Annotated in this window: 46 protein-coding genes and 2 tRNA genes; 23 read left to right on the top strand and 25 right to left on the bottom strand. The window is 67.7% G+C overall.

Annotated features, from left to right (window positions below; genetic code table 11):
* Window positions 1-951: 951 nt before the first annotated feature.
* Both C8N44_RS19630 and C8N44_RS19625 read right to left on the bottom strand, forming a co-directional pair.
* Window positions 952-3,240 (bottom strand): adenosylcobalamin-dependent ribonucleoside-diphosphate reductase, encoded by a 2,289-nt coding sequence (locus C8N44_RS19630; RefSeq protein WP_107978463.1) that lies wholly within the window; start codon window positions 3,238-3,240, stop codon window positions 952-954.
* A gap of 411 nt (window positions 3,241-3,651) precedes the next feature.
* On the bottom strand, window positions 3,652-4,290 hold the full coding sequence (locus C8N44_RS19625; protein ID WP_107978462.1) for a LysE family translocator: 639 nt from the start codon (window positions 4,288-4,290) through the stop codon (window positions 3,652-3,654).
* Window positions 4,291-4,741: 451 nt separating this feature from the next.
* Here C8N44_RS19625 and C8N44_RS19620 point away from each other — a divergent pair, with 451 nt between their 5' ends.
* Window positions 4,742-5,173, top strand: a complete 432-nt coding sequence (locus tag C8N44_RS19620; protein ID WP_107978461.1) for a DUF1489 family protein — start codon at window positions 4,742-4,744, stop codon at window positions 5,171-5,173.
* Window positions 5,174-5,225: 52 nt separating this feature from the next.
* Here C8N44_RS19620 and C8N44_RS19615 read toward each other — a convergent pair whose 3' ends face one another.
* Complete coding sequence (locus tag C8N44_RS19615; protein WP_107978460.1) at window positions 5,226-5,720, bottom strand: YdcF family protein; 495 nt, start codon at window positions 5,718-5,720, stop codon at window positions 5,226-5,228.
* A 102-nt stretch (window positions 5,721-5,822) separates the two neighbouring features.
* On the opposite strand from C8N44_RS19615, the gene yghU reads away from it, so the two are divergent.
* Window positions 5,823-6,689, top strand: coding sequence for a glutathione-dependent disulfide-bond oxidoreductase (yghU, locus tag C8N44_RS19610; RefSeq protein WP_107978459.1), 867 nt, complete (start codon window positions 5,823-5,825; stop codon window positions 6,687-6,689).
* Between the two features lie 183 nt (window positions 6,690-6,872).
* Complete coding sequence (locus C8N44_RS19605; RefSeq protein WP_244641134.1) at window positions 6,873-8,054, top strand: ABC1 kinase family protein; 1,182 nt, start codon at window positions 6,873-6,875, stop codon at window positions 8,052-8,054.
* Here the strand turns inward: C8N44_RS19605 and hisG are convergent, their stop codons facing one another.
* From hisG to C8N44_RS19545, 12 genes are all read right to left on the bottom strand, one after another.
* Entirely contained in the window at window positions 8,055-8,750 is a 696-nt protein-coding gene (gene hisG, locus C8N44_RS19600; protein WP_107978457.1) for an ATP phosphoribosyltransferase, read from the bottom strand.
* Window positions 8,747-9,829 (bottom strand): ATP phosphoribosyltransferase regulatory subunit, encoded by a 1,083-nt coding sequence (locus C8N44_RS19595; protein ID WP_107978456.1) that lies wholly within the window; start codon window positions 9,827-9,829, stop codon window positions 8,747-8,749. The genes hisG and C8N44_RS19595 overlap by 4 nt, the downstream gene beginning before the upstream one ends.
* A complete protein-coding gene (hisS, locus tag C8N44_RS19590; RefSeq protein ID WP_107978455.1) occupies window positions 9,826-11,343 on the bottom strand; it encodes a histidine--tRNA ligase in 1,518 nt (505 codons plus the stop codon). The genes C8N44_RS19595 and hisS overlap by 4 nt, the downstream gene beginning before the upstream one ends.
* Window positions 11,344-11,580: 237 nt before the next feature.
* Complete coding sequence (locus C8N44_RS19585; protein WP_107978454.1) at window positions 11,581-13,482, bottom strand: methyl-accepting chemotaxis protein; 1,902 nt, start codon at window positions 13,480-13,482, stop codon at window positions 11,581-11,583.
* A gap of 146 nt (window positions 13,483-13,628) precedes the next feature.
* Window positions 13,629-13,703, bottom strand: a tRNA-Glu gene (locus C8N44_RS19580).
* A 136-nt stretch (window positions 13,704-13,839) separates the two neighbouring features.
* Complete coding sequence (gene recJ / locus C8N44_RS19575) at window positions 13,840-15,591, bottom strand: single-stranded-DNA-specific exonuclease RecJ (protein WP_107978453.1); 1,752 nt, start codon at window positions 15,589-15,591, stop codon at window positions 13,840-13,842.
* A 55-nt stretch (window positions 15,592-15,646) separates the two neighbouring features.
* The gene (glpX, locus tag C8N44_RS19570; RefSeq protein ID WP_107978452.1) at window positions 15,647-16,621 is read right to left on the bottom strand and encodes a class II fructose-bisphosphatase; all 975 of its coding nucleotides are present in this window, start codon (window positions 16,619-16,621) and stop codon (window positions 15,647-15,649) included.
* A gap of 82 nt (window positions 16,622-16,703) precedes the next feature.
* Entirely contained in the window at window positions 16,704-17,990 is a 1,287-nt protein-coding gene (locus tag C8N44_RS19565) for a homoserine dehydrogenase (RefSeq protein ID WP_107978451.1), read from the bottom strand.
* Between the two features lie 74 nt (window positions 17,991-18,064).
* Window positions 18,065-18,349 carry a hypothetical protein gene (locus C8N44_RS19560; RefSeq protein WP_107978450.1) on the bottom strand — a complete coding sequence of 95 codons (285 nt, stop codon included), beginning with the start codon at window positions 18,347-18,349 and terminating at the stop codon, window positions 18,065-18,067.
* 52 nt (window positions 18,350-18,401) lie between these two features.
* Window positions 18,402-18,815, bottom strand: a complete 414-nt coding sequence (locus tag C8N44_RS19555) for a c-type cytochrome (RefSeq protein WP_107978449.1) — start codon at window positions 18,813-18,815, stop codon at window positions 18,402-18,404.
* A gap of 132 nt (window positions 18,816-18,947) precedes the next feature.
* A complete protein-coding gene (locus C8N44_RS19550) occupies window positions 18,948-19,631 on the bottom strand; it encodes an ABC transporter ATP-binding protein (RefSeq protein ID WP_107978448.1) in 684 nt (227 codons plus the stop codon).
* The gene (locus C8N44_RS19545; RefSeq protein WP_107978447.1) at window positions 19,624-20,910 is read right to left on the bottom strand and encodes a lipoprotein-releasing ABC transporter permease subunit; all 1,287 of its coding nucleotides are present in this window, start codon (window positions 20,908-20,910) and stop codon (window positions 19,624-19,626) included. The genes C8N44_RS19550 and C8N44_RS19545 overlap by 8 nt, the downstream gene beginning before the upstream one ends.
* A gap of 96 nt (window positions 20,911-21,006) precedes the next feature.
* Here C8N44_RS19545 and C8N44_RS19540 point away from each other — a divergent pair, with 96 nt between their 5' ends.
* The 3 genes from C8N44_RS19540 to C8N44_RS19530 all read left to right on the top strand — a co-directional run bounded on the left by C8N44_RS19540 (window position 21,007) and on the right by C8N44_RS19530 (window position 23,254).
* Window positions 21,007-21,642, top strand: coding sequence for an NAD(P)-dependent oxidoreductase (locus C8N44_RS19540; protein WP_107978446.1), 636 nt, complete (start codon window positions 21,007-21,009; stop codon window positions 21,640-21,642).
* A gap of 121 nt (window positions 21,643-21,763) precedes the next feature.
* Window positions 21,764-22,879, top strand: a complete 1,116-nt coding sequence (locus C8N44_RS19535) for a pyridoxal phosphate-dependent aminotransferase (RefSeq protein WP_107978445.1) — start codon at window positions 21,764-21,766, stop codon at window positions 22,877-22,879.
* 129 nt (window positions 22,880-23,008) lie between these two features.
* Entirely contained in the window at window positions 23,009-23,254 is a 246-nt protein-coding gene (locus tag C8N44_RS19530; RefSeq protein ID WP_107978444.1) for a histidinol phosphate aminotransferase, read from the top strand.
* 4 nt (window positions 23,255-23,258) lie between these two features.
* Here the strand turns inward: C8N44_RS19530 and C8N44_RS19525 are convergent, their stop codons facing one another.
* The gene (locus C8N44_RS19525; protein ID WP_107978443.1) at window positions 23,259-24,500 is read right to left on the bottom strand and encodes a pyridoxal-phosphate-dependent aminotransferase family protein; all 1,242 of its coding nucleotides are present in this window, start codon (window positions 24,498-24,500) and stop codon (window positions 23,259-23,261) included.
* A gap of 133 nt (window positions 24,501-24,633) precedes the next feature.
* Between C8N44_RS19525 and C8N44_RS19520 the strand changes: the two genes are divergently transcribed.
* The gene (locus tag C8N44_RS19520) at window positions 24,634-25,347 is read left to right on the top strand and encodes a phosphatase domain-containing protein (RefSeq protein ID WP_107978442.1); all 714 of its coding nucleotides are present in this window, start codon (window positions 24,634-24,636) and stop codon (window positions 25,345-25,347) included.
* Entirely contained in the window at window positions 25,340-27,100 is a 1,761-nt protein-coding gene (locus C8N44_RS19515; RefSeq protein ID WP_244641135.1) for an ABC transporter ATP-binding protein, read from the top strand. Before C8N44_RS19520 ends, C8N44_RS19515 begins: the two co-directional genes overlap by 8 nt.
* On the opposite strand, the gene C8N44_RS19510 is transcribed toward C8N44_RS19515, so the two are convergent.
* Complete coding sequence (locus C8N44_RS19510; protein ID WP_107978441.1) at window positions 27,097-27,786, bottom strand: glycosyltransferase; 690 nt, start codon at window positions 27,784-27,786, stop codon at window positions 27,097-27,099. The genes C8N44_RS19515 and C8N44_RS19510 overlap by 4 nt on opposite strands.
* Before the next feature lie 65 nt (window positions 27,787-27,851).
* Here C8N44_RS19510 and ygfZ point away from each other — a divergent pair, with 65 nt between their 5' ends.
* Together ygfZ and C8N44_RS19500 are read left to right on the top strand one after the other, a co-directional pair.
* Window positions 27,852-28,589: a CAF17-like 4Fe-4S cluster assembly/insertion protein YgfZ gene (gene ygfZ / locus C8N44_RS19505; RefSeq protein WP_107978440.1), complete on the top strand. Its 738-nt coding sequence runs from the start codon at window positions 27,852-27,854 to the stop codon at window positions 28,587-28,589.
* Complete coding sequence (locus C8N44_RS19500) at window positions 28,586-29,404, top strand: fructosamine kinase family protein (protein WP_107978439.1); 819 nt, start codon at window positions 28,586-28,588, stop codon at window positions 29,402-29,404. The genes ygfZ and C8N44_RS19500 overlap by 4 nt, the downstream gene beginning before the upstream one ends.
* Window positions 29,405-29,524: 120 nt before the next feature.
* On the opposite strand, the gene efp is transcribed toward C8N44_RS19500, so the two are convergent.
* On the bottom strand, window positions 29,525-30,088 hold the full coding sequence (gene efp, locus C8N44_RS19495; RefSeq protein WP_107978438.1) for an elongation factor P: 564 nt from the start codon (window positions 30,086-30,088) through the stop codon (window positions 29,525-29,527).
* Window positions 30,089-30,304: 216 nt separating this feature from the next.
* Here efp and C8N44_RS19490 point away from each other — a divergent pair, with 216 nt between their 5' ends.
* On the top strand, window positions 30,305-30,625 hold the full coding sequence (locus C8N44_RS19490) for a DUF6280 family protein (RefSeq protein WP_107978437.1): 321 nt from the start codon (window positions 30,305-30,307) through the stop codon (window positions 30,623-30,625).
* A 79-nt stretch (window positions 30,626-30,704) separates the two neighbouring features.
* Here C8N44_RS19490 and C8N44_RS19485 read toward each other — a convergent pair whose 3' ends face one another.
* From C8N44_RS19485 to C8N44_RS19465, 5 genes are all read right to left on the bottom strand, one after another.
* Window positions 30,705-31,505, bottom strand: coding sequence for a hypothetical protein (locus tag C8N44_RS19485; RefSeq protein ID WP_107978436.1), 801 nt, complete (start codon window positions 31,503-31,505; stop codon window positions 30,705-30,707).
* Window positions 31,506-31,579: 74 nt separating this feature from the next.
* The gene (locus tag C8N44_RS19480; RefSeq protein ID WP_244641136.1) at window positions 31,580-33,028 is read right to left on the bottom strand and encodes a TolC family outer membrane protein; all 1,449 of its coding nucleotides are present in this window, start codon (window positions 33,026-33,028) and stop codon (window positions 31,580-31,582) included.
* Between the two features lie 40 nt (window positions 33,029-33,068).
* Entirely contained in the window at window positions 33,069-33,722 is a 654-nt protein-coding gene (locus C8N44_RS19475) for a protein-L-isoaspartate O-methyltransferase family protein (protein ID WP_107978434.1), read from the bottom strand.
* Between the two features lie 117 nt (window positions 33,723-33,839).
* On the bottom strand, window positions 33,840-34,202 hold the full coding sequence (locus tag C8N44_RS19470) for a phage holin family protein (RefSeq protein ID WP_107978433.1): 363 nt from the start codon (window positions 34,200-34,202) through the stop codon (window positions 33,840-33,842).
* 6 nt (window positions 34,203-34,208) lie between these two features.
* Window positions 34,209-34,529 carry an ElaB/YgaM/YqjD family protein gene (locus tag C8N44_RS19465; RefSeq protein WP_107978432.1) on the bottom strand — a complete coding sequence of 107 codons (321 nt, stop codon included), beginning with the start codon at window positions 34,527-34,529 and terminating at the stop codon, window positions 34,209-34,211.
* 114 nt (window positions 34,530-34,643) lie between these two features.
* On the opposite strand from C8N44_RS19465, the gene C8N44_RS19460 reads away from it, so the two are divergent.
* The 7 genes from C8N44_RS19460 to C8N44_RS19430 all read left to right on the top strand — a co-directional run bounded on the left by C8N44_RS19460 (window position 34,644) and on the right by C8N44_RS19430 (window position 41,420).
* Window positions 34,644-34,717: transfer RNA gene (locus C8N44_RS19460), tRNA-Cys, on the top strand.
* A gap of 477 nt (window positions 34,718-35,194) precedes the next feature.
* Window positions 35,195-35,917, top strand: coding sequence for a CDP-alcohol phosphatidyltransferase family protein (locus tag C8N44_RS19455; RefSeq protein WP_107978431.1), 723 nt, complete (start codon window positions 35,195-35,197; stop codon window positions 35,915-35,917).
* Window positions 35,914-36,828 (top strand): lysylphosphatidylglycerol synthase transmembrane domain-containing protein, encoded by a 915-nt coding sequence (locus C8N44_RS19450; protein WP_158274098.1) that lies wholly within the window; start codon window positions 35,914-35,916, stop codon window positions 36,826-36,828. The genes C8N44_RS19455 and C8N44_RS19450 overlap by 4 nt, the downstream gene beginning before the upstream one ends.
* Window positions 36,825-38,414 carry an alkaline phosphatase family protein gene (locus tag C8N44_RS19445; protein WP_107978429.1) on the top strand — a complete coding sequence of 530 codons (1,590 nt, stop codon included), beginning with the start codon at window positions 36,825-36,827 and terminating at the stop codon, window positions 38,412-38,414. The genes C8N44_RS19450 and C8N44_RS19445 overlap by 4 nt, the downstream gene beginning before the upstream one ends.
* A complete protein-coding gene (locus C8N44_RS19440; protein ID WP_107978428.1) occupies window positions 38,411-39,697 on the top strand; it encodes an extracellular solute-binding protein in 1,287 nt (428 codons plus the stop codon). The genes C8N44_RS19445 and C8N44_RS19440 overlap by 4 nt, the downstream gene beginning before the upstream one ends.
* Complete coding sequence (locus tag C8N44_RS19435) at window positions 39,694-40,590, top strand: carbohydrate ABC transporter permease (protein ID WP_170121105.1); 897 nt, start codon at window positions 39,694-39,696, stop codon at window positions 40,588-40,590. The genes C8N44_RS19440 and C8N44_RS19435 overlap by 4 nt, the downstream gene beginning before the upstream one ends.
* Window positions 40,587-41,420 (top strand): carbohydrate ABC transporter permease, encoded by an 834-nt coding sequence (locus tag C8N44_RS19430; protein WP_107978427.1) that lies wholly within the window; start codon window positions 40,587-40,589, stop codon window positions 41,418-41,420. Before C8N44_RS19435 ends, C8N44_RS19430 begins: the two co-directional genes overlap by 4 nt.
* On the opposite strand, the gene C8N44_RS19425 is transcribed toward C8N44_RS19430, so the two are convergent.
* Window positions 41,417-42,001 carry a YceI family protein gene (locus C8N44_RS19425; RefSeq protein ID WP_107978426.1) on the bottom strand — a complete coding sequence of 195 codons (585 nt, stop codon included), beginning with the start codon at window positions 41,999-42,001 and terminating at the stop codon, window positions 41,417-41,419. The genes C8N44_RS19430 and C8N44_RS19425 overlap by 4 nt on opposite strands.
* A 137-nt stretch (window positions 42,002-42,138) precedes the next feature.
* Here C8N44_RS19425 and C8N44_RS23470 point away from each other — a divergent pair, with 137 nt between their 5' ends.
* The gene (locus C8N44_RS23470; protein WP_158274097.1) at window positions 42,139-42,315 is read left to right on the top strand and encodes a hypothetical protein; all 177 of its coding nucleotides are present in this window, start codon (window positions 42,139-42,141) and stop codon (window positions 42,313-42,315) included.
* A gap of 11 nt (window positions 42,316-42,326) precedes the next feature.
* Here C8N44_RS23470 and C8N44_RS19420 read toward each other — a convergent pair whose 3' ends face one another.
* Window positions 42,327-43,571, bottom strand: a complete 1,245-nt coding sequence (locus tag C8N44_RS19420) for an ROK family transcriptional regulator (RefSeq protein ID WP_170121106.1) — start codon at window positions 43,569-43,571, stop codon at window positions 42,327-42,329.
* Window positions 43,572-43,743: 172 nt separating this feature from the next.
* On the opposite strand from C8N44_RS19420, the gene C8N44_RS19415 reads away from it, so the two are divergent.
* The 4 genes from C8N44_RS19415 to C8N44_RS19400 all read left to right on the top strand — a co-directional run bounded on the left by C8N44_RS19415 (window position 43,744) and on the right by C8N44_RS19400 (window position 47,317).
* Window positions 43,744-44,766, top strand: a complete 1,023-nt coding sequence (locus C8N44_RS19415) for a sugar ABC transporter substrate-binding protein (protein WP_107978425.1) — start codon at window positions 43,744-43,746, stop codon at window positions 44,764-44,766.
* An 85-nt stretch (window positions 44,767-44,851) separates the two neighbouring features.
* Complete coding sequence (locus C8N44_RS19410; RefSeq protein ID WP_107978424.1) at window positions 44,852-45,919, top strand: ABC transporter permease; 1,068 nt, start codon at window positions 44,852-44,854, stop codon at window positions 45,917-45,919.
* The gene (locus C8N44_RS19405) at window positions 45,916-46,695 is read left to right on the top strand and encodes an ATP-binding cassette domain-containing protein (protein ID WP_107978423.1); all 780 of its coding nucleotides are present in this window, start codon (window positions 45,916-45,918) and stop codon (window positions 46,693-46,695) included. Before C8N44_RS19410 ends, C8N44_RS19405 begins: the two co-directional genes overlap by 4 nt.
* A complete protein-coding gene (locus tag C8N44_RS19400) occupies window positions 46,658-47,317 on the top strand; it encodes a nucleoside/nucleotide kinase family protein (RefSeq protein WP_342587791.1) in 660 nt (219 codons plus the stop codon). The genes C8N44_RS19405 and C8N44_RS19400 overlap by 38 nt, the downstream gene beginning before the upstream one ends.
* The last annotated feature ends 523 nt before the right edge of the window (window positions 47,318-47,840 follow it).

The following is a 47,840-nucleotide window of genomic DNA, read 5'->3' as shown; positions in this document are numbered from 1 at the left end:
CCGTATCCACGATCACAAGATCAACCGCCTCGACGAACTGCTCCCGTGGAACTGGAAGTCGTAGGATCAGGCGACGGTATCAACCGGTCGGTTACCAAAAATGGGGACGATCGCGCGCATTTGGTCTCAAGCGCTCTGTTTCTCGTCACATACGGTCGCGCTCCAGGAGTGTAAGTGGACGCCTTATACCAGTTTCTGTGCGCGCTTCGCCCCTGGGCGTCCCACTGCCTGAAGCCAAGCATTGCGTTAGGAAGAGTCCTAGACCGCTGCCGCCCCCCTTAGAGTCTTAGCCTCATCTCAGTCGCACTGTTGCTGTGACCGCGCATGCTCGGCGCCGCTCCCCGTCCTGGATGAAAAGCTGTCGGGCGCGGGGCGGGCTTTGGAGGCCGCGTGCGATGCCCGGCTTCGGGCATGACCATACGCAGCAACCTCCGCGGCCTTGTTCAGGCCAGTCTCGCGAAGGTCTTGGTGAGCAGCCATCTTATCCCGATCCTGGCTGTGGGGTCCGGCGGGTGCTGTCTTGGTTTGCACGCCCCGACCGTCCGAGACATGCCTGAAGTGATTGGCCTGGGCCTGTGCCTCAATCCAACAGATCGAATGCCATGGTCGGGATGGCCGGGCGTTGGCCCCAAGAGTCTCCAGCAGGGTGCCTCAGCAGATCCTGGCGGGTCCCTCGTCATACATCAGGTCAAACGCTTGGCATATTTGCAGACCTGGCGAGGCGACGACGAACACAGCGGACCTGAGCCCCCGGATCGGCCGCGCCCGGCAGAACCAAAGCCATCAAAGGAAAACCCCGGGGCACCAGCCCCGGGGTTTCGATCATTGAGCCTTGTCGATCAGATCAAGAGCACGGCGAAGGGCAATTGGGCCTTGACACCCCTTGCGCAGACTTATGCTTCCGTTTGCGCATTCATCTGCTTTCTCTGACTTACATCCATCACCACCGCTTCACCCGCACTTCGAGTGGCCGCAGCTCATGCAGGTCATGCAGCCTTCCACCATCTGCAGCTCAAACTGGCCGCAGGAGGGGCAGGCCTTGCCGGGGCGGCCGGTTTCCAGGCCCACGACCTTGGCCGTTGGATCCGTCTTCAAGCCCTTGCCCTCCCCTTCCAGGAAACCGATCGCGATCATGTGGCGCTCGATGACGCCGCCGATGGCCGCCAGGATCGAGGGGATGTACTTGCCCTGCACCCAGGCGCCGCCGCGCGGATCGAAGACGGCCTTCAGCTCCTCGACCACGAAGGACACGTCGCCGCCGCGCCGGAACACGGCCGAGATCATGCGCGTCAGCGCCACGGTCCAGGCGAAATGCTCCATGTTCTTGGAGTTGATGAAGACCTCGAAGGGCCGCCGGTGGCCGCCGATCACCACGTCGTTGATGGTGAGGTAGATCGCGTGTTCGCTGTCGGGCCACTTGAGCTTGTAGGTCGCCCCCTCGAGCGCCTGCGGCCGGTCAAGCGGCTCGGACATGTAGACCACCTCGGCGCCCTCGCTCGCCTCCTGCGCCAGTTCCGGCGTCTCGGCGGGCGTGGCCTCGGTCTTCTCCGACACCGACAGCACCGACCCGGTCACGTCGTTCGGGCGGTAGGTGGTGCAGCCTTTGCAGCCCGTCTCGTAGGCCTGCATGTAGACGTTCTTGAAGCCTTCGAAGCTGATGTCCTCGGGGCAGTTGATGGTCTTCGAGATCGACGAATCCACCCACTTTTGCGCCGCGGCCTGCATGCGGACGTGATCCTCGGGCGGCAGCACCTGCGCGTTCACGAAATGCGCCGGCAGGTCGGCATCGCCGAACTTGTCGCGCCACATCTGCACCGCGTAATCGACGACCTCTTCCTCGGTCCGCGTCCCGTCCTTCTGCAGCACCTTCCGGGTGTAGCTGTAGGCAAAGACCGGCTCGATCCCCGACGACACGTTCCCGGCGTAAAGCGAGATCGTCCCCGTCGGCGCGATCGAGGTCAGCAGCGCGTTGCGGATGCCGTGCTCGCGGACCGCCTCGCGCACGTCCTCGTCCATCTCCATCATGGTGCCGCTTGCAAGGTAGGGCTCCGCCTCGAACAGCGGGAAGGGCCCCTTCTCCTTGGCCAGCTCCACCGACGCGAGGTAGGCGGCCCGCGCGATGCGCTTCAGCCAGTCCTCGGTCTTGGCCGCGGCCTCTTCCGAGCCATAGCGCAGCCCCATCATCAGCAGCGCATCGGCAAGCCCCGTCACGCCCAGCCCGATCCGGCGCTTGTTGCGCGCCTCCTCGGCCTGTTGCTCCAGCGGGAAGCGCGACACGTCGACCACGTTGTCCATCATCCGCACGGCGGTCGCGACCAGCCCGTCCAGCGCCTCGTCCGAGATCCCCGCGCCCTCCTCGAAGGGCTTGTCCACCAGCCGCGCCAGGTTGATCGAGCCCAGCAGGCAGGCGCCGTAGGGCGGCAGGGGCTGCTCGCCGCAGGGATTGGTGGCCGCGATGGTCTCGCAGTAGCTCAGGTTGTTCTTCTCGTTGATGCGGTCGATGAAGATCACGCCCGGCTCGGCGTAATCGTAGGTCGCCTGCATGATGCGGTTCCACAGGTCGCGCGCCTCGACCGTGCGGTAGATCTTGCCGTCGAAGACAAGGTCCCAGGACCCGTCCGCCTTGACCGCCTCCATGAAGGCATCCGTCACCAGCACCGACAGGTTGAACATGCGCAGCCGCGCGCTGTCGGACTTCGCCTCGATGAAGGCCTCTATGTCGGGGTGATCGCAGCGCATGGTCGCCATCATCGCGCCCCGGCGCGAGCCCGCCGACATGATCGTGCGGCACATGGCGTCCCAGACGTCCATGAAGCTCAGCGGCCCGCTGGCGTCGGCGGCCACGCCGTGCACCATCGCGCCGCGCGGGCGGATGGTCGAGAAGTCGTAGCCGATCCCGCCACCCTGCTGCATAGTCAGCGCGGCTTCCTTCAGCATGTCGAAGATGCCCGCCATCGTGTCGGGCACCGTGCCCATGACGAAGCAGTTGAACAGCGTCACCGACCGCGCCGTACCGGCGCCCGCCGTGATCCGGCCCGCGGGCAGGTACTTGAAGTCCGCCAGCGCGTCGTAGAAGCGGTCTTCCCACTGCTCGGGGTTCTTTTCCTCGGCTGCGAGCGCGCGCGCGATCCGGCGCCAGCTGTCCTCCACGGTCCCGTCGACGGGCGTCCCGTCCGCCTCCTTGAGGCGATATTTCATGTCCCAGATCTGTTCGGCGATGGGGGCGGCAAAGCGGGTCATGGCAGCTACTCGTCTTTGTGGGGTCGTCAGGCGTGTCGGGGCGGCGTCAGGGGACGCAGAGTGGCATGGGCGGGGCGGGTGTCGCAAGGCGACGGCCCCTCGTCGTTCGGTGGTTTTGATTCCGGTCGGTGGAGAAGAAAGAAGCTACAGCAAGCCACTTCCTCGGGCAACCGCTTCGCTACAAGTACTGGTCAGTTTTCGCAAGCGGGACACCAGACCTTGGGGCATTCTTGTGCGGTGCCACTGCATCACCCCATTGAGCGGGCCACCACGACACATGCCGCAACAGGTCCCCTCTCCCGGGGGGGAGAGGGATAGGGTGAGGGGCGAGGAGCGCCCGGAAAACATGCTGGGAGCATGTTTTTAGCGACGAGCGGGCGAAGCCCCGGGAAGCGGCGCCCGAAAGCCGCCTCACTGCCGCGCTTCGCGCACCCCAGCCCAGAGCAGGCTTGCCCCCATCGCGCCGAAGGCACCCGCGAAGACGCCCTCGAACCAGCGGGCGAACCGCGCGTAGCCCCGCATGGCCATCCCGGTCGAGAACAGCAGCGCGTAGGTCCCGTAGATCACCAGCCCCGACAGCGCGCCCATCGGCCCGAAGGCCAGCACATGCCAGGCGCTCAGTCCCTGCCCGAACAGGAACGACGCCACCGCCGCCCACATGAGCGCCGCCTTGGGATTGGTGAGCAGGACCAGAATCCCGCGCTGCCACGCCTCCGCATCCGTCAGCGGCCGCGCCTCGGGCGAAACCGTGGCCCGCCCGCCGCCGCGCAGCGTGGCCCGCGCCGCCTTGATCCCGAGGAAAAGCAGGTAGGCCCCGCCCACGAGCTTCAGGGCCAGCAGCGACAGCGGAAAGGCCTCGATCAGCGCCCCGAGCCCAAGCGCCGTGGCCATCGACCAGACCAGCATCCCCGAAGAGATCCCGGTCACCACGCAAAGCGCCGGGCGCCGGCCCTGCGCGATGCCGACCGAGGCAACGGCGGCAAGGTTGGGTCCGGGGGAAACCTGCGCGGCCAGCACACCCAGCCAGGTCAGTGCGTAGATCGAAAGCATCCTCTCCTCCCTCGCCGGTGGGGCCTCTCCGCATGGTCGCCGACCCACGCCCGGCTGGCAAGAATTATGCAGGGGCACCACCACGGCCTCCGCCGGCACCCTAGCCTGCCTCGCGACACGCCCACCGTCACGGATAAGCGCACGACGCCCGCCACCCGCGCTCCCCTCCCCCTGCCAAGGGGAGGGTCAGGGAGGGGGATCAGGGTTAGCGAAACGCCAGCCCGCCCGGAGAAGCGCACCACAGGCGCCCGCCCCGTCGCCAGGCGGCCCTGCCCCCATGTCCTCGACGCAGCGCGCGGTGCCCTCCAAAACCACCAAACGTTACGTCCCGGTTAATACGACTATTTAACCCATTGATTTCTATAGGGCGCCAAAGTGTCCCGGCCCGGGACACCTCCTTGAACCCAACCGCCGGAGGGCTATCATGCCCCTCTCCAAAAGGGGGTGCGCCATGGCCGGATTCGTCCATCTACTCAAGCTCAGCGTCGGCACGGAAAGCGTGGAATCCCTCGCCGCCTGGCAGGCCTCGCCCGGCGCGCAGGGCCCCGACGGCCTGCCCCGCCACGTCACCCGCATGTTCCCCCGCCGCGAGGCCGAGGTGCTCGGCGGCGGCAGCATCTTCTGGGTCATCAAGGGCCTCATCCAGGCCCGCCAGTCCATCCGCCGCCTCGACCGGGTGATGGGCCAGGACGGAATCGAACGCTGCGCCATCGTCCTCGATCCCGATCTGATCCGGACCGAAACGGCGCCCAAGCGTCCCTTCCAGGGCTGGCGCTACCTCCAGCCGGAAAACGCCCCCCGCGACCTGCCCGCCCACCGGCAGGAAGAGGACAGCCTGCCCCCCGAACTCGCCGGCGCTCTGGCCGAAATCGGCGTCATCTGAACCACCGGGCGTCTCCCTCTCCCCCGGGGGGAGAGGGCCGGGGTGAGAGGGACTAGCGCCCCTCCCCCGAAGCCCAGGTCCAGACGAAAGCAGGCACCTCCCGCAGCGCCCCCTTCAGCTGCGGCCCAGGCCGCGCCTCCTTGATCGGCACCGGCGCGCCCTTCGCCGCGATCCCCTGCCGCCGCGCCAGCAACAGCGCCCGCGGCAGGTGCCATCCGTCCGAGACCACCAGCACGCGCGAAGCCGACAGCTCCTCCAGAACGGGCCGCGCGAAGGCGATGTTCTCGCGCGTGTTGGTCGAGCGATCTTCCAGCCGAAGCGCCGTCTCCGGCACCCCCGCCTTGAGACAGAGCCGCGCAATCAACTCCGCCTCCGAGGGCCCGTGCGCGCCCTCGCCGCCGCAGCCCACCACGGCCCGCACCCGGCCCGACAGCCACAGCGCCGCCCCGGCCCGCGCTCGCCGCGCCAGCACCGGCGAGGGCACGCCGCCCGGCCAGACCGCCGCCCCCAGAACCAGCGCAACGGGCCTCTCGTCCCATTCAGTCATCACGTCCCCTCGCGCCCGGACACGGCTCCGCTCACACCCTCTGGCATTCCCCGCCTCAACCGTTACCTTCCCGGCGAAACGGACGCGAGCCCAGGAGAGACCATGAGCGAGACCTACACCCCACCGAAAGTCTGGAAATGGGAAGCCGAAAGCGGCGGCCAGTTCGCCTCCATCAACCGCCCCATCGCCGGCCCCACCCATGACAAGGAGCTGCCGACCGGAGACCATCCCTTCCAGCTCTACAGCCTCGCCACTCCCAACGGAGTGAAGGTCACCGTCATGTTCGAGGAGCTTCTTGCCGCCGGTTTCGACGGCGCCGAATACGACGCCTGGCCGATCCGCATCGGGGATGGCGACCAGTTTTCTTCCGGGTTCGTCGAGGTGAACCCCAACTCCAAGATCCCCGCGCTCGTGGACCGCACCGGCGCTGTGCCGATCCGTGTCTTCGAATCCGGCGCGATACTGCTGCACCTTGCCGAGAAGTTCGACGCCTTCCTTGGCGTGCCGGAAAAGCGTCCCGAAATGCTGTCCTGGCTCTTCTGGCAGATGGGCAGCGCGCCCTACCTCGGCGGCGGCTTCGGTCATTTCTACGCCTACGCGCCCGAGAAGATGGAGTACCCCATCAACCGCTTCACCATGGAGACCAAGCGCCAGCTCGACGTGCTGAACCGCAACCTGTCGGAGCGCAAGTTCATGACCGGCGACGACTACACCATCGCCGACATGGCGATCTGGGCCTGGTACGGGCAGCTTGTTCTGGGGCGTCAGTACGGCGCCGCCGAGTTCCTTGACGTGGCGAGCTACACCAACGTGGTCCGCTGGGCCGAGGAACTGGACGCTCGCCCGCAGGTCCAGCGTGGCCGCAAGGTGAACAAGCTGACGGGCGAACCGCACGAACAGCTTCACGAACGCCACGACGCTGCTGATTTCGGGACCAAGACGCAGGACAAGATCGGCACGACCGACTGATCCGCCCTTTCCCGACGCGCAGGTCCGCCTATCTGGCGGGCCATGCGCAAGCCCCCTGCCCCACGCGGTCGCCACGTTCCGACCGGCCGTTTCGGACGGGCCGCCCGGCTTGGTGGACTCACCGCCGGCCTGCTTGGTGGCGCGGCCTGGCAGGGGGCGTCCCACGCGGCGCGAGGCAAACCCTTGCAAGCGCGTGACCTGATGCTCACGCCCGGCAACGCTCGCCGCATCGCCCGGCAACTTGCGGGCATGCGCGGCGCCGCGATGAAGCTCGGGCAGCTCCTCTCAATGGAGACCGGCGACATGCTCCCGCCCGAGATTGCCGAGCCTCTGGCCCGCCTCCGCGCCAATGCAGATTTCATGCCGCCGAAGCAGCTGAAGACCGCCCTGGCCAGAAACTACGGGCCCGACTTTCTGAAGCGGTTTCATAAGTTCGACGTCTCGCCAATCGCCGCAGCCTCGATCGGGCAGGTCCACCGCGCGACGGCCCCCGACGGGCGAGATATGGCGCTCAAGATCCAGTATCCCGGCATCCGGCAGTCTATTGACGCCGACCTCGCCAATCTCGGCCTGCTTCTGCGGCATTCGGGGCTGCTACCTGCGGGCATCGACCTAGACCAGCTGCTGGACGAGGCAGCCCGGCAGCTGCATGACGAGGCAGATTATGCCCGCGAGGCGCGCTACACGACCCGCTTCGGGTCATTGCTGGCGGAGGATCCGGGTATGGCCGTCCCGCAGCACCACCCGGATTTCTCCACCGACGACATCCTCGCCATGAGCTTCATGCCCTCACGGCCCTTCGAGGTCCTGGAGACGGCGGATCAGGCCACACGCGACACCGCGATCACCCGCCTCTTCGACCTATTCCTGCGCGAGCTTTTCGACTGGCGGCTCGTCCAGACCGATCCGAACCTCGCCAACTATCGCTGGGCCCCCTCCGAGCAACGCATCGTGCTGCTCGACTTTGGGGCTGCCCGGGACGTGCCGGACGCGCATGTCTCGGGGCTTCGCGCCCTGCTCGCGGCCGCACTGGAGGCCGACCTCGACGGCATCGGCGTCGCCCTGGAAGACCTGGGCTACATCGGCCCGGCCACGCCTCCGGCTCTTCGCAAGGCGATCCTCGATCTAGCCACCAAGGCTCTGCCCATCATCACGCAAGAAAGCTTCGATTTCGCGGACAGCGCCTTTGCGGCGAACCTGCGGGACGAGGCCATGGCGCTCGGGCGCAGTATCGAGCAAACCGAGGTGCCGCCGGTCAGCCTGCTTCTCCTGCAACGCAAGGCGGCTGGGCTCTTCCTCACGGCGATCCGGATGCGCGCCCGCGTTCGGGTGCGCGATCTCGTTCAAAGCCGTATCGCGCGCTGATCACTCGGTGCCGAGACGCTCGCACAACTCCCGCAGCGCGTTCCAGTCCGCGGCATCGGGCTGCGCGATCCGGCTGCGGAACAACGTCGCCTGGCTGCGCAGGACGGGTTCCTCGGAGAGCACCTTCAGGTGATTGGCGCGCAACGTCTCGCCGGTCGAGGTGATGTCGGCAATGGCCTCGGCGGTCAGGTTCTTGACCGTCCCCTCGGTCGCGCCCTGGCTGTCCACGAGCCTGTAGTCCGCGACGCCGGCCCGATGCAGGTAGGCCCGCACCAGCCGATGATACTTCGTGGCGATCCGCATCGGGAACCCGTGCCGCGCCCGAAAGGCCGCCGCCGCCCCGTCGAGATCGTCGAGCGTGTCCACGTCCACCCAGCAAGCCGGGACGCCGATGATGAGGTCCGCGTGGCCAAAGCCCAGCTCGGCGAGCGGCTCCACCTTCTGGTCCCACTGTACGAGCTTTTCCTGCACCAGGTCGGTGCCGGTCACGCCAAGGTGGATGCGCCCGGCCGCCAATTCACGTGGAATCTCGCCCGCCGACAGCAAGACAAGCTCGACGCCGTCGATTCCCTCGACAGCCCCCGCGTATTCTCGCTCCGAGCCAACGCGCCGCAGACCGACACCACGCGCGCCAAACCAGTCGAAGGTCTTGTCCATCAGCCGCCCCTTGGACGGCACACCCAGCTTGACGCTCATGCCCCGCCCTCCAGATCGACGACCAGCCCTGCGCGGATCACGCCGCCCACCGCCGGGATCTCGGCCCCGCGACCAAGACGGCGGGTCAGGGCATCGTACCGGCCGCCCGTGGCGATCGGCGGCCAGTCCGGACGCCCCTCGGCCACGAAGCCGAAGACGAAACCGTCGTAGTACTCCATCGAAGACCGGCCGTAGCTGGCCTCGAACGACAGGCTCGCCACATCGACACCGCGCGCCTCGAGCGCGTCGCAGCGGCGCGCGAAACGTTCGACCGCAGGCACGATGGCGGGCATGTCCACGGCGATGTCGCGCAACTGCTCCAGCGCGAACTGGCAGGTCTCGGAGACCTTCAGAAGCGTTTCGAGCAGTTCCACCTGCTCGCGCGCAAGCGGGCCGTCGGCGGCCTCGGCGCGCAGGGCCGCGACACGTTCTGCGATCTCGTCCTCGCCCCTCAGCCCGATCACCGGCCCGGCATCCTTCATCGGATCCGTCGCCACCAGCAGCGCCTTGCGCGAGGGCGGCACCGGCACGCGGCCCGAGAAGCGGTCCAGCAGCGCCCGGAACCGACGGGGGCGCCAGAGATGCCGCATCAGCGCGGCCCGGCGCGCACTGGATGCGTCGAGCCCGTCGACCGCGGCCATCAGGATACCGATATCCCCGGTCACAGCCCGCAGCGGCAGGCCCTCGAGCATCTGGGAAAACAGCGCAAAGACCTCTGCATCGGATTCTGCAGCGTCGGTGCGATCAAAGACCTCGTAGCCGACCTGCTGGTATTCCGAGGCGCGCTCCGGATGCTCTTCCTGGCGGCGGAAGACCTCTCCGGCATAGGTATAGCGTGCAGGCTCCGCTCCCTGGGACATATGCATCTGCACCACCGGCACCGTGAAATCCGGCCGCAGCATGACCTCGCCCTGTACCGGATCACTGGTCACGTAGGCGCGGGTGCGGATGTCCTCTCCGTAGAGGTCCAGCAGGATCTCGGCCGGTTGCAGCACCGCGCAGTCCACCGGAAGCGCACCGGCGGCTTCGAACCGCGCGCGCAGCTCTGCGGCGCGGGCCTTGTTGGCGGCAAGCGTCATGAGTGCAGATCCAGGATCTCGCGGACCTTCGCGACCAGCTCGGACCGGGGCACCTCGTACTGGCTGGGCCGCTCTTTCCATTCCTCGAGGCTCGCGCCTTCGGCGAGCTTCGCACCGAGGATCAGGTCCTTGATCTGGATGACGCCGCGGTCCTTCTCGTCCCCGCCTTCGATCACCGCCACCGGGCTGCCGCGCCGGTCAGCGTATTTCATCTGGTTGCCGAAGTTCTTGGGATTGCCGAGGTAGACTTCGGCCCGGATGCCGGCCTGGCGCAGTTCCGACACCATCGCCTGGTAGTCGGCCATGCGGTCGCGATCCATGACGGTCACGACGACAGGCCCCTGGGCCGCGCTCGAAATACGGCCCTTCTCGCGCAGGGCAGCCAGCAGGCGGTCGACGCCGATGCTGACACCGGTGGCGGGGACGGCTTGACCGGTGAATCGCTTGACGAGATCGTCGTAACGTCCACCGCCCGAGACCGAGCCGAACTGGCGCTTGCGGCCCTTCTCGTCGAGAATCTCGAAGGTGAGCTCGGCTTCGAAGACCGGGCCGGTGTAATAGCCGAGGCCACGCACCACGGACGGGTCGATGACGATGCGGTCGGCCCCGTAGCCCTGTGCCTCGAGCAGTCCAGCGATCTGGGCCAGTTCGTCGACCCCCTCGGTGCCGATCTTGCTCTCCCCCACGGCGGTACGCAGATTGGCGAGCGTCTCCTCGGCGGTGTCGCCCTTGGAGGTCAGGAAGGCGATAACAGGCTCGATTTGCTGGGACGACAAGCCCACACCCTCAATGAAAGCGCCCGAGGAATCTCTTCGTCCCTCGCCCAATAGCTCCCGAACCCCACTCTCACCGACCTTGTCAAATTTATCGGCAGTACGGAGGATCGCGTCTTCCGTACCAGCGTCCCAAAGAGCTGCTAACTTGCTCTCGTCCTCAGAGGTCGCAGCGACGAAGCCTCCGACGATTTCGAGGATTCCGTTCAGGACCTTCCGGTTGTTCACCCGGATGATGTAGTCGCCGCGCGGGATGCCGACGTGTTCCAGGGTGTCCGAGAGCATCGCGCAGATCTCGGCGTCGGCGGCCACGCTGGCGGCGCCGACGGTGTCGGCGTCACACTGGTAGAACTGGCGGTAGCGGCCGGGGCCGGGCTTTTCGTTGCGCCAGACGGGACCCATGGCATAGCGGCGATAGGGCAGCGGCAGGTCGTTGCGGTGCTGGGCATAGACACGGGCGAGCGGCGCCGTCAGGTCGTAGCGCAGCGCCATCCAGCTGTCGTCCTCGTCCTGCCAGGCAAAGACGCCCTCGTTGGGCCGGTCGACGTCGGGAAGGAACTTGCCCAGCGCCTCGACGGTCTCGACCGCCGAGCTTTCGAGGGCGTCGAAGCCGTACCGATGGTAGACCTCGGCGATCTGGCGCAGCATCTCGGCCCGCTCGGTGACTTCCGGGCCGAAATAGTCTCGAAAGCCCTTTGGCGTCTGAGCCTTGGGGCGGGGCTGTTTCTTGTCTTTGGCCATGGTGTCGCACCGCTTGATCCGGGTCGCGCACCCTGTAGCGGCTCGGGATCGCCGGGGCAAGGCGAAGGCGCGGTCCGTCGAGGCGGGGACGCACGGGGTGTCCCGGGCCGGGACACTTCGCCACCATAGCAAATTCAATGACTTACAGAGACACTTTTACCAAGCCTTAACTTTTGTCCCGCGAAGCCGCTTGAGACAGGACCCCGCAGGCGGGCTCGCCGCCCCCCGGCTGACCACTCAGAAGTCCTGCCAGGTGCTCCCGCCACCACCGCTGGCCGTTGCCACCTTCGGTTGCGGCGCGGGCAGAAGCGGCACCGGGTCTACCTCCATCTCGCTTTCCCAGCCGGTCGCCTGCGATGCCGTGGGGCCGGCATCGTGCTCGATCACATTCTGGGGGAGGTCGCGGAGTTGGAAATGTGCCATGAGCCCGCTGAGAATGCCGGCATCCTCCTTCAGGGCCATGCTGGCGGCGGTGGTCTGTTCGACCATGGCGGCGTTCTGCTGCGTGACCTGGTCAAGCTGCGTCACACCGACGTTAATTTCCGAGATACCCGCTGACTGTTCCTTGGCACCATCCGCAATCCCGCGGATCAGTTCGGCCACCGACGTGACGCGCTTGACGATATCCTCGAGCGCCTCTCCGGTCCGGTGAACCTGCGTCACCCCGGCCTCCACGTGGCCCGAGCTTTCGTTGATCAACTGCGAGATCTCCTTGGCGGCATCGGAGGAGCGCTGCGCCAACGCCCTGACCTCGGAGGCGACGACGGCGAAGCCGCGTCCCGACTCGCCCGCGCGGGCAGCTTCGACCCCCGCGTTGAGCGCCAGAAGGTTGGTCTGAAAAGCGATATCGTCGATCAGGGAGATGATGCGCAGGATCGAATCCGAGGATTGCTTGATCTGGTCCATGACCCGAATCGATTGTTCGACCACCTCTCCGCTGTGTTCGGCGTTGGAACGCGCGGCATCCACGGCGGTGGCGACGCCGGCGGCGTTTTCCGAGGCCGAACCCACGCTTGCCGTCAGTTCGTCCATCGCAGCAGCGGTTTCCTCGAGCGTGGCGGCCTGGCTTTCGGTGCGTCGCGACAGGTCGACCGAGGCACTGCTGATCTCCTCGGCGCGGGAGTGGATCCCGCGCGCGTTCTCGACGACCGAAGTGATCAGTTCGTCGAGCGTCGTTACCGTCTCGTTGAAATCCTGCCGAAGGCCTTCGTACTCGGTCGGGAACTCGGTTTCGATCGTGTGGCTGAGATCGCCGCGCGACAACCGCTCCATGGCAGTGCGAAGTTCCGAGACCACGCGGGCCTGTTCAACCGATTCCCGTTCACGCTGGCGGGTGATCCCGTCCGATTCCCGGAGCCGGTCGCGAAAGCTGAGCAAGTCGCGTCCGAGGTGGCCGATTTCGTCCCGCCGCCGCGCGACGGGAATGTCCTGATCGTAGTCCCCCTCGGAGACTGCCCGCATCGACTCCATGAAGCGGGAAAGCGGTCGCGTCACCGACCGCGCCAGCATCGCAGAGACCGCGATCAGGGCGGCAACACCGATCGCCAGAGCCACGCTCACGAAGGCGCGCAGGTTGTCCATGCCCGCGCGAATATCCGACACGTAGTCACCGGTTGTCAGCACCACGCCCCAGGGTTCGAAGTGCCGGAAATAGCCCAGCTTTTCCTCGGGCACGTCCGAGCCCGGCTTGGCAAACCAGTAGCGCTGCGCGCCCTCGCCCTCGGCCAGGGCACGTTCGGTGATGACCTGCGTGATCCTCAACCCGTGGGAATCCGTCAGCCCGGACTGATCCTGCCCGACCAAGTCGGTGAGAATCGGGTGCATGAGCATCTGCATCTCTTCGTCCTGGATGACGAAGTAGCCGTTCCCCTCCGCCCCGAAGCGCATGGCCCCGATGAGCGAAAAGGCCTGTTCGCGCGCTTCAGCGGTCGGGATTTCGCCGGCCTCGGCCCGGGCATGGAAATCCTCCAGCACGCTCACGGCAATGTCCATGTTATCTGCGAGCGCCTCTTGGCGCATCTCGTAGGAGGCATCCACCATGTGCGAGAGCAGGAGGTACGACAGAGAGGCGGCGAGCGCCGCCGCCATGACCACGATCAGGTAGATCCTGAACGGAATTCGGTAAATCGCTTGAAGCATCCGCGGCGCCCATGAAGGAAAGGTCTCGGGGGCTTCTAGCGCAGGGGGCCTTAACGCAATGTTGCGCAGTCCCGAGACACGCCGCTTCGGTGTCGGGAATGACGTCGTGCAAAGCGACGAAATAGGCAAATTTTTACGGGGATAAGTGGTAGCCCGTAGGGGAATCGAACCCCTCTTTCCAGGTTGAAAACCTGGCGTCCTAACCGATAGACGAACGGGCCACGCTGTGGTGAGGGGCCTTCTAAGAAATACCGCCGGAGGGCGCAAGACAAAAATTCAGGAAATCGTCATCCCTTTTTCGCGACCTTGCGTAAGGTGGATTACCGCAAGTTTCCCAGTGGCTTGGGTGGCAGGTCGTCAAGCCGGCGGCTGCGCGGGCGCGGCATCGTCGAGACGCAGCTGCACGCTGCGGCGGCCGCCCCACTCGTTGACCTCGAGTCGGCCCGCGAGGTGGAATCGCCCGGCAGCCCCCGCGCTCAGCGCCTTACCCAGCGGGCCGTCAAAGGCGTTGAAGGCGATGGCATCGAGCTTTGCGCCCAGCCCGTCGTCCAGCGTCAGCTTGAGGTGCCCCGAGCCCACTTGCCGGGCATAGGCGACGCGTGCATCGGTGATGGCGAAACGCGGCGCGGAGGCGCCCTGCCCGTAGGGACCGGCGCGGTCGAGCTGTTCGACAAGGTCCACGTTGCAGGCGCCGGGCATCATCATGCCGTCGATGCGCAGGTCTGCCGGACCGGCGGTGCCGGCGCCCTGCTTGGCCAGAAGCTCGGTCAGGCGCTCCATGGCCGGTTCGAGCTGGTCCCGGGCGACGGTCAGGCCCGCGGCCATGCGGTGCCCCCCGCCCTTGAGCAGCGCGCCCTCGGCGGCAAGTTTCTGGATCGACGCGCCGAGGTCGACGCCCGCGACCGAGCGGCCCGAGCCCTTGCCCTCGCCCCCGTCGAGACCGATGACCACCGCCGGGCGGTTGGTGAGCTCCTTGAGGCGCGAGGCGACGATGCCGACCACGCCGGGGTGCCAGCCCTCGCCCGCCGCCCAGACGAGCGGCGCGTCGAGCCCGCGGGCTTCGGCCTGTTCGAGCGCGGCGGCGCGCACGGCGGCCTCGATCTCGCGCCGTTCGGTGTTGAGCTGGTCGAGCTTGTCGGCCAGCGCCCTAGCTTCGTGTTCGGAGGTGCAGGCCAGCAGGCGGGCACCCAGGTCGGCCTCGCCCACCCGGCCGCCGGCGTTCACGCGGGGGCCGAGGACGTAGCCGAGGTGATAGGCCGCGGGTGCGGTGTCGAGGCGCGCGACATCGGCGAGCGCCACGAGGCCCGGGCGGCTGCGCCGCCCCATGACCTTGAGTCCCTGCCGCACCAGCGCCCGGTTCACGCCGACGAGCGGCGCCACGTCGGCCACGGTGGCGAGCGCCACGAGGTCGAGCATGGACATGAGGTCGGGGCCCTTCGCGCCCGCCTCGCGCAGCTGGCGGCCTGCCTCGACCAGCATGAGGAAGACCACCGTGGCGGCGCAGAGATGGGCGAGATCGCCGCTTTCGTCCTGTCGGTTGGGGTTCACCACGGCATGACAGTCGGGCAGCGTCTCGCCGCCCAGGTGGTGGTCGAGCACGACGACCTCGGCCCCCTGCGCGGCGGCGATGGGCTCGTGGCTGAGGGTGCCGCAGTCGACGCAGAGGATCAGGTCGTGCCGCGCGGCGAGGTCGCGCATGGCGGGCACGTTGGGGCCGTAGCCCTCGTCGATGCGGTCGGGGATGTAGAGCGTGGCCTCGCGCCCCATGGCGCGCAGCCAGTCGATCAGCAGCGCGGCCGAGGCGCCGCCGTCGACGTCGTAGTCAGCGAAGATGGCGATGCGTTCGCGCCGCTTCACCGCCTGCAGGAAGCGCGCAGCGGCCTTTTCCATGTCGAGGAGCGACCGCGGGTCGGGCAGCAGATCCTTGAGGCGGGGCTCGAGGAAACCGTCAGCCGTCTCGGGCAGGACGCCGAGACGGGCGAGGACGGCGCAGAGCGGACGCGGCAGGTCGCAGGCCTGAAGCAGAGCTTCGGCCTGCCGGTCATGCTCGGGGGCCGGGCCGATCCAGCGGCGCCCGGTCAGGGACTGTTCGACGCCGAGAAAGCTCACGGCGCCTCCGGCGCACCTTGTCGCATTTGCATGGGCACGCCGGCGGGCCCTCCGATCAGGTGCTGTGCTGGAAAGGGTTGCGGTAGATCACGCGGCGGACCGAGCCGGTCTTGGAGCGCATCAGGATGGTCTCGGTGGTGATCCAGCCGACCTCGCGCTTGAGGCCCGGCACGAGCGAGCCGTTGGTGACGCCGGTGGCGGCGAAGATCACGTGATCGGTGACCATGTCGTCGCGGCGGTAGATCTTGTCGAGATCGCTGATCCCGGCCTTGGCGGCGCGGCCCTTCTCGTCGTCGTTGCGGAACAGGAGCCGGCCGAAGATCTGCCCGCCCATGCACTTGAGCGCCGCGGCAGCAAGCACGCCCTCGGGCGCGCCGCCGGAGCCCATGTACATGTCGATGCCGGTCACCTGCGGTTCGGCGCAGTGCATGACGCCGGCCACGTCGCCGTCGGTGATGAGCCGGATCCCGGCGCCGGTGGCGCGGACCTCGGCGATCATCTCCTCGTGGCGGGGCCGTTCGAGAATGCAGACGGTGATGTCACGCTCTTCGCAGCCCTTTGCCTTGGCCAGAGCGGTGACGCGCTCGGAGGGTGACATGTCGAGCGAGACCACGCCCTCGGGGTAGCCCGGCCCCACGGCCAGCTTGTCCATGTAGACATCGGGAGCGTGCAGCATCGAGCCGCGCGGGCCCATGGCGATCACGGTCAGCGCGTTGGGCATGTCCTTGGCGGTGAGCGTCGTGCCCTCGAGCGGATCGAGCGCGATGTCCACGCCCGGGCCGTTCCCGTTGCCGACCTCTTCGCCGATGTAGAGCATCGGCGCCTCGTCGCGCTCGCCCTCGCCGATGACGACCACGCCTTTGATGTCGAGCAGGTTCAGCTGCTCGCGCATGGCGTTGACCGCGGCCTGGTCGGCGGCCTTCTCGTCGCCGCGACCGACCCATTCGGCGCTGGCGATGGCGGCCTGTTCCGCGACCCGGGCAAGGCCCAGTGAAAGCATGCGGTCATTGAAATCTGTGGGGGTCGACATGGGAAAATCCTTCAAATGGCCACTTGCTGCGATCTAGCCCGCTGCCGTGCCGCGTTACAAGAGCGGCACGGCCGATATCCGCTCAGACCTGTTCGATGCGCAGCACGACCGGCTCGCCGGAGACCACTCCGGTGGCAGGCAGCGCCGAAATGGCGTCGTCGAGCGCGGCGCGCGTCGTCTTGTGGGTGACGATCAGGACCGGCGCGGTGTTCTCGTCGTGGCGGTACTGACGCATGCGGTTGATCGAGATCCCCGCCTCGCCCAGCACGGTGGCGACCCGCGCCAAGGCACCCGGTTTGTCCAGCAGCGACATCCGCAGGTAATAGGGCGCCGAGGTCGTGGCGCGGGCGGGCGTGCAGGGCTTCAGCGAGGTGGCGGGCTGACCGAAAGTCGAGAGCCGCGTGCCGCGTGCGATGTCGAGAATGTCGCCCATCACGGCGCTCGCCGTGGGCCCCTCGCCCGCACCGGCGCCGCGCATGACGATCTGGCCGACCTGGTCGCCCTCGACCACCACCATGTTGGTGCCGCCCGACAGCTGACCCAGCGGTGAGGTCGCGGGAACGAGGCAGGGCGCCATGGTCTGTTCGAGACCGCGCCCGGTCATGCGGCTGACGCCCAGCAGCTTGATGCGGAAGCCCATGTCGCCGGCCTGGCGGATGTCCTCGATGGTGACGCGACCGATGCCTTCGAGCTCCACCGCCTCGAAGTTGACCTGCGTGCCGTAGGCGATGGAGGCGAGCAGCGCGAGCTTGTGGCCCGCGTCGATGCCGCCGACGTCGAGCTCGGGGTCGGCCTCGAGGAAGCCGAGGCTGTCTGCCTCCTCAAAGGCCTGCTGGTAGGTCAGCCCCGCCTCTTCCATGCGGGTCAGGATGTAGTTGCAGGTGCCGTTCATCACGCCCATGACGCGCAGGATGTCGTTGCCGGCAAGCCCCTCGGTCAGCGCCTTGATGATCGGGATGCCGCCAGCGACGGCGGCCTCGAAGCGCAACACAGCGCCCTTGGTCTCGGCCAGTTCGGCAAGGGACTGACCGTGGTAGGCCAGCAGCGCCTTGTTGGCGGTCACCACGTCCTTGCCGGCGTTGAGCGCAGCCTCGGTCGCGGCCTTGGCAGGACCGTCGCTGCCGCCCATGAGTTCGACGAAGACGTCGATGTCGTCACGGGTGGCCAGCGCTACCGCGTCGTCTTCCCAGGCGTAGTCCGAGAGGCTGACGCCGCGGTCCTTGTCGCGGTTGCGGGCGGCGACGGCGCTGATCTCGACATGGCGGCCGCTGCGGTCGGCAAGGAGTTGGGCCTTCTGCCGGACGATCTTGACGACCCCGGCACCGACGGTGCCCAGACCCGCGATTCCAAGGCGCAAAGGTTCCGTCATGCTGTCCCACTCCTGTGCTTGTTGGTCTTGGCGGGCTTAGCCCCCCCGCCCCGGATGTGCAACGCCACGCGCGGTCAGGAGGCGTCGACACCGGCATCGAGGCGCGATCGCGCATCAGGATCGATCACTTCGCCCCTCAGCGCATCCGCACGGCGGCGCAGCGCCTCGGTCCGCGCATCCACCCCCTCGGCCACCTCGGGCGTCGCCCGGGGCGGCGGGGCATCCAGCAGCCCCGAAAGCGGCAGCAGTTCCGGATAGGGTGCCTCGGACACGCCGGGGGTCGCCGTCGCGTCGAGCTCCGGGAACTGGGTGCAGGCGCAGAGGCCGAGCACCCCTGCGAGGGCGGAAAACTGGCGCATGGCGGCTCCTTGTAGCCCCTTGATGCCCCAGCGGCGGGGGCACGGCAAGGCGTCAGGGCGCGGTCTGGATGCTCTCGAGATACTCCAGCAGCGCCACCATGCGGCGCGGCGTGGGCGTCTGCGTGCCGTCACCGGTGTCGAGCGGGATCAGGTCCCCCTGCAGCAGCGCCCCGAACTCGGGCATGCCCGGGCCGTCGTAGGCCTCGTGGGTATAGCCGTCGATCTTGGACAGAACCTGAGCGCGCGGGAAGGTCCCGTCGTTGCGCGCGGCGATGCGGGTGAGGTCGGCGGCGGCGAGCCCCATCTCCTCGGCCAAGTCACCGCCACCGGTGCCCGAGGGCCCGTGACAGGCGGCGCAGTACTGCATGTAGAGCGCGCGGCCGTCCTGCGGCTGGGGCATCTCGGCCTGGGTGCAGGCGACGAGGGCAAGCGCCCCGGCGCAGGCGGCGGTCATGATCCTGTACATCTTGATCCTCCCTCTCGTGTCATCATGTCTGGCCGGCAGGATCTCAGGCGCCGACCGATGTCGCCTTGACCTGAATCACGCCGGTAGCAGACGGAAACAGGGGGCAGAAGGTCGCGCGGCGCACCTTTGCCGTCAGGCCTCGCGCAGGTGGCCGGTTTCCAGGTGCAGCCGCCGGTCCATGCGCGCGGCAAGCTCGAGGTTGTGCGTGGCGATGAGGGCCGAGAGCCCCGTCTCGCGCACAAGCGTCATCAGCGCGGCGAAGACCCGGTCCGATGTCTCGGGGTCGAGGTTGCCGGTGGGCTCGTCCGCCAGCAGCAGCTTCGGCGTGTTGGCCATGGCCCGGCAGAAGGCGACGCGCTGCTGTTCACCGCCCGAAAGCGCCGCGGGACGGTGATCGGCACGCGGCAGCACGCCAACGATGTCGAGCAGCTCCTTCGCGCGGGTTTCGGCCGCGCGGCGCGGCGTGCCGTCGGCGAGCTGCGGCAGGACCACGTTCTCGAGCGCGGTGAACTCGGGCAGCAGGTGGTGGAACTGGTAGACGAAGCCCACGGCGCCGCGGCGCACCCGGGTGCGGTGGCGGTCGGCGGCATCCTGCATGGGCTCGCCCGCGATCTCGACGCGGCCGCTGTCGGGCTGGTCGAGCAGGCCCGCGATGTGCAGCAGGGTCGACTTGCCCGCGCCGGAGGGCGCGACCAGCGCCGTCACCTCGCCCCGGGCGATCTCCAGATCGACGCCGCGCAGGACATGCACCTCGCCGGGCAGGCCGCGCTTGTAGGCCTTCTCGATGCCGCTCAGCTTCAGGACGGTCTCACTCATAGCGCAGCGCCTCCACCGGGTTCAGCCGCGCCGCGCGGCGGGCGGGAAAGATTGTGATGACGAAGCTGAGCCCCAGCGAGAGGGCCACCGCGCTGGCGAGGTCCCCCCAGCGCAGTTCGGCCGGCGGGAAGAAGAAACCCGAGCGTTCCAGCGCATCGCGCCCGCTGCCGGTGACAAGGTCGACCACGGCATAGACGCTTTCGATGTTGAGCGAGAAGAGCACGCCCAGCGCCACGCCCGCGACGGTGCCGATCACTCCGATCGAAGCGCCGACGATGAAGAAGACGCGCATGATCGCGCCCTCGGTCAGGCCGACGGTGCGCAGGATGCCGATGTCGCGGCCCTTGTTCTTCACCAGCATCACCAACCCCGAGATGATGTTCATGGTCGCGATGAGCACAAGGATGGCGAGCAGGATGAAAAGCGCGTTGTCCTGCATGGCGATGGCCTGCAACGCCGCGCCCGAGGCGTCCTGCCAGGTCCAGATGAGCGTGCCCGCACCCGCGGCCTGCTGGATCGGCCCGGTGAGCGCGCCGACCTCCTCGGGGTTCGACACGATCACCTCGAGCTCATCCGCGGCCCCCTCGCGGTTGAAGTAGAGCTGCGCCTCGCCGAAGGGCATGTAGACCCGTGTGCGGTCGATATCGAGCCGCCCGGCGGTAAAGACGTAAGTGACCTCGTAGGCCTTGATCCGCGGGCTGGTGCCGAAGGCGGTCTTGACCCCGTCGGGCGAAATCAGCCGCACGTCGTCGCCCACGTCCACGCCCAGTTCGCGCGCCACACCCGAGCCGATGGCGATGCCCTCGCCGAAACGCGAAAGATCCCCGCGCCCGGTCTCGGGGTCGGCAACGGCCGGGATGTCGGAGAGATCCTCCGGCGCGATGCCGAAGACCTCGACGCCCGCGTTGCGGCTGTTTGCCGCCGCCATGACCTGCCCCTTCACCAGCGGTGCGACGCGGGTGACGCCGGACACTTCGGAGACACGGACTGCCATTTCGTCGTAGTCGGGGATGAGCCGCACTGTCTGCCCCGCCTCGTCGCGGCTGCTCGTCGGGTAGACGGTGACATGGGCGTTGGCGCCCAGGATCGTGTTCACGAACTCGGTCCGGAACCCCGAGCGCACCGCCAGCGTCGCCACCAGCGCAAAGACCGCGAGGGTGATGCCGATGAGGCTGATCCAGGTCATGACACTGACCCCGCCCTCGGCGCGGCGGGCGCGCAGATAGCGCCAGGCGATCATCCACTCGAAAGGCGCGAAGGGTGGCGGGGTGCGGGACATGGAGGCCTCTTTTCGGAATTCGCGCGAAACTGGCCTGTCGCCACCGGGGGGTCAACCTATGTCGAGGGGCAGGACCAGCACGTTCGGAGGTGACCCATGCACATCCTGGTGATCGGAGCGAGCCGCGGCATCGGGCGCGCGGCGGTGGGCGAAGCCCTGCGGCGCGGCCACAGCGTGCGCGCTTTCTCGCGCAGCGCAGACAACATCGCGCCGGAACGCGGGCTCGAACCCTTCGCAGGCGATGCCACCGACCCCGCGGACGTCGCCCGCGCGCTCGAGGGCACCGACGCGGTGATCCTCGCGCTCGGCATCAACGAGAGCTTTTCCATGCTCTGGCAGGAAGTGACGCTTTTCTCGGACGCGACATCGGTCCTGATCCCGCTGATGGAATCGCAGGGCCCCGACCGGCTTGTCTGCGTGACAGGGATCGGCGCGGGCGACAGCCGGAGCGCGCTGAGCAGCGTCGAGCGGCTGGGCCATTCGGTGATCTTCAGCAAGCCCTACGCCGACAAGACCCGTCAGGAAGAGATGATCCGCGCCTCGGCCCTGCGGTGGACGCTGGTACGGCCGGTGATCCTGACCAACGGCAGCGCGACGCACCGCTACAAGGTGCTGACCGATCCCGCGGACTGGCGCATGGGGCTCATCAGCCGGTCGGACGTGGCGCATTACCTCGTCTCCGCGCTCGAAGACGACACAACCGTCGGAACCGCGCCGGTCATCACCCGCTGAACCGCATGACGGGCCCTCTTGCGCCCGTCGAAACCTTCCGGCAAGGCCGCCACTCTATGACCCTTCCGCAGCGGCGACAGATCGTCGTTGCGCCATCCCAGAGTTGCTGCATATTTCATCCATGACCGGCCCCCGCTTCACCGACCTGATCGCCCGCCTTCCCGAAACCGTGCCCTTCGTCGGCCCCGAGGGCATGGAGCGCGACCGCGGTGCGCGGTTCTCGGCCCGGCTCGGCGCGAACGAATCCGTCTTCGGCCCTTCGCCCTTTGCCATCGCCGCCATGCAGGACGAGGCCGCCGACGTCTGGAAATATGCCGACGCCACGCAGCACGACCTGAAGGGTGCCCTGTCGGAACGTCTGGGGTGCGCGCCCGAGAACCTCGTGATGGGCGGCGCGGGCATCGACGGCCTGCTGGGCAACCTCGTGCGGCTGCTGGTGGCGCCCGGCGACGCGGTGGTGACTTCGGAGGGCGCCTACCCCACCTTCAATTACCACGTGGTGGGCTTTGGCGGAGAGCTGCACAAGGTGCCCTACCGCGACGACCGCGAGGATGCCGAGGCGCTTTTCGCCAAGGCCGCCGAGGTCGACGCGAAAATCGTCTACCTTGCCAATCCCGACAACCCGATGGGCAGCTGGCACGAGGGCCAGGGGCTTGAACGCGCTCTGGCCGCTCTTCCCGAGGGCTGCATCCTTGCTCTGGACGAGGCCTATATCGAATTCGCCCCCGAGGGCACGGCCCTGCCGGTGGCCTTCGACGATCCGCGCGTGATCCGTTTCCGCACCTTCTCCAAGGCCTACGGCATGGCGGGCGCACGGGTGGGCTATGCCATCGGCGCGCCGGGGCTGATCCGCGCCTTCGACCGGGTCCGCAACCACTTCGAGATGAACCGCCCCGCGCAGGTCGGCGCGCTGGCCGCGCTCGACGACGACACCTGGCTGGAGGAGGTCCTGCGCCTTGTCGAAGAGGCCAAGGCGCGCATAGGCGAGATCGCCATCGAAAACGGGCTCGTCCCCCTGCCCTCGGCCACCAATTTCGTGGCCATCGACTGCGGGCGGGACGGCGATTTTGCGCGTAAGGTCCTCAGTGCGCTTCTGGACGAGGGGATCTTCGTGCGGATGCCCGGCGTGGCGCCGCTGGACCGCTGCATCCGGATCTCGGCCGGCACGCCCGCCGACCTCGATGCCCTTGCAACCGCCCTGCCGCGCGCGCTCATGCGTGCTCAGGAAGCGGGCTGAGAAGGGCACTGCTGCCCCGTCTTGCGGCAATCGCGGGGGCGGGGCACATTTGATTTGCCGCGCGGTGCAGCCTTTCTGCCCGCCGCGTCGTTAGGACCTCGTATAGAGACCTGTCGGAGGATCATTCCGATGAACAGCCAGTTCCCGGGACGCGTGGAGGACTATACCCGCGCCTGCCTTGTCCTGATCTTTGTCAACCTGCTCTGGGTCTTCGCGCTGATCTGGGCAACATGGGGTTTCTTTCCCGTCCTGCTGCTGGCCGTGGTGCTGAACCACGCGATCACGCGTCTCGGGCCGATCCGCGCGCGGCGGCAGCGCGAGGTCATCCGCCGCGGCAAGGGCCGGCCGGATCGGACCGAGACCCCGCGCGGCTAGGCGCTCACTCGGCGGCGGTGTCCTGCCAGTCCGGCTGCTCGGCGGCCATGCTCGCCTCGGCCACGACCTCGGCCGCCGCGGCGACGCCGCCCGGGGCGTGGGGGATCGACAGCGCCTTGAGCCCCGCCTCGACCGTGCCCAGCAGGCCCAGCACCATGTGCGCGTTGACGTGGCCCATGTGGCCGAAGCGGAAAAAGCCGGTGCCCTTTGGGTCGTCGGGCTCGGACATGCCGAGGCCGATGCCCAGCACCACGCCCGTCTGCCGGTCGGTCCATTCCCGCAGTTTCGATCCCAGCGGCGCACCGAGACGCAGGGCCGTCACCGCGTGGCTGCGCTGCGCCGGATCGGCGATATTGAGCCGCATCGGCCCGTCCTCGCCCCAGCGCTCGGCCGCGGCCCAGATCGCGCGGGCCAACGTCGCGTGCCGGCGCCAGATCGCCTCCAGCCCCTCTCCCCCGATCAGGTCGAGCGAGGCGCGCAGGCCATAGAGGTGATGCGTCGGCGCGGTGCCGCCGAAGTACTGGTAGAAGGCTTCCGGGTCCGAGCGTGGGGACCAGTCCCAGTAGCGGCTGACGCGCGGCAGGCGGGCGCGGGCCTCGGCGGCGCGGTCGTTGAAGAAGACGAAGGACAGGCCCGGCGGCACCATCAGCCCCTTCTGCGAGCCCGTCACCATGAGGTCGGCGCCCCAGGCGTCCATCTCGAAACGGTCGCAGCCGAGCGAGGCGATGCAATCGACCATAAGCAGCGCCGGGTGGCCGGCATCGTCGAGCGCCGCCCGGACAGGCGCGATCTCGCTCCGGACGGAGCTGGAGGTGTCGACGTGCACGACCAATACGGCCTTGATCTCGTGGGCGGTGTCGGCGCGCAGGCGCTCGGCCACGCGGTCGGGATCGACGGGCGACTGGCGGCCGAAATCCATGACCTCGGTCTCGATCCCGAGGCAGTCGGCCATCTCGGCCCAGCCGTGACCGAAGCGGCCGTTGGCGCAGACCAGCACCTTGTCGCCCGGCGCGACGGTGTTCGACAGCGCCGCTTCCCAGGCGCCGTGGCCGTTGGCGATGTAGATCGCGACCTTGCCATTGGTGCGGGCCACGGCCTTGAGTTCGGGGATCATCCCGTCGACCAGATCGGGCAGCGCGCCCTCGTAGATGTTGGGCGCCGCACGGTGCATCGCCTGCAGCACCGCGTCGGGAATCACCGAGGGGCCGGGAATGGCAAGGTAGGTGCGTCCATGGGCCAGCGACATCTCGTTCTCCTTCGCAGCGCCGCGAGATGGCGGCCTGCCCGTAATACGCCTGAAGCCCGCTCCGTCAATGGCGCGCTTGCCAGCCTTGGCCCATCCGGATAGACCGCCCGCTCGAGACAACAGGAAGCGTGCCATGCTGCCGAAACTCTGGTCGCGGCTCGACAAGGCCGAGCGGCGCGTCCGCCGCTCCTTCGGGACCGACATCACGGATCCGTCCGCGCGCCGCTGGTCGCGCTTCCACTACCACGTGTTCGACCACGCCTTCCTGCGGACCTTCTGGACCAATTTCTGGCAGGTGGCACCGGGTGTCTGGCGGTCGAACCAGCCCACCCACGCACGGTTCGAGAAGTACGCCGCCATGGGCATCCGCACGGTGGTGAACCTGCGCGGGGAGGACAAGCGCGCGCACTATCTCTTCGAGGAAGAGAGCTGCCGCAAGCTGGGGCTTAAGCTGGTCAACGCGAAGCTCTGGGCGCGCAAGGCGGCCCCGCGGTCCCGTCTCCTGGGCGTGCTTGACGCGCTGCGCGCCGCCGAGAAGCCGTTGGTCTTCCATTGCAAGTCGGGCGCGGACCGGGCCGGCTTCGTCGCGGCGATGTACCTCATGATCTTCGAGGACCTGCCGGTGCAGGTCGCCCGCAAGCAGCTCGGCCTCAAGTACATCCACCTCAAGAATACCAAGACCGGGGTCCAGGACTACATCCTCGACATCTACGAGGCGCGGCTGGCGTACGGCGAGATCGGGTTCGAGGACTGGATCCGCCGGGAATACCGTGCCAATCCCATTCAGGCGGGTTTCGTGGAGCGCCGCACACCCGCTGAGATCGCGAAAGAGCTGAAGCTTGACTGACGAGACGAGCCGCCCACCCCGCGACCTGTTCCTCTGGCTGTGGCGGAACTACCTGATCCGCCACTGGAAGATCATGGCCGTGGCCATGGTCTTCATGTCGATCGAGGGCGGCATGTTCGGCATGCTGAGCTGGATCATGAAGCCGATGTTCGACCAGGTGCTTGTCGGCGGCAATGCCTCGGCGCTGATCTGGGTCGGACTCGCGGTGCTGGCCATCTTCAGCGCACGCGGCGTGGCGAGCGTCATCCAGAAGGTGCTGCTGACGCGGCTCTCGCAGCTCAGCCTGGCCCACATCCGCAACGACATGCTGAGCCATCTGCTGACGCTGGACGTGTCCTATCACCAGGTTCACGGACCCGGCCACCTGATCCAGCGGGTCGAAGGCGACGTGGGCGCGATCCAGAAGGTCTGGAACGCCATCATTACCGGGGCCGGGCGCGACGTGATCGCGCTCGTTTCACTCTTCGGGGTCGCCATGTCGATCGATGCGCTCTGGACGCTGATCGCGCTTGTCGGCGTGCCGCTCCTGATCCTGCCTGCAGCGGTGTTGCACCGCTTCGTGCGCGGCAACGCCCGGCGCACGCGCGATATCGCGGCAGGGCTTTCCGACCGGCTGAACGAGGCCTTCCTCGGCGTGATCCCGGTCAAGCTGAACCGGCTGGAACGCTACCAGAGCGACCGCTACCAGGCCCTGACGGACGAACGTGTGCGGATGGAGACGCTCTCGACCGCGGGCACGGCCTCGCTTCCGGCGCTGATCGACATCATGTCGGGGGTGGGCTTTCTTGCCGTGCTCTGGCTCGGCGGCGGCGAGATCATCTCGGGCGAGAAGACCGTGGGCGACTTCATGTCCTTCTTCACTGCCGTCGGCCTCGCCTTCGAGCCGCTGCGCCGGCTTGGCAACGTGTCGGGCGTCTGGCAGGTGGCCGCCGCCAGCATCGAGCGCATCCGCGAGATCCTCGAAACCCGCCCTGCCCTGCGCGACCCCGACCACCCGGTCAAGGCGCCCGAGGGCGTGCCGGACATCGCCCTGCGCGACGTGCGGCTCAACTACGGCGGGATGCCGGTCCTGCAGGGGCTGAGCCTCGAGGCCCCGGCTGGCAAGACCACCGCCCTTGTCGGTGCGTCGGGCGCAGGCAAGTCAACGGTCTTCAACCTGCTGACACGGCTCGTGGACCCCGACAGCGGCGAGGTCATGATCGGCGGCTGCCGCGTCGGCGACATGCGCCTTGCCGACCTGCGCGGCATGATCTCCGTGGTGAGCCAGGATGCGCTGCTCTTCGACGAAACCCTGCGCGAGAACATCCTGCTGGGCTCCGAGGACGTCTCGGAGGAACGGCTCCAAACCGCGCTCGATGCGGCGCATGTGACCGATTTCCTGCCGCGGCTCGAAAAGGGCCTGGATTCGCCCGTCGGCCCCCGCGGCAGCAGCCTTTCCGGCGGTCAGCGACAGCGTGTGGCCATTGCCCGCGCGATCCTTCGCGATACTCCGATCCTGCTTCTGGACGAGGCTACAAGTGCGCTCGACACGCATTCCGAGGCCATCGTGCAGGCGGCACTGGAACGGCTCAGCGTGGGCCGCACGACGTTGGTGATCGCGCACCGCCTGTCCACCGTGCGCAACGCCGACAACATCATCGTGCTCAACAACGGGCAGGTGGTGGAACAGGGCACCCATTCCGATCTGGTCGCCCGCGGCGGCGCCTATGCCGACCTGCAGCGGCTTCAGCTTCAGGACAGCCCCGAGGACTAGCGCCGGTAGCGGGCCGCCAGTCTTTCCGGATCGCGCCCGGCAAGGTAGCCCGTCAGCGTCGAGAGATTGCGCCCGCCCCGTCGCAGCCACCCCTGCCTGCGGTATTTCTCGGCGCTCGTGGTCGCCACGCCCTGCAGGGGCCGCAGGCTGCGGCCGAGCCTGCGGGCCAGCGCCACGTCCTCCATCAGCGGGATGTCGGGATAGCCGCCGGCGGCTTCGTAGGTTGCGCGATCGATCAGCAGACCCTGGTCGCCATACGGCAGGTTGAACAGCCGCGACCGCAGGTTGGCCCAGCCGGCGACCGCGCGCGGCGCCATGCCATCGGCATCGAAGCGCAGGCGCCAGTACCAGGCGCCGGGCGCATCGAGTACGCCGTCGACCTCGTCCGACCAGCGCGGCGGCAACACGGTATCGGCGTGCAACACCAGCAGCCATTCGGCGTCGGCCGCGGCGGCCACGCCCCGGCACAACTGGCCACCGCGTGAGGGCGCCCCCGTCACGATCCGGGCCCCCGCTTCCTCCGCAATATCAAGCGTGCGGTCGCGTGATCCGCCGTCGCTGACGACCAGCGAGCGAATCAGTCCCGCCGAAAGCCCCTCGAAGAGGGCGTTCAGCGCAACGGGAAGCACGGTCTCCGCGTTGAGAGTTGGAATGATGACGGAAATCGGGGCGCGCGTTCGGGGCAAGTGATGGCCTGTAAGCTGGTCTCCGACGCCCCTATATGTCACAAAACCCGGAAAGAGGAGAGGACATGTCGGAAACTGAACGCACCATCCTGCGGGTCAGTGGCCCGGAAGCAGGACCATTCCTGCAGGGACTTGTCACCAACGACGTGGACCGGCTGAAGGATGGCATGGTCTATGCCGCCCTGCTCACCCCGCAAGGCAAGTACCGTGCCGATTTCTTTCTGGTGCCCAGCGGAGAGGACATCCTTCTCGACGTGTCCAGCGCCCAGGTTGCCGACCTGAAAAAGGCGCTGATGATGTACAAGCTCCGCTCCAAGGTCGAGATCACCGAGACCGACATTACCGTCAGCCGGGGCACGGGCGTGCCCCCCGAGGGTGCCTTCACCGATCCGCGCGACCCGCGCATGGGCTGGCGTGGCTACGACGGTCAAGCGGCCGAGGACGCGGACTGGGACGCGCTGCGCGTCGCCGCCTGCATTCCCGAGGCCGGCATCGAGCTCACGCCCGACAGCTTCATTCTCGAAGCGGGATTCGAACGTCTCTCGGGTGTGGATTTTCGAAAGGGGTGTTATGTTGGTCAGGAAGTGACCGCCCGGATGAAGCACAAGACGGAACTGCGCAAGGGCCTGACCCGTGTCGACGTGGAAGGCAGCGCGCCGGTCGGCACCGAAATCGACGCCGGCGGCAAGGCCGCGGGCAAACTGTTTACCCAGGCGGAGGGCGCAGGCATCGCATACCTGCGCTTCGACCGCGCAGGAGAGGACATGCGCGCCGGCGAGGCCCGCGTGGATTATCGCCCATGACCACCGAACTTCAGGAAAGCTGGTACGCCGAGGTCGCGGCCGTCTTCGGGTCAGAAGTGGCCGAAACGAAGCCGGTTCAAGGAGGCGACATCTCGGAGGTGCTGCACGTCCGGCTCGAGGACGGCCAGGAACTGGCCGTCAAGCGCGGACCCTACGTGGGCACCGAGGCGCGCATGCTGCAGGCCATGTCTGTCGCCGGCGCACCGGTGCCGACCGTTCTCCACCAGGGGGGCCGCCTGCTCTGCCTCGACTGGCTCGAAGAAACCGGCGCCTCGCCGGCGGGCTGGAAGGCACTCGGCAAGGGCCTGCGCATCCTGCACAACGTCGAAAGCGGCGAATACGGCTGGATCGAGGACTACTCGCTCGGCAGCGTCCCCATGCTCAACGGCGCGCAGGAAGACTGGCCCAGCTTCTGGGCCGAGAACCGGCTCATGCCCATGACCGAGGGCATCCCGCGCGACCTGGCCGCCCGGGTCTATACGCTCGCCCGCACGCTGGGCGACCGCCTGCCCGAGAAACCGCAGGCCGCGCTGCTGCACGGCGACATGTGGTCGGGCAACGCGCTGTTCTCGGGCAAGGAGGCCTGGCTGATTGACCCCGCCTGCTACCACGGCCACGCCGAGGTCGATCTTGCCATGCTGGAACTCTTCGGCACGCCCGACGCCGCCTTCTGGGACGGTTACGGCAGTGAAGAGCCGGAACGCTCCGAGCGCACGGCGGTCTACCAGCTCTGGCCCGCGCTGACGCACCTGCGGCTTTTCGGCGAGAGCTACCGCGGCATGGTCGAGCGCCTGCTCGATTCGGTCGGCGCCTGAGCCGGAAAGCTCTAGAAAGCTACCAGCAAGTAAAAAGGGGCTCCCGCGATCAGGCGGGCGCCCCTGTCAATTCTACCTGTCGGAGCGGGCGACGCGCGTCCCTGCCCCGGTTTCACGAGGTCAGGCGCGCTCGGCGTATTCCATGGTTTCGGTATTTACGACGATGGCCTCATCCTGTCCGACGAAAGGCGGCACGGTGATGCGCACGCCGTTGTCGAGCACTGCCGGCTTGAAGCTGTTGGCCGCCGTCTGCCCCTTCACGACCGGCTCGGTCTCGGCCACGGTGCAGGTCACCTTCTGCGGCAGCGTCGCGTTGAGCGCCTCGGCTTCGTAGAATTCCACGACGATCGTCATGCCGTCCTGCAGGAAGGGGCGGCGTTCGCCAAGGATCTCGGCCGGCAGTTCGACCTGCTCGAAGGTCTCTGTGTCCATGAAAACAAGCATTCCGTCCGTCTCGTAGAGGAATTGCATGTCCTTCTGCTCGAGCCGGACGCGCTCAACCTTGTCGGCACTGCGGAAACGTTCGTTCAACTTGGAACCGTTACGCAAGTTGCGCAGTTCGACCTGAGCGAAGGCCCCGCCCTTGCCCGGCTTCACGTGATCGACCTTCACAGCAGCCCAAAGACCGCCGCTGTGTTCGAGAACGTTGCCGGGTCGGATTTCGTTTCCGTTGATCTTGGGCATTTGGCTTAACCGTGGCGAAAGGTTGATGGCATGTTGAGCGCCCCTATATCTGGCAAGCATCCGACTGACAAGTCGACCGCATCTCTGCAGCTTCGCGCGAAAGCTATGCAATGAACGCAATGGTGTCTTGCACTTTCGGTGTATCAGAATCGGGGCGAATGCTCCATAACGCGCCGTACGCCGGAAAAGACAAGAGCAATAACGATAGGTCGAATTATGAAGGATTCTGTTGACGGCACCGCATTCAATGCGGAGCAAGGCAATCGTGCGCGCAAGCTTTTTGCTGCGGTTGTCCTGGCTGCCCTGGACGATGCGATCGCCGACGACAAGAAATATGGCAATGGCCCCGAGCAGATCGCCCGTTGGGCGCGGTCGCGCGACGGGCGTGAAGTGTTGTCCTGCGCCGGCATCGACCCCACCGAGCGCGTGGTGAGTGGCCTGATGGAGTTCGTCTCCAAGGGTGTCCGCACCTCGGTCGCACTCTCGCGTGAGGAAAGCGAGCGTCGCAACGCAGCACAGCAGGCCGAAGCCGCCTGATCCCGGGTGGCTTGGCCAAAAACAAAAAATGCGCCCCGATCAGGGGCGCATTTTTTCTTGGCCGGTCGTCACGATCGGCTCAGTGATATTCGCCGCTCAGCAGCACACGGCGGATCTCGCGGCGCACGAGCTTGCGCACGTTCCGGGTGATGCGCTCACCCAGCTCCCCCTGCAGCTCCTCCCGCAGCACCTGCTCCACGAGCGGGCGCAGCGCCTCGGCATCCGGCAACTCCGGCGTGGCAATTGCCGCGCTCTGCGTGGCGGCTGCCTCATCGCGCTCGGGGCTGGCGACGAGCGCCTCCGGAGGCGGCGTGTAGGGCCCCGCCGGCTGCGGTGCATGTGCCTCCGGCACCCCTGCCCCGGCTTGTTCCTGCGGGATCGCCTCGGGCCGCGCCCAAAGCGCGTCGCCTCCCTCGGTCACGAAGCCGGCATTCTCGGCCTCGTTCTCGGGAAGATCGTCGCGCCAGCCTTCGCGCGGGGTCTGACGGCTGAGCACGCTTTCCAGCGCCGCAACCTTGCTGGCAAAGCCCTCGTTGCCGGGAAGCTCTTCGGAGACATGGACCATCGGCGCTTCGGGAATGTCCACTGCGGGCGCGTCCGCCTCGTCGGGGGCGTCGGCCATCTCACCGATGACACGGCCCACCTCGTTCTCGACCACGCTGTCGAGCATGCCCACGGGACCGCCGGTCTTCTGCTCGGCTTCGAGCGTTTCCTCCGGCACGCGATACGACGGGCCCAAGATCAGCCTCTCGAGCGATCCGTCATTCTTCTTGCGCGTCGCGAATTCGCCGTCGGGGGCAAACCGCGCATCCTGCGTCAGCAATCTGCGGATGGAGGACAGCACATCCTCGATCCCCACCTTCGTCACCGGGTCAGACATTTTTTATCACCGCTCTCGCCTCTTGCGGTAGTCTAACCGCAAGAGGCTGAAGGGCACAACACGGCCAGGCGCTGTCAGCGCCCGATCGCCTCGAGCACGCGATCCAGCTCGCGCCCCTGTCTGGACAGGCCCGCGGGCGCATCCTTGACCAGCGAGTAGTAGGCCGAGGGATCGTAGATCGGCACGTTGAGCTGCAGCGACCGTGCCGTCAGCTCGCCGATGGCCGAAAGCACCGCATAGGCGGCAATTGTCTCGTCCACCTGGGCCGAGATCAGCGTGTTGCGCGCATCGAGCAGTTCCTGCTCCGCATCGAGCACGTCTAGCGTGGTCCTCTGACCCAGAGTGGCCTCTTCACGCACGCCGTCGAAGGCCACCGTGGCGGCCCGGACCTGGTCGCGCGTCGCCTGGATGCTGGCACGCGCCACACGCAGCGAAGCATAGGCGTTCGTCACGCGCTGCTCGATGGCCCGACTGGTGTTGATCAGCCCGGCGCGCGCCTGGTCCCGCTGGGCCCGCGCCCGGCGGACCTGCGAGGGCAGCGCCCCACCCTGGTAGATCGGGCCGCTGGCGCCCAGCGTGATCGTACCGCTGCGGGAATAATCGTCGTTGTCGAAGTTCTCGGTGATGCCGTACTCACCGCGCAGCGAGACGGTCGGCTTGCTGGCGGTCTCGGCAATCATCACGCCAAGCTCGGCGGCTGTCACGTTGTGCTGGACCGCCTCCAAGTCCGGGTGATTGGCCAGCGCGATCCGCTGCGCCTGCTCGATCGAGGGTGGAATGCTGGGCAGACCCTGTGGTGCGACAAGGCGTTGCGGCGCATCGCCCACCGCAGCTTCGTATTCCGCGCGGGCCTGTTCCAGCTGGCCCTGTGCCGCGGCAAGCGCGCTGCGGGTGCCGGAAAGCCGCGCCTCGGCAAGCGCCACATCGGTCCGCGTCACTTCGCCCACCTCGAACCGCTCGCGCGCGGCGCGCAGTTCCTGGGTGATGACGCGGGTGTTGTTCTGCCGCAGCTCAACCTGGTCAAGCGCTCGGCGCACCTCCATGAAGGCCTGCACCGCGCGCAGCAGCACCTGCTGCTCGACCGAGACGAGATCGGCGCGGGTCGCCAGCACGGATTCCTTGCTGAGGTCGATGTTCAGCCGACGGTTGCCCGCGTCATAGAGGACAAGCTCGGCCGCGAGGCTGATGCCGGTTGTCTGATCGACCGAGGACCGTTCGACAAAAGAGGTCTGCCCGGTCAGGGAAGACGTCTGGTCCGCCCCCGTCGTGCCGAAAGACCTGCGGATGTTGCTGCTCCAGCTGACCACGGGCCGCAGGGCCGCCACGGCCTGTGCCACGTCCTCGTCGGCGGCGCGGAGAACGGCCCGGTTCTGCTCGATGAGCCCGCTCTCCACATATGCGTTCGCCAACGCCTCGGCCAGGGTGGTCTGCGCCGTCGCGGCGCCCGCGCCGAACAGCAGCCCGGCGGCCAGAACGACGGCCTTCTTCACGGCGCCTGTGCCGTCATTTCCAAACTTGCTCACACTGTCCTCCGCCTCTAACGGTGCAGGCCCGTCGCCCATTTCAGAGAGCGAAGGCTGTTTCTTTTTCGAAGCCTGCGATGATCGGCGCGCTGGCATTGAAGCCAAAGCGCCAGGAGATACGCCCGTCCAGCTTGTAGCCGTGACGAACAGTTCCGAGAGTCCCTTCCATGAACAGGCAGACCACGCGTCCGCCGTCCTTCAGCTGGTCCGCCAGAACGTCGGGGAAGGTCTCGATGCCTCCCTCAATGATCATGGCGTCGTAGGGGCCATTCTGCGGGGCCCCCTCATGCAGGGTGCCCTTCTGGACGACGACGTTGTCGGCGTCGTTCTCGGCGAGAAGGGACTGTGCCTCGTCGGCCCGCTCCTCGTCGTCCTCGAGGCCGACGACGGCCTCGGCGATGCGGGCGATCACGGCCGAGGAATACCCCAACCCCATGCCGATATCGAGCACGAGGTCCTTGCGCCCGAGATCCAGCGTCTCAAGCATCTTGGCAAACGTGCGGGGATCCAGGATGACGCGCCCGTCACCGAGCGGAAGATTCTCCCCGGCGTAGGCGACCTCGACCCGGTCGCGCGGCACGAAGGCCTCGCGCGGGACGGTCAGCATCGCATCGATGATGGGAAATTCGGTAACGTCCGAGGGCCGCACCTGGGTGTCGACCATCATGCGGCGGCGGGAGGCGAAGTCGATCATTCGCTAAACACTTTCGTTCAGTCGGATGATCGGCATATGCCACATTCCGCCGGGCCCGGCAATCGGCGGCCCGGCGGAATTGTGTAAACTGAGCCACACTTGCCCGTAACGTGATCGTCAGTCGAGCGGCTCCTTCCGGCGCGCCCGCGCCGAGCGTCCGGCGTCGATGCCCGACATGAAGGCCTCGGCCAGCACCAGCATGGCGGTACCGCCAAGGCCCGGCGTCGCGGCAGCAGTCATCGGGGCCGGCGGCACGGGCACCCGCGGACGGCGGCTCATGAACATGAAAATCCCGCCGATCACGAAGTAGACGCCGCCGAGGACCTGCAGGGCGAAGATCGTGTCGCGCCACTCTGCCAGCGCCAGGAAGGCCGCATGCGTGAGAAAGCCCGCCCCGATGAGAACGAAGAGCAGGCCGATGAGAAAGGTGGCACCGCGTTTGATCGCGCTGCGCACCGTCCATTCCAGATTATGCAGCATGGCGGATCATTTCCGCGCTGTGATGAACCCGGCAAGAAAGCCGATGCCAGCCGCGAGGGCGGCTGCAGCGGCCGGCTGCTCGCGTACCTGGCGTTCGAAAGACGCCTGGAGGTCCGCTGCCTGCCCACGTGCCGCAGCGCCGGTCTGCTCGGCGCGAAAGCGCATTTCGCGGGCCCGGCGGTTCACCTCGGCGCCGGCCTCGTCGCGGCGGCGGCGACCCATCTCGCCGACGAGATGCGTCAGCTCGGAGATGTCCGATTTCAGGGTGTCGATCTGAGCGCGCAGCTCCTGGGTATCGGAGTCGCTACCGTTCACTTTGTTGGCCATGCCCTGTCCTTTCACGCTTACGTGTTCTGGAACTAAACCCTACCCCCCACCGAAAGTTCCCGCAAACGAGACGCTTGACGCGCCCCGCCACAGGTCCTAGGAGAACCGCACTCTGGCGAGTTGGCGGAGTGGTGACGCAGCGGATTGCAAATCCGTGTACACCGGTTCGATTCCGGTACTCGCCTCCAAATCTTTTCAAGCACTTGCGTCACCCTGCTTGATCATTCACGCCGAACACCCGAGCACTCCGAAATTCCCATCAAAGCACCGCGGTGCTTCGTCTGGTCGCAGGCTTGATTTGCATCGATGCACGCGATGCCTCGGGTGTGGCGGCCGCTAGCGACGCACGCCCCCGGTCGCTCCGGGGACCAGTCCGCCGCCCACCTCGGCGGACCTTGCCAAGATTCCCCCCGGTTCTATCCTTCGCGAGGCAGCGCGGCGGGTACGACGCCTGTGTTGACGGACCGTTCCGGCGTCGTAGCCTGGTGGGGACAGATGATTTCGACCAACAGCATCACGAGGGGAACTCCCAACCCCGGAAGGGTATGGCGGCCCGGGCCCGTCGTCACGCCTTCGACTGGCTTCAGGCGCGTCCCCGAGCGTTGCAGCAGTTTGCGAGCGCGCCACGACGGCCGTCCGGATTGCCTCAACCGGCCGCAGGCCGCATGAGGGTGCCGATCCCTCTCTCCTCCGCCCCCGCCGGCGACACACCCGCCCGTCGGCTGGCGCTTTTCGGGCTGGGGACGGCGCCTTGCGTCTCGCTGCTCGCCTGGCTCATTTCCCCATCGGGCCTGCCGCTGGCGCTGGCCATCCTGACGGCCGGCTTCGCGCTCGCCGCGAGGGGGATGGCCGCGGACTACCCGCATCGGCTGCTCGGGGCCTGCAATCTCGTGACGGCGACGCGGCTTGCGATAACGGCCGCTCTGGCCGCGAGCCTTGCGGGCATCACCGATGACACCTGGGACTGGGCCGTGCCCGCCCTCGCGCTCACGGCGCTTGCCCTTGACGGGATCGACGGATGGCTCGCGCGGCGGCAGGGGCTGCGTTCTGACTTCGGCGCCCGCTTCGACATGGAGGTGGATTCGGGGCTGGCGGCAATCCTGGCCCTCTCGGCGCTGGCCGAGGGCCGCGCGGGAGCCGAGCTTCTCATCCTCGGCGGCGCCCGCTATGCCTTCGCCGCCGCCGCGCTGGCCCTGCCCTGGCTCGCAGCGCCCCTGCCCGAAAGCCTGGGGCGAAAGACGGTCTGCGTGCTCCAGATCGCCGCGCTTGTGGCGCTTTCCATTCCTGTGCTGCCCGCCGAGGCCGCGCGCCCACTGGCGCTGGCGGCGGCAGCACTTCTCACCTGGTCCTTTGCCCGCGACATCCGCTGGCTCCGGGGCCGCGCTTGAAGGGCTTTGCGCGCCTCATGGGTCCGGCCCTGCTGGCCGGCCTCTTTCTGTGGTCACTGAGCAGCGATGAGATCCTGTCGCGCCTGCGGGGCGCCGACTGGCGCTGGATGGCGGCCTGTGTTGCACTGCTGCTGATCCAGACGGTGCTCATGGCGCTGCGCTGGCGGCTGCTGGCGCGGGCGCTCGGCCTCGGCTTCACGGTCCCCTGGGCCATCCGCGAATACCTCGTGGCGCAACTGGTCAACACAACGCTGCCCGGCGGCGTGGTGGGTGACGGGGCCCGGGCCGTCCGGTCCCAGGCCGGGGAGAGCGGGCTGAAACGAGCGGCGCAGGCCGTCGTGCTGGAACGCGCCATGGGACAGATCGGGTTGCTGGCAGTCTTCGTCGCCGGGCTGGGATGGGCTCTGCTGACGCCCTCGGGGCTGGAGCTCGCGCCCCGTTTTTTCCGAGCGGCGGCAGTGACAAGCCTTGCCCTTGCCACCGTCGCTGGCCTTTGCGTCGCCCTGCCGCGCGGCGGACGGATCGCGGCGCTGCTAGCGCTCTGCCTAAGGGACCGCGGAACCGCAATCAGACACGTCGCACTTTCCGTCGCCGCGGCCCTGCTGAACGTCGCGGCTTTCGCCGCCGCGGCCCGGGCCATCGACCTCGCGCTACCCGCGCAGGCTGTGTTGGTGCTGGTGCCGCTGATCCTCTTTGCCATGGTGATCCCGCTGACCATCGCCGGCTGGGGCTGGCGCGAAGGCGCCGCCGCCGCGCTGCTGCCACTGGCAGGCGCGACGCCCGGCGCCGGGGTGGCCGCCGGCATCCTCTTCGGCATCGCGATCATGATCGCCGCGCTTCCCGCGGTGCCGTTGCTCCTGCGCGGTGGACGGATGCCGGTGCAGGATCTGGCTGGGGCGCGGCCCGGATGATCCCGTCCCGGGTCGCGCAAGGCGGCGCCCTCACCTTGGGCGTGGGACTACTGCACCTGGTGCTGGTGATGCCCGCGCATCCCGCCGGGCTGACGCTGGCGCAGGTTCTGCGACCGACGTGGGAGCTGCCGGTGGTGCTGCTGGCGCTCGCGATCCTTCCCGGCCGGTGGATGCGCGGCGTGGTGGTGGCACTGTCGCTCGTGCTGGTCATGCTGCGCGGCGCCAACATCGCCACCTTCATGGCGCTCAGCCGTCCCTTCAACCCGCTGCTCGACATGCACCTTCTGGTCTCGGGCTGGGATCTTCTGCGGTCGAGCATCGGGACGGCAATGGCCATCGGCGCCGTGGCCCTGGTCCTGCTTGCGCTCACAGCGCTCACCTGGCTGCTCTGGGCCTGCGTGTCGCGCTGGCCCGCGATCCCGGTGCCCACCCGGACGGGCGCGGCGGGACTGGCCCTGGCGCTGCCGCTGCTCACCCTGCCGGTGCCGCACTGGCGGGCCTTTGCCATGACCCCGGTTGTCACGGACCAGATCAGCCGCATGTCCCGGGACATGGCCGATCTCTCTGCCTTCACCGAAACGCTCTCGCAGGCGCCCGACCCGCAGCCCGGCTTCGCTGCCCTGGAGGATCGCGACGTGATCCTCGCCTTCGTGGAATCCTACGGGCGCAGCTTTCTCGACGACCCCGAGTTGGCACGAACCGCACGCCCCCGCCTGCGCGCCGTCGAGGAGCGCCTGCAAGAAACCGGCTGGCATATCCGCAGCGCCTTTGCCGCCGCCCCAACGCGCGGCGGCCAAAGCTGGCTCAGCCACGGGACGCTGCTGTCGGGCCTGCAGGTGGACAGCCAGACCCGCTACGAGCGCCTGATGCGCTCGGACCGCGCCTCGCTCAACAGGCTTTTTGGCGCGGCGGGGTGGCAAACAGGCGCGGCCATGCCCGCGATCACGCTCGACTGGCCCGAGGCCGCTTGGTTCGGCTACGACACCACGCTCGACGCCGACGCGCTGGACTATCACGGGCAGCCCTTCGAATGGGTCACCATGCCCGACCAGTACACCTGGAGCGCCATGGACCGGATGCTGCGTCAGCCGGGCCCGGACATGATCGAGCTCGCGCTCATCAGCTCGCACGCCCCCTGGACACCCCTGCCCCGCATTCTCCCGTGGAAGGACATCGGCGACGGTGCCATCTTCGACGGCAGCCACCGTGACGGCGCCACGCCGACCGAGGTCTGGGCCGACCGCGAGAGCATCCGCAGGCAGTACGCGCGGTCGCTCGATTACGCGCTGGAGATCACCGGCCAGTACATCGCCCGCAGCGGCGACGGCGCGCTTTTCGTGGTGCTGGGCGATCACCAGCCCGCGCCGCTGATCACGGGCCACGACGCCCCGCCCGACGTGCCCGTGCACATCATTTCCGACGACCCGCGCCTGCTCGACCGGCTGCCCGCCGATATCTTTGCCGAAGGCATCGTCCTGCCCGACGGCCCCGTGATTCCCATGCGGGACCTGCGAAAGATCCTCGTCACCGCATTCGAGACACCCCTGGAACCACCCTTGCCGTCCCACGACAGGAGGACCCAATGACCCGCCCCATCCTTATCGCCGCACTCGCCCTCGCGCCCGCCATGGCCAACGCGCAGGAACTTGTCACCCGCAACCGCGTCGGCCTGCCCGACGCGCCCAACACGCTGACCTTCCGGCTGACCGCCTACGATCTCTATTCCTCGGACCCGGCGACCAGCGAAGCCTTCGAGGAGATGTTCCGCGACTTCATCGAGGCGCGCCCCGACTGGAAGATCGAGACCCAGCTCCAGACCGGCAACATCGGCCAGGAACAGGCACGTCTTCTGCAGCAGACCCGCGCCGGGCGTGGCCCCGACTGCGCCATGATCGACAGCAGCCAGCTTGCAACCTTCCGCGACGCGGGCGTGCTGCAGCCGATGAACGCTGTCTTCTCCGATGAAGATGTCGCTGATCTCTTTCCCTACGTCCGCGAAGCGGTGACCGATGAGGCGGGCAACGTGCTGGCCTGGTGGTGGTTCACAGATCTACGCGTGCTCTACCGCGACACATCGGTCGTGCCCGAGGCACCGCAGACCTGGGAGGATACCCGCGAGGCGGCGCTCGCCGCCGTCGAGGCTGGCAAGGAAGGCATTCTCTTCAACGGCGGCCGCTGGGAAGGCACCGCCTTCGACTGGCTCGGCAACTTCTGGGCGCAGGGGGGCCGTCTGGTCGACGACGAAGGCGGCCCGGTCTTTGCCGAGGGCGAGAACCGCGCGAAATTCCTTGAGGCCGTGGCCTATTATCAGGACCTCGTGGAAAGCGGCGCCGCGCCCCGGCGCGTGACCTCGATCACCGACTACGATGCCTTCAACGCTGCGGCCGCCGCCGGCACCGCCGCCATGTTCGTGGGCGGCAACTGGCAGTACGGCCAGATGCGCAACACGCTCGACCCCGAGGCTTTCGAGAACTGGGAAGTCTCCGAACTGCCCGGCCCCACGGCGGACCAGCGCGCGACCGGCACCGGCGGCTGGAGCATCGCCGCCCTCTCCGACGATCCCGAAAAGGCGGAACTCTGCGGCGAGATCGGGAAGGAGATCTACGCCGGCCCTGGCAACGCCTTCCAGGGCCTGCTGCCCACCTCCGAGGCCACCTACGACGAATACGACGCCTACGACGGGCCCGAGTTCGACCTCTTCGCCGAGGCCCTGCAGAACGGCGTCGCGCGTCCCGGCGCCGCGATCTACCCCGAGATCTCCAACCAGATCCAGATCCTGCTGGGCAACGTGCTTTCGGGCACCTCCACCCCCGAAGAGGCGCTCGACGCGGCCGCCTCGGCGGTTCAGGCGGCCTACGACCGACAGTGACCACGACCGTCGAGCGCGCCCCCAACGACGGGCACCCGGCCCCCTGGCTGGCGCCCGCCGTCCTCGTTCTGGCGGTGTTCTACGCCGTGCCCGTCCTCGACGTGGCACGGCTGGCCTTCAGCGACGCCACCCTGATCGAACCTGCGACCGGGTTTTCGACGCAGGCGCTGCGCGCGATCCTCGGCAATCCCGCGCTGCCGCAGGTGCTGGGCACGACGGTGCTTTTCGTGGCGGTCAACGTGCTGGCCCTGCAGGTCGCGGGGCTCGCCATCGCGCTGCTGATCGTGCGCGGCGAACGCCGCGAGCTGCCCGGCATGGCCGCCTTCCGGACGCTGGTGCTGGCCGCGTGGGTGGTGCCGGGCATCGCCAACGGCCTCATCTGGCAGATCCTCTTCGACGAGGCGCCCTACGGCACGCTCAACAGCCTGCTCGGCTATGCGGGCCTCGGACCAGTGGCGTGGCTGTCGGACCCGCAGATGGCGCTGGTCTCGGCGGTCATCGCAAACCTTTGGCAGGGCACGGCCTTTTCCATGATCGTCTTCTACGCCGCCCGCCGCGGCATCGACCCCACGCTTTACGAGGTGGCCGATCTTGACGGCGCCGGCCCCGTCCGCACCTTCCGCTCGATCACGCTGCCGCTCATGCGCCGGGCGATCGCGGTCAACACGGTGCTTGTCTCGGTCCAGACGCTCAACACCTTCGATTCCATCCTTGCCCTCACCGGAGGCGGCCCCGGCCGCGCGACCGAGGTGCTGTCGCTCTTCACCTTCAACACCGTCTTCTACAATCTCGACCTCGCCGGCGGGTCGGTGCTGGCGCTGATGCTCTTCGCGCTCGGCATGGCGCTCACCCTGCTGATCGGCTGGCTCAACCGCGGCGAGGCCCGGGCATGAGCGCGGCACGCTGGGGGGATGTGGCCACCTACGCGGCGCTGGCTCTGCTCGGGGCCTTTTTCGCCCTGCCCTTCGCCTGGCTAATAAGCCTCGCGCTCCGCACCCCGGCCGAGGTCTACCGCGGCGCCGCGCGCTTCATCCCGGAAAGCCCGACGCTCGACAACTTCGCCACGATCCTCTCGGACCCTGCCTTCCTGATCTACCTCTGGAACGGGCTGAAGCTCTCCGCCTCGGGCGGCGCGCTGGCCGTGGCGCTGGCGATCCCGGCAGCCTATGCCGCCTCGCGCATCGACTTTCGCGGACGGCAGGCGGTACTTGTGGGGCTTCTGGCGGTGCAGATGATCTCGCCGCTGGTGATCCTGCTGCCGCTCTATCGCTGGATGAACACGCTGGGCTTGCTGAACCAGCACATCTCGGTCATCGCGGTCTACGGCGCGCTCGGCATGCCGCTGGCGGTCTGGCTGTTGAAGGTCGCCTTCGACGCCATCCCCGTCGAACTGGAAGAAGCCGCCGCCATCGACGGCGCCTCCCGCCCCCGGATCCTCGCGCGGATCACCCTGCCGCTGGCACGCTCGGGCATCGCCTCGGCCTTCATCCTTGCCATGGTGATGAACTGGTCGCAGTTCCTGATCCCGTTCATCCTGCTCGAACGCGATGCGGACTGGCCGATCTCGGTGGCGATCTTCAATTTCGCGGGCTCGGTCAGCGCCTCGACCACGCAGCTTCTGGCCGCCGCCTGCCTGATCGCGGTCCTGCCGGCGGTGGTGATCTTCATCCTGCTGCAGCGCATGATCGTCTCGGCGCTGATCTCGGGCGCGGTAAAGGGCTAGTCCTCGGCGCGCATCGCCTCGGTCTCGACGATCAGCATCACCTCGTCACCGACAAGCCCGTTATCGACGCCATAGGTCATGCCCCAGTCGCTGCGCTGCAGGTTGCCGCTCAGGCTCAGCCCCAACGTGAAGCGCTCATGCCCGAAGGGGTAGACCCCGGCCTTGTTCAGCGTCGCGTCCAGCACCAGCGGGTGGGTCTCGCCCAGAAGCGTCAGCTCGCCCGGAACCTCGCCGGTGGTCTCGCCCGTGGGCGTGCCGCCCGAGGCGGTGAAGACCATCTCGGGGAACTCTGACACGTTCAGGAAATCCCCCGACCGCACATGCTCGTCCCGCGCATCGTTCAGCGTCTCGAGGCTCGAGGTCTGCACGGTCACCTCGACCTCCGACAACTCCTGCGTCTCGCGGTCATAGACGAAGCCACCCTCGACCTCGGCGAAAAGCCCCAGCGTGGCGGCATAGCCCACGTGCATCACGGTGAACGCCACGGTGGTGTGTTCGGGATCGAGCTCGTATCGCTCCGGCTCGGCCATGGCGAGTGTCGGCCCGACGGTCAGGGCGGTGGCAAGAAGAGCAGTGCGCATTGCGGATCCTCCGGCTCTTGAACCTGTCCCGAAACACTAGCGCGCGCCCCGCCAAAGTCCCGCAAGCGGGCCTTGCCAACCGAGATGCTGCCCGCAAAGATCGGGGTCCGCCGCCACCTCCGTGAACGGGATCGCCCATGCCCTCAAACACCCGCGCCCTCTTCGACTGCGCCCATTGCGGCAATGAGCTCAACTCGGTTTACGCGATCTATCGGCACGATCCGATCCGCGAGCGATACATTCACTGGTGCGAGGCATGCGAGCGCGAGCTTCCGGCGACTGAGGCGATCCTGCGGTCGCGCGGCCCGCAGTAGCCGGCCGGCCCTCAGCCTTCGGCCCCCGGATCGACGAGGAAACGCTCCGACAGCGGCAGCGAGGCAGACCCCAGCGACCGGGCCCGCGGCCCGATGCTGCCTTCGAGCACCTCGGGCACCGAGCTGCCCGACAAGTCGATCCGCCGCAGGGCCTGCCGCGTCTCCACCACCAGCCGCGCCCGCACCATCTCGGGCAGCCAGCCGTCGATGACCAGCGCTTCGAGGTCGAGCAGCGCCGCCGACGAGGCCGTCGCATGGGCCAGCGCGCGGGCGCTCCGTTCGATCCAGTCCGACAGGATATCCTTGTCGATCTGCCAGTCGACGGGGCTGTCCCAAATGCGCGAGGCATCCACGCCCCGCTCCACCAGCGTGGCCTCCAGCCTGCAGAGCGACGCGATCCGCAGAAGCTGCGTGCTCCGCCCGGTGCCGTCTGGCACCGGGATCGAGCCCAGCGCACCCGCATTCCCCGTCCGCCCGCGAACCAGCCGCCCGTCGAGCACCAGCCCCCCGCCCGCAAAGAACCCGATATAGGCGTACAGGAAATCCTGCAGCCCCCCGGGGCCCTGCCGCGTGCCGAAGACGATCTCGGCGTTGCAGGCCGCCGAGGCATCGTTCTCTACGTGAACCGGAAACGGCAGTTCCGAGGCGATGGCCGCCCGCAGGTCCGCGTCGCGCCATGCGGCCATGTCCTCGAGCGGCACGCCCAGAGGATCGGCCCAGTCCCACAGGTGGAACGGCAGGCCGATCCCGAGGCCGACGATCCGCCCCCGCAGGATCTCGGGCAGTTCGGCGACGAGTTCCGGGATCGCCTCCCGCACGAAACGCAGCACCCCCTCGGGCGCCGGAAACCGGTGCGTCTTCTGGCGCGTCCCGTGCACGCGTCCGACGAAATCGATCGCCACAAGCTCGACACTCCGCCGGCCGACCTTGAGCCCCAGGAAACAGGCGCCGTTCGGGGCAAGATGCATGGGCACCGAGGGCTGGCCGATTCGCCCGCGACGCGGCTCGCCCCGCTCGATCAGCCCGTCGGCCTCGAGCGCGCGCATGATCACCGACACGGTCTGCGCCGAAAGCCCGGTCAGCCGCGCGATCTCGGCCTTGGCCAGCGATCCGTTCCGCCGCAGCAGGGTGAGAACCAGCCGTTCGTTCTGGGCCCGCATGCCGCTCTGGTTGGTCCCGCGCAGCGTTCCGGAAAGGAGTCCGGGATCGGTTTCGGGCTGTTGGCTCACGCGTCTCTCCTTCCGGCGCACCCGCATCTTGAGCCGCGACGGCGAGGCGGTCAATTATAATTCACTCTGATTTATTTATTGACAGAACGGTACGCGAGCAGGCAATTCTGTTTCCGAGGCAAGCGCAAAGCAGCGCCGCTTCTTGTCGATCCACGACACGCAGCGCGCCCCGGGGAGGGGGCGCCTAGGGAGGAAAAACATGACTCGAATTACCGCTCTTACGGGCGTCTCTGCCCTTGCGCTTGCCCTTGGTGCGGGCGCCGCGAGCGCGCAGGAAGACGTCCTTGCCTGCCTGATCACCAAGACCGACACCAACCCCTTCTTCGTCAAGATGAAGGAAGGCGCCTCCGAAGCCGCCAACGAGCTGGGCGTCGAACTCAACACCTACGCGGGCAAGCTCGACGGCGACGTCGAAACGCAGGTGGCCGCGGTCGAAAGCTGCATCGCAGCGGGCGCCTCGGGCATCCTGATCACGCCGTCCGACAGCCGCGCGCTGGTCCCGGTGATCGAACAGGCCAAGGAGGCCGGCATCCTCGTCATCGCGCTCGACACCCCGTTCGAGCCCTCCGACGCTGCTCACGCCACCTTCGCCACCGACAACTTCCGTGCCGGCGAGCTTATCGGCCAGTGGGCCGCCGCGACCGTCGAAGACCCCGAGAACGCCAAGATCGCGCTGCTCGACCTCAGCGCCGCCGAGGTCTCGGTCGACTACCTTCGCGACCAGGGCTTCCTGACCGGCTTCGGCATCGACGTGAAGGACCCCACCGACATCGGCGACGAGGACGACGAACGGATCGTCGGCCACGACGTGACGCAGGGCAACGAACAGGGCGGCCGCCAGGCCATGGAGAACCTCCTCCAGGTCGATCCGGGCATCAACGTGGTCTACACCATCAACGAACCCGCCGCCGCCGGTGCGCACGAGGCGCTTTCCTCCTTCGGCCTTGCCGACCAGGCGACCATCGTTTCCGTCGATGGGGGCTGCCCCGGCGTCGAGGACGTCAAGGCCGGCGTGATCGGGGCGACCTCCATGCAGTTCCCGCTCAAGATGGCCTCGCTCGGCATCGACGCCATCGTCCAGTACGCCGAGGACGGCACCGTGCCCCAACCCTCCGACGGGCTCGACTTCTTCAACACCGGCGTGACGCTTGTCACCGACCAGCCGGTCGACGGCATCGACTCCATCACCTCGGACGAGGCCCTGGAGCAGTGCTGGGGCTGAGAGGCCCGGCAGGGCGGGGCGCCTGTCGCCCCGCCCCTGACAGCCATGTCCCGCAGATGCCGCCCACACGGCAGAAGAGGATGAAATGACCCAAGACAGCGCCTCCCAGGATTACGAGTCGAGCCTCGCCCGAAGCGACAACAACGTCGCGAGCTTCGCCCGCACCCACACGCCGATCCAGACCATCCAGCACGTGCTGCACGGCAACCCGACGCTGGTGCCCGTCATCGTGCTGCTGGTCTCCATCGCGGTCTTCGGCCTCGTGGCGGGCGACAGGTTCTTCTCGGCCTTTAACCTCACGCTCATCATGCAGCAGGTGTCGATCATTGGCATCCTCGCGGCGGCGCAGACCCTGATCATCCTCTCGGCCGGGATCGACCTCTCGGTCGCGGCGATCATGGTCCTGATGGCCGTGATCGCGGGCAAGCTCTCGGTGGACCTCGGGATACCGGCCCCCATCTCGGTGCTGATCGCCCTCGCCGGCGGCGCCGCGGCAGGCCTCATGAACGGGCTGCTCGTGACCAAGGCCAAGCTGCCGCCCTTCATCACGACGCTGGGCACCTGGTCGATCTTCTACGCGCTGAACCTCTGGCTCTCGGGCGCCCAGTCGATCCGCTCTTCGGATATCGACACTGCCGCGCCCTTCCTCAAGTTCTTCGGCAACGTCATCGAGGTCGGTGGCGCGCGCATCACCTTCGGCGTGATCCTCATGGTGCTGGTCTTCGTCGTGCTCTGGTACATGCTCAACAAGACCGCCTGGGGCCGCCACGTCTATGCCGTGGGCGACGACAAGGAAGCCGCCGAACTCGCCGGGATCCGCACGGACCGCATGCTGATCTCGGTCTACGCACTCGCCGGTCTGGTCTGCGCCATCGCCGCCTGGGCCTCCATCGGCCGCGTCGGTTCGATCTCGCCGCAGGCCTTCTACGAGGGCAACCTCCAGTCGATCACCGCCGTGGTGATCGGGGGCATCTCGCTCTTCGGCGGGCGTGGCTCGATCCTCGGCGCGCTTTTCGGGGCGCTGATCGTCGGCGTCTTCCAGTCGGGCCTGCGCCTCGCCGGTGTCGACGTGCTCTGGCAGGTCTTCGCCATCGGCTGGCTCATCATCATCGCGGTCGCCATCGACCAATGGATCAGAAAGGTCTCGGCATGACGCAGGACCCCATTCTCACCGGCCGCGGCCTGGTCAAGCACTATGGCCGCGTCACCGCGCTCGACAACTGCGACTTCGACCTGTACCCCGGCGAAGTGCTGGCGGTGATCGGCGACAACGGCGCGGGCAAGTCCTCTCTCATCAAGGCGATCTCGGGCGCCGTCCAGCTCGACGCGGGCGAGATCCGGCTCGAAGGAAAGCCGATCCAATTCAAGTCCCCGCTCGAGGCCCGCGACGCCGGGATCGAAACCGTCTACCAGACTCTCGCTCTCTCCCCTGCCCTCTCGATCGTCGACAACATGTTCGTCGGCCGCGAGATCGTGAAACAGGGGCCCATGGGCCGCTACCTGCGGATGCTCGACCACAAGAAGATGGAGGCCATGGCCCGCGAAAAGCTGTCAGACCTGGGGCTGATGACCATCCAGAACATCAATCAGGCGGTCGAGACGCTATCGGGCGGCCAGCGCCAGGGCGTCGCCGTGGCCCGCGCCGCCGCCTTCGGCTCAAAGGTCATCATCATGGACGAGCCCACCGCCGCGCTCGGCGTGAAGGAAAGCCGCCGGGTGCTCGACCTCATCGCCGACGTGAAGGCCAGGGGCATGCCGATCGTGCTCATCTCGCACAACATGCCCCATGTCTTCGAGGTCGCAGACCGTATCCACGTGCACCGCCTCGGCAAGCGGCTCTGCGTGATCGATCCCAAGGCCCACAGCATGAACGATGCCGTCGCCCTGATGACTGGCGCCAAGACCCCGGACGAGGCCGAAGCTGCCTGAGCACGCGATCATAGCAGCAGAGGCCGAGGCGATGGTCCACCAGATCCTCGCCCTGCCTCGCACCGACGCGCGCCTGCTCGTGGCAATCGCCGGTCCACCAGCCTCGGGCAAGTCCACCGTGGCCGCCGAAGTCGCACGCCAACTGACGCTGCAGGGCCACAAGGCCCTGCACGTCCCCATGGACGGCTTCCACCTCGACAATGCCGTACTGTCGGAGCGCGGGCTGCTGCACCGCAAGGGCGCGCCCGAAACCTTCGACGCGGCCGGGTTCACCCACGCCATGCGCCGGCTCTCCACCGAGGACGAGGTCGTGCTGCCCGCTTTCGACCGTGCCCGCGACATCGCCATCGCCGGGGTCATCCCGGTCGACAGCTCGATCAGGATCGCCGTGGTCGAAGGCAACTATCTCGCCTTCGATGAGCGTCCGTGGAACACCCTCGCGGAGATCTGGGACTTCTGCACCTTCCTGGACGTGCCCGAGGAGGCCCTCTCCGAACGGCTCGTGGCCCGCTGGCGCGCCCACGGCCTGGATGACGAGGCCGCCCATGCCCGCGCTTTGCAGAACGACCTGCCCAATGCGCGCCGCATCCTCGCCCGCCGCGACCCTGCGAGACGCCCATGACGCGGAACTCGGCTCAGCCGGCCTGTGCGGAATGACGCGACCTGATGCTGCGACCGCGAATTGGCCGCGCATCCTCTTCTCTGCAGCGCGCGAATAGCCCGCCCGCATTCGCGGACCTCGCCAGCCCCGCCTGTCGAATATGCCGGGCGCATCGGTATCCCGTTTCCGTTCCTCGAAAAGCGGCGACACGCGGCAGCTTACGTCTGCCTCGTCGCGGCAGCCCCTCCCAAATCCTACGCGGAAATGTACTCGGCGTTACGACCGCACTCCGAATTGGCTCGTTTTCGGGGAATAAGGCTCACGCCAATTCGCAAGGGACGTTATATCTGTGCGATCCGGACGGGAAGGAAATGGGAGAGCCAGATCCGGCAAATGGAAACGCCAAAACAGGCTCCCGAATTTCTCGCCACCGGACGATGCAACGAATAGGCTTTGATGCTGTAACCGCCCCCCGACGGCATCGCTGTGCCAAGGTGGGATCGCAACAATCCTTAATGGGAGGCGGTCATGTCAAAGATTACCA

The organism is Allosediminivita pacifica, from assembly GCF_003054175.1.
Classification (GTDB): domain Bacteria; phylum Pseudomonadota; class Alphaproteobacteria; order Rhodobacterales; family Rhodobacteraceae; genus Allosediminivita; species Allosediminivita pacifica.
Note: the sequence above shows the minus strand (reverse complement) of the source record. Positions and strands in the feature narration are given on the sequence as shown.

Coding starts and splice junctions, on each gene's coding strand:
- C8N44_RS19630 (WP_107978463.1), bottom strand. CDS start 3,240: ATGACCCGCTTTGCCGCCCCCATCGCCGAACAGATCTGGGACATGAAA.
- C8N44_RS19625 (WP_107978462.1), bottom strand. CDS start 4,290: ATGCTTTCGATCTACGCACTGACCTGGCTGGGTGTGCTGGCCGCGCAG.
- C8N44_RS19620 (WP_107978461.1), top strand. CDS start 4,742: ATGGCCGGATTCGTCCATCTACTCAAGCTCAGCGTCGGCACGGAAAGC.
- C8N44_RS19615 (WP_107978460.1), bottom strand. CDS start 5,720: ATGACTGAATGGGACGAGAGGCCCGTTGCGCTGGTTCTGGGGGCGGCG.
- yghU (WP_107978459.1), top strand. CDS start 5,823: ATGAGCGAGACCTACACCCCACCGAAAGTCTGGAAATGGGAAGCCGAA.
- hisG (WP_107978457.1), bottom strand. CDS start 8,750: ATGAGCGTCAAGCTGGGTGTGCCGTCCAAGGGGCGGCTGATGGACAAG.
- C8N44_RS19595 (WP_107978456.1), bottom strand. CDS start 9,829: ATGACGCTTGCCGCCAACAAGGCCCGCGCCGCAGAGCTGCGCGCGCGG.
- hisS (WP_107978455.1), bottom strand. CDS start 11,343: ATGGCCAAAGACAAGAAACAGCCCCGCCCCAAGGCTCAGACGCCAAAG.
- C8N44_RS19585 (WP_107978454.1), bottom strand. CDS start 13,482: ATGCTTCAAGCGATTTACCGAATTCCGTTCAGGATCTACCTGATCGTG.
- glpX (WP_107978452.1), bottom strand. CDS start 16,621: ATGTCGACCCCCACAGATTTCAATGACCGCATGCTTTCACTGGGCCTT.
- C8N44_RS19565 (WP_107978451.1), bottom strand. CDS start 17,990: ATGACGGAACCTTTGCGCCTTGGAATCGCGGGTCTGGGCACCGTCGGT.
- C8N44_RS19560 (WP_107978450.1), bottom strand. CDS start 18,349: ATGCGCCAGTTTTCCGCCCTCGCAGGGGTGCTCGGCCTCTGCGCCTGC.
- C8N44_RS19555 (WP_107978449.1), bottom strand. CDS start 18,815: ATGTACAGGATCATGACCGCCGCCTGCGCCGGGGCGCTTGCCCTCGTC.
- C8N44_RS19550 (WP_107978448.1), bottom strand. CDS start 19,631: ATGAGTGAGACCGTCCTGAAGCTGAGCGGCATCGAGAAGGCCTACAAG.
- C8N44_RS19545 (WP_107978447.1), bottom strand. CDS start 20,910: ATGTCCCGCACCCCGCCACCCTTCGCGCCTTTCGAGTGGATGATCGCC.
- C8N44_RS19540 (WP_107978446.1), top strand. CDS start 21,007: ATGCACATCCTGGTGATCGGAGCGAGCCGCGGCATCGGGCGCGCGGCG.
- C8N44_RS19535 (WP_107978445.1), top strand. CDS start 21,764: ATGACCGGCCCCCGCTTCACCGACCTGATCGCCCGCCTTCCCGAAACC.
- C8N44_RS19530 (WP_107978444.1), top strand. CDS start 23,009: ATGAACAGCCAGTTCCCGGGACGCGTGGAGGACTATACCCGCGCCTGC.
- C8N44_RS19525 (WP_107978443.1), bottom strand. CDS start 24,500: ATGTCGCTGGCCCATGGACGCACCTACCTTGCCATTCCCGGCCCCTCG.
- C8N44_RS19520 (WP_107978442.1), top strand. CDS start 24,634: ATGCTGCCGAAACTCTGGTCGCGGCTCGACAAGGCCGAGCGGCGCGTC.
- ygfZ (WP_107978440.1), top strand. CDS start 27,852: ATGTCGGAAACTGAACGCACCATCCTGCGGGTCAGTGGCCCGGAAGCA.
- C8N44_RS19500 (WP_107978439.1), top strand. CDS start 28,586: ATGACCACCGAACTTCAGGAAAGCTGGTACGCCGAGGTCGCGGCCGTC.
- efp (WP_107978438.1), bottom strand. CDS start 30,088: ATGCCCAAGATCAACGGAAACGAAATCCGACCCGGCAACGTTCTCGAA.
- C8N44_RS19490 (WP_107978437.1), top strand. CDS start 30,305: ATGAAGGATTCTGTTGACGGCACCGCATTCAATGCGGAGCAAGGCAAT.
- C8N44_RS19485 (WP_107978436.1), bottom strand. CDS start 31,505: ATGTCTGACCCGGTGACGAAGGTGGGGATCGAGGATGTGCTGTCCTCC.
- C8N44_RS19475 (WP_107978434.1), bottom strand. CDS start 33,722: ATGATCGACTTCGCCTCCCGCCGCCGCATGATGGTCGACACCCAGGTG.
- C8N44_RS19470 (WP_107978433.1), bottom strand. CDS start 34,202: ATGCTGCATAATCTGGAATGGACGGTGCGCAGCGCGATCAAACGCGGT.
- C8N44_RS19465 (WP_107978432.1), bottom strand. CDS start 34,529: ATGGCCAACAAAGTGAACGGTAGCGACTCCGATACCCAGGAGCTGCGC.
- C8N44_RS19455 (WP_107978431.1), top strand. CDS start 35,195: ATGAGGGTGCCGATCCCTCTCTCCTCCGCCCCCGCCGGCGACACACCC.
- C8N44_RS19445 (WP_107978429.1), top strand. CDS start 36,825: ATGATCCCGTCCCGGGTCGCGCAAGGCGGCGCCCTCACCTTGGGCGTG.
- C8N44_RS19440 (WP_107978428.1), top strand. CDS start 38,411: ATGACCCGCCCCATCCTTATCGCCGCACTCGCCCTCGCGCCCGCCATG.
- C8N44_RS19430 (WP_107978427.1), top strand. CDS start 40,587: ATGAGCGCGGCACGCTGGGGGGATGTGGCCACCTACGCGGCGCTGGCT.
- C8N44_RS19425 (WP_107978426.1), bottom strand. CDS start 42,001: ATGCGCACTGCTCTTCTTGCCACCGCCCTGACCGTCGGGCCGACACTC.
- C8N44_RS23470 (WP_158274097.1), top strand. CDS start 42,139: ATGCCCTCAAACACCCGCGCCCTCTTCGACTGCGCCCATTGCGGCAAT.
- C8N44_RS19420 (WP_170121106.1), bottom strand. CDS start 43,571: ATGCGGGTGCGCCGGAAGGAGAGACGCGTGAGCCAACAGCCCGAAACC.
- C8N44_RS19415 (WP_107978425.1), top strand. CDS start 43,744: ATGACTCGAATTACCGCTCTTACGGGCGTCTCTGCCCTTGCGCTTGCC.
- C8N44_RS19410 (WP_107978424.1), top strand. CDS start 44,852: ATGACCCAAGACAGCGCCTCCCAGGATTACGAGTCGAGCCTCGCCCGA.
- C8N44_RS19405 (WP_107978423.1), top strand. CDS start 45,916: ATGACGCAGGACCCCATTCTCACCGGCCGCGGCCTGGTCAAGCACTAT.